We start from the raw sequence: 57671 nt of genomic DNA on the forward strand, positions 1-57671 counted from the left end.
CCTGTTCAAAGTACACGTTGATGGTGGCGCTACCGTTGTTGGTGGCTGTTGATTCGATGTAGGTCATGCCTTCGGCACCGTTGATCGATTCCTCAAGAGGTGCGATTACTGAGTTAAGCACAGCCTGGGCGTTGGCTCCCTGATAGGAGGTGGTCACCGAAATGGTGGGCGGTGCAATATCGGGAAACTGGGTGACCGGCAGTGCAAACAGTCCAATCAGACCCAGCAACACAATAAAGATTGATATAACCGTCGAAAGCACCGGACGGTTAATAAATGTATCAAGTTTCATTTCTTGTTGTCAGACAATTATTAAAAACACTGTGATGATTGACATCAGTCAATTACTGTTGTGGAGCCTGGGGCTGATTGGCTTCGCCTGCGGCTTTGGGAGAGATGGTAATGCCTTCGCGTACGATTGTTCCTACGCCTTCCACCGCAATGCGGTCGCCGGCCTTAAGACCTGAAGTTACAATGTAGTTTTGTCCGTCATTTACCGGGCTTACTGTGATGGGAGTCGAAGCTACTTTGTTGGAGTCGTTTACGACATATACGAATCGGCGGTCCTGAAGCTCATAGGTGGCTTTCTGGGGTATTATGATTACGCTGTCGGCAACGTGGGGGATTAGAATCGAGCCGGTGCTTCCGCTGCGAAGCATTCCCTGGCCGTTCTTGAACAGTGCGCGCACTGTTGCGGCTCCGGTAGTGTTGTCGATTACTCCCGACACTGTGGCTACTTTGCCTTTGAGAGGATATACCTCGCCGTTGGCAAGGCGCAGTGACACTTCGGGCATTTCGCTCACGCTCTTGTTGAGCGATATTGTGCCGCCCTTAGTGAGGTCGAGGATGTCTTTCTCATTGAGCGAGAAGTAGGCATACACTTCCGAATTGTCGCTGACAGTTGTCAACGGGGTTGCCGATGAGGGCGATGCGAGCGATCCTTCACGATTGGGGATGGAGCCGATTACGCCGTCGCTGGGTGAGGTCACCACGGTGTAGGCGAGATTTTTCTGTGCTGTGACAAGATTGGCTTTTGCCGACGATAGCTGAGCCTTTGCCTGTGTGAGAGCGTTGTCGGCCATCTGCCACTCATATTCACTGATTATGTTTTTGTCAAACAGTTTGCGCTTGTTGTTGGCGGTGAGCTGGGCTGTCTGTACGGCGCTTTCAGCTACCTTTACCGCTGCCTGTGCTGCGTCAACAGCAGCCTGAAATTGTACTTGGTCGAGGGTGAACAAGGCTTGTCCCTTGTGTACTTGCTGACCTTCATCTACATGTACTTTGGTAATGAATCCTGTGACTTGGGGGCGAATGTCAATGTCGGTGCGTCCTTTTATGGTTGCAGGGAAAGCACTTTCAAGTTCCGAATTGCCGTAGTTTACTGTTAGTGTCGCGATTTCCGGAGCTGAAGCTTGAGTCTGTTGCTGCTGTCCACCGCCACACGCGGTAAGGCAAAGCATTAATACAGATGAGAGGGCAACTCCGGTAGTGTTAGCTACATTGAATTTCATAACGTTAATGTTAAAATCTTTTTACCCTTAAAAATTTTCTATTTATCAATTTATGGTGCAAAGTTCGCAAAACAAAACGGGATGTAATATGATAAATGTCATATTCATCACGATATTTAATGTTTTTTAATAAAGATTTTGTGCGGTTTAATACTTGCCGGAGCGGATTCGGTAGAGTGTTTCTTTTGTCAGTCCGAGAAAAGATGCTATTTGTGTTACGGTGGCGCATTCCAATAGTCGCGGATATCGTGCTACGGCCCAATTGTAACGCTCCACGGCATTTGCATTCTGGAATGCATATATGCGTTCTTCAAGGTAGGCGGTGTAGTGCAGCAGCGATGCGTTAAGGAACAGTGCGGTTTCCTCCTGGTTTATCTCCTCGATGTCGTTGAGCATGTCGTGCAGCCTGATGTGGGGCACGTAGACGATGTCGCTGTCTTCGAGAAACATTATCGTGAACGTTGTGTTGATGTTCTTTACCAGAAACGAGTGGGTCATGAGGTATTCGTCGTCAAAGGCGAATGAAACGGTGTGCTCTTTTCCGTTTCGGATGTAAAACACCCTTGCCGCCCCCTTCTTGATGTAGTATGAGTTGGCTATTATCTGCTTTTGTCCGTCGATTATGTCGCCTCGTTGCATGTGGGCTTCCTGCATCACCGATTTTATCTTGGCGATGCGCTCGGGCGACAGATTGTGCACTCGTCGCAGGATGTCTATGGGGTGTGGCATGTGTTAGTCGCTTTTTCGGAAATTCTTGATGAGGGAGGTGAAGGGTGCCCAGTACTTGACGGCTTTTCGTTCGCCGACACCTTCGATAGCTATGAATTCGCGCATGTTTACGGGACGGTGACGCACCATCTCCATGAGCGTTTTGTCGCTGAACACGATGTAGGGAGCCACACCTTCGTTGCGGGCAATGGAGAGTCGCAGGCGCTTGAGCTCGCTGAACAGTTGCTCGGCCGGATTGACCGTGCTTTGAGCCGCAGACTTGCGCTTCTTTGACGACGATGTCTTGTCGAAGAAGAATTTTGCAAGCATGACCGTGCGCTCGCCTTTCAGTATGCTGCGCCCGTAAGGCGTTATCTTAAGATGATTTGATTCAGTGTAGGCGATTTCGATGATGCCGAGCTGCAGCATTTGGGAAAGATAGGCGTTCCACTCCGAAAACGACAGGTCACGCCCAACGCCGTAGGTTTTTATTCGGTCGTAACCTCGCTCGATAAGCTCGGCGCGAGCCGAACCGCGTAGTATGTCGATGAGCATGGTCAAGCCTATCATCTCGTTGGTGCGGCTCATCGCGCTCAACGCCATCTGTACGATTCTTGTCCCGTCAAATCTTACAGGAGGGTCGAGGCACACGTCGCAGTTGCCGCAATCGTGGTCATACTCTTCGTTGAAGTAGCTGAGGAGCACCCGGCGCCGGCACACGGTGGCCTCGCAATACTCCTTCATGCGTGTCAGTTTTTCGGTGTTCAATGCCGGTTGTCCCGATTTTTCGATGAAACTTTGTAGCGTGGCAATGTCGGCAAATGAGTAAAACAGGAGCGTTTCCGCTTTCATGCCGTCGCGTCCTGCTCGACCTATCTCCTGATAGTAGCTCTCCATGTTGCGCGGCATGTTGTTGTGCAATACCCATCGAATGTTGCTCTTGTCGATTCCCATGCCGAATGCCACGGTGGCGCACACTACCTGCACATCGCCGTTTATGAATCGTTCCTGGGCTTGGTCACGCTCTTTGTTTGAGAGTCCGGCGTGATATACAATCGAGCGGTAGCCTCTCGTTTCAAGTTCGGCATTGGTCGTTTCGGCCCCTTTGCGGCTCAGGCAGTAGACTATGCCCGAGTCGTCGGGGTAGCGGTCGATCATGCGCGTTATGATGTTTATCCGCTTGGCCTTTCCGGGGTTGGCGAGCACTTTGAGCGAAATGTTTGGACGGTCAAATGACGCGAGGTGAATGTAGGGATTTTTCAGGCACAATTGAGTGGCTATGTCGTCACGCGTTATTTTGTCGGCCGTTGCAGTAAGCGCCATCACGGGTATGCCGGGATATGACGCCTTTATGCAGTTTAGTGCAGTGTACTCGGGACGGAAGTCATGTCCCCATTGCGATATGCAGTGCGCCTCGTCGATAGCAAACAGGCTTACCCAGTTGCCGAAATTGCGATGTTCCATTTCGAGAATCAGTCGCTCGGGTGACATGTAGAGCAGCTTTATTCTTCCGAGCGATGCCTGCCGCATGATGTCGGAATTCACCTGTTCTACATTGGCGCTGTTGATTGCCGCTGCCGGGATGCCGTTGGCGTTAAGTGCCGTGACCTGGTCCTTCATCAATGATATCAACGGGGAGATGACGATGCAGCATCCTTCGTTCAGTAGAGCCGGAATCTGGTAGCATATCGATTTTCCTCCGCCTGTGGGCATGAGCACCAGTGTGTCGCGGCGTGACATTACGTTGCGTATTATTTCGAGCTGGCCTTCGCGGAATGAGCTGTAACCGTAGAATCGGCGCAGCAATGCACCGGCTTTTAAGTCTATGTCGTTGTTGTCGGGCTTCATCGTTGCAGGGGTCAATAGGCGTTTATTTCACCTCGAAAAGTGTTGAGTACTGTTGTCGTTATTATTTTCAGGTCGAGGGTAAAACTCCAGTTGTCGATATACCACACATCATGCTCCACCCTGTTTTTCATCGCCTCCAGCTCCGAAGTCGAGCCTCGGTAGCCGCTTATCTGCGCCCATCCCGTTATGCCTGGCTTTATGAAGTGACGCATCATGTAACGGTCGATGAGCCGGGAGTATTGCATGGTCTGTTTCACCATGTGGGGGCGCGGGCCCACCACCGACATGTCGCCACGCAGTACATTGTAGAATTGTGGAAGTTCGTCTATATTGGTGTGCCTCAGGAATCGTCCTACGCTTGTCACGCGGGGATCGTCACGACGGGCTTGGCGACGGTCGCAATCGGGCGTGACGGTCATTGTCCTGAATTTCCAGCAATAGAACTCCTTGCCGTTATGTCCTGTGCGGCGCTGGCGGAAGAATATCGGGCCTTTCGATGTCGTCTTTATGGCAATGGCGACAGGCAGGAGTATGATAGGAAATAACGCAATCAGCACTATGGACGAAAACGTGATGTCGAACATTCGTTTTAAGCCTCGGTTGAATGGCTTGGTGAGAGGGCTTCGGCTTGTGGGACTGTCGTGTGATTGCTTGTCGGTGTTTCGGTCGGTGCCGGTTGTGGTTTTTGTCGTGAATCCGAGAGCGCGTCGGTTTTGACGCATTACCCGCTGGAAGTCGGGGTGTGATGCGGCTGTGTATTCAAGTTCGGTAAATGTCTTTCCCTGCTTGACGGCGAGTGTGTATCGGGCTCTTCGACTCACTAATGTCAGGTGTGTTATCAAACTGTGAGTACCGGCAATTAAGCACGGTACTCACAGTCGGAAATTGTGTTATGAAATGAATGTGTCGTTATTAAAGTTTACTGTCGATAAGCTTGATTTTCTCTTCAAGCGATGACAGCTCGTCCTTTATGCGCTGCACTTTGCGCTCCATGTCACGCAGCAACGAATTGCCCGACTTTGACTTGACATTGAAGAAGCCGAGGTTGTTTTCGTAGGTTTTAAGCTCGTTGCGCTTCTGTTCGAATGCTCTTACGAGGCGTTCGCGTTCGCGATAGAGCTTATTCTCGTCATTGCTCATGTCGTTGATGGAGTTGGCAAACTTGTCCATGCCTGCGCGTACCTCCTTTATGTCGAGCTTGTCGTAGAGGTCGTTGACAATAGCGCGATAAGTGTCGTAGACTTTGTCCTTCTCCTTGTAGGGGACATGACCGGTTTGCTGCCACTGATTCATCAGTTCACGTACTCGCTTTATTGCTTCATCGCGATCGGTGTCGGTGCCGATGGCCTTAAGGCTTTCGATGATTTCCTGTTTCTGCTTAAGGTTGGCATGCTCGGTCTTGCGAACACCCGAAGTGGCTTTTTTTCGGTTGTCGAAGAAATAGTCGCAGGCTTCAAGGAAGCGGTGCCAGATGGCATCGCTGTGCTTCTTGTCGACCGGGCCTACTGACTTCCACTCTTTCTGAAGTGCGACAAACTCGTCGCCGGTCTTTTTCCAGTCGGTGCTGTCCTTAAGAGCTTCGGCGCGTTCGCACAGTGCTGTTTTCTTCTCAAGATTGGTGGCGTGTACATCGCGTATCGACTTGAAATATTCGGCTTTCTTAGCGAAGAAGCGGTCGCAAGTTTCACGGAAGCGGGCGAATAGTGAGTTGTTTACCTTCTTTGAAGCAAATCCGAGTTTCTTCCAGTCTTCCTGGGCTGCAAGGATTTCGCGTGTCATCTGTTCCCATGCGGCATGTGATTTCAGCGAACTGAAGTCGAGAGCCTCGATGCGCTCACATATAGCTGTCTTGGCCGTTTCGTTTTCACGCTCGCGTGCTTTGCGCTCTTCAAAGAATGCCTGGTAACGCTTGTTGATTGCAGCCGATGCATCCTTGAATTTGTTCCAGATGTCTTCGCGTATCTCCTTTGCCACCGGGCCTATCTCACGCCACTTTTCATGAAGTTCCTGAAGGCGGCGGAAGGCTGTTATTACATCGTGCTCGTCGACGAGCTTCTCGGCTTCGTCGATTAGCAGCTGTTTCTGCTCAAGATTTTTCTTGAAGTCGTAGTCGCGCAGATCCTTGTTGACTTTCAGCTGGTCGTAGAAACGCTCAACCGCAGCCTGATAGCTGCGCCAAATGTCGGTAATGTCGGTCGCGGGGACTTCGCCGAGGCTCTTGAACTCTTGTGACAGTTCACGGAAACGCGGGTAATGGCGGTTAACATTGTCGGTGTCCTCGGCCATTTTCTCGAGTTCGGCGATTATGGCTTGTTTTTTCTCGAGGTTTTCACGGCGTTGTGCCTCTATTAATGCTGTATATTGAGCTTTTTTCTCTTTGATGTTGTTGAGAAGTTCATGCAACTTTGCTTCGAGGGGGTCGGGCATAGGTGCAAATGCGCTCTCTTCGTTTCCGCGCTCGATGAATGCTTTTTTCTCCTCGACCAGCTCGACTTTGCGAATTGCGTAGAACAGTTGCTTGAGGTGAGTGACTTCATCTCGAGCTATTTCGGCACCCTCTTTCCGGCTGATGTTGTCCAATTCTGCGATTATCTCCTCCTTCGACAAATGCTTTGAAGGCTCGGAAGTTTCGTCGGTATCAGAAACATCGGTGTCGTTAGTGTCAATTACTGTAGTTTCTTCATTTCCGTTTGAGGTTATTACGACCTCTTCATTCAAGGTTAGATCCTTATCGGTGCTTTCAACCGACATGGACTGGTCACGCAATTCCATAATGTTGATTTATTAATAAGTATAGTTGCACTTTACCATGCAAGATTTTATTCTACGATTCAAATATAGATAAAATTTTGAAAATTAATGTTATTTCCGGTGGAAAAAGATTAAAAAAACGGGAAATTGCCGATTAGGCCGGCTTGTAAATGAGTGTTGACGAGTTTTCGGGACGTAAAATCATTGATGCCACACGCGCTATGTCGGGCGATGTGAGCCGACGGTAACGAGGAATGATTGAATTTACATCTTCACCACGCATTTCGCTTAAGGTCAAGGTCGATGCAAGTGCTACATAGTTCATTGAGCCGAAAGTGAAATTGGACTCGAATCGGTTGAGCGTGCGCTGCAACTCATAGTCCGACGGCGGGTTGTCGATCAGCGACATGGCTTCGTCGGTGAGAGCCTTTTCGGCTTCGTCCACGCTTACACCGTCGCGCAGGTATCCGTAGAGCATCAACAGTCCGGGTTCGTCGCTTCCGGTAATCGATGCATCGGCCTTGGTGAACATTTCGGTGCCGAGCATCAGTTTGCGATAGAAACGTGACGCGCGACCAAGTGCAAGAAGGTCGGTGATTATGTCACAGGCCGGATAGTCGGGATGGCTGTATCCCGGCATGTGGTAGGCTTTCACGATTACGGTTTGGGGAGCACGGCCCGTTACGATAAGTCGGCGGGGCTCGGTCTGTTCGGGTTCCTGATTGTAGAGCCTTGGCGCAATCTTGCGCATTGGCAGGTCGGAAAACCATTTCTCGACAAACTCGCGTGTTTGCTCGAGCGATATGTTGCCTGTCACTGAAATCACGGCATTGTTGGGAGCATAGTGGTCGTAAAAGAACCGGCGCACTTCATCCTGCGTCACGTTTTCGATGTGTGACAATTCTTTGCCTATGACCGGAGTGCGATAGGGGTGTTCTTTGTAGGCGAGGCCGTTGAGGTAGTGCTGCAAGTCGCCGTAGGGCTGGTTGAGGCACACCTGCTTGAACTCCTCACACACCACCTGCCGCTGTACTTCGAGGGCTTTGTCGCTGAACGCGAGTCCTTTCATGCGGTCGCTTTCAAGCCAAAACGCGGTTTCGGCGTTATGGGCGGGCACTATGTCGTAGAAGTTGGTGAAGTCGCTGTTGGTCCATGCGTTATTTGTGCCACCGGCATTTTCAAGGGCTTTGTCAAATTCGGCCACATTTTCCGAGCCTCCGAACATCAGGTGCTCGAAAAGGTGGGCCATACCGGTGCGCTCGGGGCGTTCGTCACGGCTTCCTACATTATATAATATGTCGAGTGCCACCATTGCGGTGGCACTGTCATGATTGTGTACGACACGCAATCCGTTAGATAGCGTAAAACGGTTTACCGTTATCATTTTTCGACTGTCATCTTGATGATTTTTATATCGTCGACAGGCCGGTCGCTGCGGTCGGTTTCTGCTTTCTGTATCTTTTCGACTACATCCATGCCGCTGATTACTTCGCCGAATACGGTGTAGGTGCCGTCGAGATGGGGAGTGCCGCCCACGGTAGAGTAGGCTTTTATCTGCTCGTCGGTGAGCTTGGCGGGATTCTTGGCAGCCTCGGTTTCGGTGATTGCCAGCAGCTCCTGCTGCAGGTTCTGCAGAGCCACGCTGTCGCGGTTGCGGCGGAGTTCCATTATCTTGTCGCGATTCATCGATGCGAGGTTGTCGAATATGCGCTGCTTCTGCATCATTCCGAGCTGTTGCTCCATCTGCTTGAGCTGCGACTGGTTGTAGGCTTTTCCGGTAACGATGTAGAATTGCGAGCCCGATGATTTCTGTTCGGGGTTTATGTCGTCGCCAAGACGGGCGGCGGCAAGAGCGCCGTATTTATGGAAGTGCTTGGGATATACAAATTCGGCGTCGATAGTGTAGCCGGGGCCTCCCGATCCGAGCTGGGCGCCTTTGGCGGCGTTCTTGGAGTCGGGGTCGCCGGTCTGTACCATGAATTCATTTATCACGCGGTGAAAGAGTACTCCGTCGTAGAAGCCTTCGTTGGCGAGTTTCACGAAATTGTCGCGATGCTTGGGGGTGTCGCCGTAGAGGCGCACCTTTATGTCGCCCATCGAAGTGGCGATGTCGACGATTATGTCGGTTGAATCGGTCATGATGCTATCGGTTTTGGTTGTTTCGGTTTCAGTTTCATTTTTTGACTCGGAGCGGGTATTGGCGCACTGAGTAAAGGTTATGGCTATAAGAGCCATCAGCCAGATTGATTTTAATTTTGACATACAATAATTTGATTGCGTTTTTATATTCCGGTTGGATAAAGTCGCTTGTATATGCGGCGGAAATTGTTGTCGGTCTTGCTGAGCTCTTCTACATGGTCCTGATAGTCGGCGCCCCACAATGGAAGCAGGTCGCCAATGTAGCGGTGTTCACGGTCTTTTTCGATAGCGGCGGTTATCAGTCGTGATACAGCGTTGTTGTAATGCTCGGCGTCGATAGCGAAGAGGTATCGTGCCGCGCTTACAATGAACTGTCCGCTGAGGTCGACACGCATCATGTTGTCGATAAGGTAGTCAAGGTCGTCATCAATCGATGATATGTGATTGGCTATGTATTCATAGGTCAAAAGACCGTCGGAATCCTTGCTCAGGAGCTTTTTGTCGTCTTCATTCATAAGTGGGCAAATAAAGTTGTGCGACAAAGATACGAAGAATATTCGATGAAAAAAATAGAGAATGTGGGGCTTTTGTCCTGTCGGACATTCTTTTTCAACGAATATTCCGTATATTTGCATCGTTCAAACCTATAGATTATGGATGAGAAGAATTTTGTAATAACCATAGGCCGACAATTCGGCAGTGGCGGTAGAGAACTCGGTAAATTGCTTGCCTCGAAACTCGGTATTGCCTATTATGACAAGGAGCTCCTTTGGGAAGCGGCCAAGAGCGCCGGGGTAAGTCCTGAATTCTTTGAAAAGTCCGATGAAAAGTTTCCGCGTTTTCTGAGCGGCATGTTCTCGTTCGCCATGGGATATCAGCCTTATAACTTCTATTCGGGTTCAACATCTATAAGCGATGACAATCTCTACAGGGCGCAAAGCGACTTCATAAACAAGATTGCCGCCGGACATTCTTGCGTCATTGTGGGCCGTAGCGCCGACTATATACTGCGTGACCATCCGAGATGTGTCAACATATTCGTGCATGCTCCCATGGATGAGTGTGTGAAGCGAATAATGACCCGAGGCGACAAGCCGACAAAAGAACAGGCACGCGCCATGGCCGAAAAGACCAATAAGCTGCGTGCCAATTTCTATAACTTCTATACCGATAAGACCTGGGGCGATGCGAAGACTTACGATCTCACAATCGATTCTTCGTTGATGCCGATGGACGATGTCGCCGAAGTTATAATGGACTATGTGCGTCGTCGCTTTGATGTGAATAGATAGACTGTAGGCTACTCATTCTCTATTGTCACGCGCTCGACTTTTTCCTTCGGGCCGTTGGAGCCGAGGTATATGAGCAGAGCGTTTACTGCTGCGCAAACAAGAGCAATGCCGGTTATCAAGGTGAATGTGGTTTCGATTGTGCGTAACGGACTGCATATTATTACGATTCCTGCAATGATAATCAACGCAGGAAGCAGATAGAGCCACCAAGGCATTATGAGAGGGCGGCAGCAGGCGGCAAGAAAGTAAATCTGGCACGCTCCGGTGATTACGAGTATGGCGGCAAGTACATAGACGAAGAATCCCACGAAGGGCTGCGGCCATATTATCATTATGGCGCCGAGTATGAGCGCGCCTATTGACGAGATGTTCTGGGCGGTGTTGTTTTCGTTGCGTTTGCTGCTGCGTGACATGTTCATGAATATGCCGATTATGGCAGGCAGGGCAAACATTGCTCCCATTATGATGACCATCCATTTGAGCAGGTCGGCTTTTTGGTGCATTATTATAAGCAATATGCCTGCCGCAAGAACGAAGAGATAGGTTATAAGATTGCTTTTCGAGTTCATATTGTTAAATTTTTAATTGTTTTAAGTCGATATATAATATTCAACACCGTTTATGGTGCTTTCGTTCGGTGCTAATCGTTTGCCAAGTGACGAATATTTATTATTTTCGCTGCGTGAAACTGAATCAAATATGATATTACGACCATTCAAGTTTGTTCCGTATTTTAAAACGGTGATTTGGGGAGGCCATAAAATAGCCTCTTATAAAGGAATTGTGACCGATAAGAACTGCATAGGAGAGAGCTGGGAAGTTTCAGGCGTTCCGGGTCATGAGTCGGTCGTGGCCGAAGGGCCTGACAAGGGGTTGAATCTGAAGGAGCTTATTGACAAATATAAAGGAGAGCTTGTGGGCCAACCGGTGTATGATAGATTTGGCGATAAATTCCCATTATTGATAAAGATTATAGACGCTCGCAGGGACCTGTCGGTGCAGGTGCATCCCGACGACGAGCTTGCTATGAAGCGTCACGGTAGTTTTGGCAAGACCGAGATGTGGTACATAATCGATGCACAGCCCGGCTCCAAGATATATGCCGGATTGTCGAAATCGATAACCCCCGATGATTATATGAGGCTTGTCGAAGAGAAAAAGATAATGGATGTGGTGGCTGCGCATGATTCCCACAAGGGTGATGTGTTCTATTTGCCGGCAGGCCGTATCCACTCAATCGGTGCCGGCAATCTGTTTGCCGAGATTCAGGAAACGAGCGACATCACCTACCGTGTATATGACTTTGACCGAAGGGATTCGGAAGGCAACACACGTGACCTGCATACCGAGTTGGCCAAGGATGCCATAGATTACAACGTTTACGATGACTATAGAAGGGACTACGACAAGGATGCGACAGGCGTTACTCCGCTGATTGATTGCGAGTATTTCGACATAAAGCTCGTAGTTGTCGACGACCGGCTTGAGCTGCAATGCGACGGGGAGTCGTTTATTATAATAATGTGTGTCGAGGGAGAGACGAAGGTGATTACCGACGGCGGTTGCGTTACGACAGCCGGCCGTGGTGAAACGCTGCTTGTGCCGGCGTCGACGCGCTCGATTGCTATAGAAGGCAATGCCAAGCTGCTTACGGCTGTGATTTAGGAAAACCGGTTAAGATAAAATGAACAGGGGCCGCATTTAGCAGCCCCTGTTTTAATGTTATTGTCGAACCGGCTCTTAGTGTTGTATTATTTGCGACCTTTTATTTTTTCAAGTTGCCTTTCAAGAGCTTCGATGGATAGGTCAACGGCTTCCTCAAATGAGTTGGCGACTTTTGATGCGAAGATGTCATCCTGCTGAGGCACTGAAATCTTGATGCCCGCTTCCTTATTCATAGATGTTTCCGGCTTAACAACCTTAAGGGTCACTTCAGCATTGCTGATGGACTCGTTGTGGCGTGCAAGACGGTTGATTTTCTTGATTATGAAATCCTGCAGTTTTTCGGTAGCGTCAAAGTGGATTGACTTAATGTTAACGTCCATAATCTCCTCCTTTTTTTAGTGCACGTGGATGTGCTTGTTGATAATTTTGTTTAAGTTCTCGATAAGTTATGTGAGTGTACACTTGCGTTGTGGCAAGTGACTGGTGTCCGAGCAGTTGTTGCACCGCATAGAGGTCGGCTCCGTTGTTGAGCATGTCGGTTGCAAATGAGTGCCGCAATACGTGGGGACTTTGCCGCGAGGCCACTGTGTTTCCGGCGAGAGCCTTGTGCACGACATTGTAGATCAGCTTGCGGTATAGCGGTTCGCCTGATTCTCTGACGAAGAACTCGTTTGGGGCGGTTGTGCCAACGGTGTCATCACGTAATTTGCGATATGTCGTAATCATGTCGGAAAGTTCTTTTCCAAATGGTATAATTCTTTCTTTATTACGCTTTCCGAGCACTTTTAGTTCACCCCGTGCGGTGTCGACATCTTTGTCCATCAGTCCTTGGATTTCGGAGCATCGGAGCCCTGTGGAGTATATCATGTCGATGATGAGCCTGTTACGCGTTTCGTTGAAGTCGCCGGTGTCGAGCGGCGCGTTGAGTATGGCGTCGGTTTCGTTGGGTCTTACATAGACGGGCAGGGGCTTGTCGGTCTTGGCGAGGGTCAGCTCGGCCGCGGGATTGTAGGTCATTCCATGGTAACGCATCATGTAGCGGAAGAATGCCCTCAGGGCTTGGATCTTTCGCCTGATGGTGCGGGGAGCGTCGCCCGACTTTGCGAGTGATGCAATCCACAGCCTTAGGTCGTTGGCGGTTACATCATGAGTTTGGAGATTGTCGGGGGCGCCTCTGGTGGCGAAGTCGGCCCATTGCTGAAGGTCATGTGTATATGCAGAAACGGTGTGGGCTGAAAAGTTCAGCTCACACCGTATATATGTCAAGAAAGAAGCTAACATGACGATTCGTTAAAAAGTTTGCCTCTTATCGGGAGGCCTTTTTACGAATTTAGCTTTTTCTTGTGATTCTACCAAATAAAAGTGAGGGAAAATATAAATTATTCCTCGACCATGCGGAGTTTCTGCACGTAAACAGCCTTCATCATCTTCTTGCGGTTGGTGATGCTGGGCTTTTCAAATGCCTGACGGCTACGAAGTTCCTTGACGATGCCGGTCTTTTCAAATTTTCTTTTAAACTTCTTTAAAGCTTTTTCGATGTTTTCGCCTTCTTTTACTTGTACGATGATCATTTTTTGATATTTAGTTTTTGATTATTTTACTGTTTTTGCATTTGCGCGACAAAATTACGCATACTTTTCGATATGGCAAAATTTTAGTCATATAAAAACGCGTGAATTTTGTGAAAAAAGATGTGGCTGCGACATAAATCAACCTCACAGTCAACGGGAAAAGCATTGGGCTGTGAGGTTGTGTTATGCGATGGTGCGGAATCGACTATTTGTCAGCAACTTCGTGCTCGGCAACTCCTGCGAGTTCGGGGTCGATCATGATGCGGCCGCAGTATTCACACACTATGACTTTCTTGTGCATCTTGATTTCCATTTGCTTTTGCGGCGGAATGCGGTTGAAGCATCCTCCGCAAGCGTTGCGCTGGATGTAGACGATGCCGAGTCCGTTGCGAGCATTGTCGCGAATGCGCTTGAATGCTTTGAGGGTGCGCTCGTCGATGCGGGGCTCGATTTCCTTGGCCTGGATGCGCAGGCGCTCTTCGTCCTGACGGGTTTCCGATACGATTTCGTCGAGTTCGGCTTTCTTCTCTTTAAGGATGTGCTCGCTGTCGCGGAACTTCTCCTCGGTTGAGGCGATTTCGTTGGTCTTTGCATCGATTGCACGGGCATACTCGTTCAAGTGTTTTTCGCACAACTCGATTTCGAGAGTCTGGAATTCGACTTCCTTTGAAAGAAGGTCAAATTCACGGTTGTTGCGCACATTATCGAGCTGCTCTTTGTAACGGGCGATTTTGCCTTGAGCCTCGTTGATTTTCTCTTTTTCAACAAGTGTCTTTTTACGGAAATCCTCCACATCCTTGTGGAAGTTTTCGATGCGGGTGCGAAGTCCTTCGATGTTATCCTCAAGATCCTTTACCTCAAGAGGCAATTCTCCGCGAATTGTCTTTATGCGGTCGATTTCGGAGAGGATTGTCTGCAGCTCATACAATGATTTTAGTCGCTGCTCCACTGAGAGTACTTCGTTTTTGTTCTTGTCGGTAGCCATAGCTTACAAGTAATTTATCGGATTTTTTTCTGTTTCAGAATAATTAACTGCAAAGTTAGGAAATTTTCCGCTAAGTATATGATAAAAAATGTGTTTTGTGCACATTTCGCTCTCGTAGTGGCCGATGTCGATTATCAACAGCCGGTCGGAATAGTCTACAAAGTCGTGATATTTGACATCGGAGGTGACAAATGCCTGTGCTTTGTGAGCTATGGCGGCGTTTATGAGCGACGCGCCCGAACCGCCGCACAGGGCTATTCGTGTTATCATGCTGCAGGGCAGGGCGCTGCAGCGCGTGATTGGCGATTGACACACTAATTTTACGCGCTCAATCAGCTTCATCGGGGTGAGCGGCAGCTCGAGATCGCCGACTGCGCCGAGGCCGATTCCGGGATTTGCAGGGTCGGGACACTCCAGCGGCGACGGCTTGGCGATTCCCAGCCGCCGTGCGAGGGTGTAGTTTACGCCTCGTGAGGCGCTGTCGAGGTTGGTGTGGGCCGAGTAGACGGCTACGCCTGCGGTTATGGCCTTTATTATGGCCAGTTCCTGCGGTGTTGCGCCGGTTATGTGCTTAAGTCCGCGGAATATGAGAGGGTGGTGTGACACTACGAGATTGCAGTCGCGCTCGATGGCCTCGTCGATTACCGAGGGGGTGACATCGACGCAAAGCAACACGCCGGTACACAGGGCTGACTTGTCGCCAACCTGCATACCGGCATTGTCGTAGCTCTCTTGTAATGACAGAGGTGCTTCCTGCTCTATTGCTGCGATTATGTCGCTTATGAGCATGGCCGATTAATTTTTCTCGGGAATGTCGATTGACAGCGCGAGCTCGTCAAGCTGCTTTTGGTCGAGAGGAGCCGGAGCGTCGAGCATGACATCGCGTCCCGAGTTGTTCTTGGGGAATGCGATGCAGTCGCGGATGCTGTCAAGGCCGGCAAACAGCGATACCCAGCGGTCAAGACCGTAGGCAAGACCTCCGTGAGGGGGTGCGCCGTACTTGAAGGCGTTCATGAGGAAGCCGAATTGCTCCTGTGCGCGCTCGGGTGTGAAGCCGAGTATCTCAAACATCTTGGCTTGCAGCTGGCTGTCGTGGATACGGATTGAGCCTCCGCCCACCTCTACGCCGTTGATTACCATGTCGTAGGCATCGGCGCGCACGGCTGCTGGATCGGTGTCGAGGAGGGGTATGTCCTCGTCCTTGGGGTGAGTGAACGGATGGTGCATGGCCATAAGTCGCTGCTCCTCGTCGCTCCACTCAAACATGGGGAAGTCGACTACCCAGAGGCATGAGAATTTATTCTTGTCGCGCAGGCCGAGCTGGCGTCCCATTTCGAGGCGCAGTTCCGACAGCTGCTTGCGGGTTTTCATTGCGTCATCGCCGCTGAGGATGAGGATGAGGTCGCCGGGCTTGGCGTTGAATGCGGCTTTCATCTGCTGAAGCACCTCCTGCGAATAGAACTTGTCGACGCTTGACTTGACATTGCCGTCGGCTTCCACGCGTGCATAGACCATGCCCTTTGCGCCGATTTGCGGACGCTTTACGTAGTCGGTGAGCTGGTCGAGCTGCTTGCGGGTGTAGTGGACTGCGCCTTCGGCACAGATGCCGCCGATGTATTCGGCATTGTCAAATACGCCGAATCCGTGGCCTTTCATGATGTCCATCAACTCGACAAACTTCATGCCGAAGCGGGTGTCGGGCTTGTCGCTGCCATAATATTTCATTGCATCGGCCCATGGCATTCTCGGGAACGGCTCGGTGAGCTCCACGCCGCGCAACTCCTTGAAGAGGTGCTTGGCCATGCCCTCGAAGAGGTCGATGATGTCGTCCTGCTCAACGTAGCTCATTTCGCAGTCGATCTGAGTGAACTCGGGCTGGCGGTCGGCTCGCAGGTCTTCGTCGCGGAAGCATTTTACAATCTGGAAGTATCGGTCCATGCCCGAAACCATGAGAAGCTGCTTCAGGGTTTGCGGCGACTGGGGCAGGGCATAGAACTGTCCCTGATTCATGCGCGAGGGCACTACGAAGTCACGCGCACCTTCGGGAGTGGAGCCTACGAGCATCGGGGTTTCGATTTCGAGGAATCCCTTGCCGTCGAGATAACGGCGCACTTCCATAGTCATTTTGTGACGCAGTTCAAGATTGTTGCGCACGCAGTTGCGGCGAAGGTCGAGATAGCGGAACTTCATGCGCAGGTCGTCGCCGCCGTCGGTGTCGTCCTCGATTGTGAAGGGAGGCACTTCCGACTTATTGAGTATGTTAAGATTTTCGGCGATGATTTCGATGTCGCCGGTGGGAATGTTGGGGTTCTTGCTTGAACGTTCGGCAACGGTGCCCGTTATCTGCACGACATACTCTCGTCCCAGATGATTGGCGGCTTCGCATAGCGATGCGTCGGTGTCGTTGTTGAACACAACTTGAGTTATTCCGTAGCGGTCGCGTACATCAACGAATGTCATACCGCCCATTTTGCGGACACGCTGTACCCATCCGGCCAGTGTCACTTTTTTACCGGCATCGGCAAGACGAAGTTCTCCGCAGGTGTTAGTCCTATACATAGTTCTTGCTGAAAATGTTGTTTTTAGTCGTGATACTAAAATTTTCCGTAAAGATACGCATTAACTGTGTAAAATGGAAATCTACGTTCACGAAACTGTGTCGGAGGATGTCGATTGTCGACGGTGACTATAGTGCATGGCTGAAATGCCGATGGCGTGGAGAGTTTGCGGTTCCGCTTAAATGAAACACTCCCGGGGAGGAGTAAATCCTGCCGGGAGTGCATGTTTCCTTTACGGTTTAGTCTTCTATGTAAAACACTATGGTCGAAACGACACGTACATTCTTTATATAGGGAGTGTAGGGGTCGCGGTTCTCGATTGAGAATTGACCTTGGTTGGCTGTCTTTATTTTGCCGATGTTGCTGTGGGAGTCGGCAGCGAATTTGTTGGCGGCCTCACGTGCGTTGTGTGTGGCCTCGGCAATCATTTCGGGCTTGATTGAGTTGAGGTCGGTGTATTCGTAGAGTGTCTGGTAGTTGTAGTCGCCTGCGGTTATGGCGATTCCTTGCTTGAGCAGTTCGGTTTGACGCTTTATGAGTTCGTTGACCTTCTCCACATTCTTAGATGTAACGACAACTACCGATGTCACGTTGTAGCGATAGGCGAAGTCACGGCTTCCGTAGCGTTCGGCCTGCAGGTCTATGATTTCGGGAGGATTGATAGAGATTTCATCCTGGGAAATTCCGTTGGATGTGAGGAAGCGGGTAAGAGCGTCGTTGGTTTTGGTGATTTTGTCGTAAATGGCGGGAAGATCGTTGCCTACTTCCTTGCACACGATGGGCCAGGTCACCTTGTTGGCCATCACTTCTTTTTCGGCAAGGCCGCGCACGGCTATTACTCTGTCGCGATTGGCGAAGTTGTCGATACCTGCTTTTATGAAAATTCCCAAGAAGAAGATTCCGAGCGCAATCAACAGAGCCGGAACAGCACGATTGATGATTTTCATTTCAATAATTTGGTTTAATGGGTTAATGTTAGAGTGTATTTTTAATTATATAGACGCTTGAAGCCGTTATTTGTTTAATTGAATGTGCGTATAAATGAAATTGTAACAACATTGTGAATCGGTGGTTATGCGTGAGAATGAGTGATCGGACGCAGCGAGGAACTGAAGAATCTTGCCGGCAAAACGGAATGCACATATCTGATAATCAAAATAAAAGTGTCATATTTGTAATATGAACGACTTGACAGTATCAAATATCGAGCGGCAGAACGTGTTGAACAACAATTATGCCCTTCAAGCCATCCAAGAGAACTTGGATGTCAACGGTCTGCGCTTTCACGACCAACTGCTTTTCACTACTAAAATGGTGGCTGATTCCTATGGAGTGGATGAGTGAACCATTAAGCGTTACGTTCAGGAACATGGGGATGAACTTCGGGCAAACGGTTATTTTTTTTAAGTGAGGGTAACTCGCTGAAAAAAATGAGATTACATTTTGATGGTGACATTAATGTCCCTAACAAAGTCCGTAAGTTAGGTGTATTCACATTTCGGGCATTCCACATGGAGATACTCCAGGCTAAATGTGATTCCTATATAAGCTACTATCATCCAATTGGATAAAATTAATTTATCTATAGGGTCGGTGGCGTCGTAGATTTCTTGTAGATTACGTGCTGTAATTGTCCCGAGGTTTGATAGCGTCCGGTTGATCTTTTAGAATAAAGGCTACGTTTTGGGGGTGTCCGGTTTTGGGGCGGGGCTTGGCGGGGTTAGCTGTAGTAGGACTCGCGGATGCCGAATATGAATCCCCGGCGGTTGTAGAATGCCACTCCCGTCACAACTACGATAACTACAAATGAAAAAATAAACGGGAAAAGCAGGCTTTTGCTGCCAAAGATTTTTGCGAAGAAGTCGTTGATTATGGGCAGCAGTGATATGGCCAGATAGTTGGCCGTGAGGATAACAGCCATAGCCATCGTCATGCGGCATGGCGAATCGACAATTTCAGTGGCTTTGTCGTATATGACAGGCTGAAGCGTGCCCACTCCGAAGCCTACCAACAATGCGCCTATGCAATAAAGCACAAACGAGTGTACGAGAATGAAGGCAAGCATTCCTATGCCTATCATGGCGCACGCAATCCAATAGGTGTTGTAGCGCATGTGCTGAAGTGTCTTTATCAATGATATGCCTGAAATGAACATTGCGAGGTAGAGCAGTGCTATCACTGTGCCTATCTGAGTTGTGCTGAGTTTGTCGGGCGTCATCAGATATGGGCCGTAGTATGGAATTACGCTCATTACATATATGAACAGGAAGTAGCTTCCAAGCAATTTTAGGGTGGGCATTACGTAAAAACCACTCCATTTGTTGCTGCAGTCGTCTTCTTTTTTGCGGGAGTCAGTTGTGTCGACCGATGAAGAATCGGTGTCATCGACAGGATTCATGTCGGCTGCCTTATTGATCCATGGAAGCAGAAACAGTGACAAGGCCGGAAGCAGATATACTAAAAACGGCATGTGCCAGTTGATTGACGCTACCAAGCCTACGACGAATGTCGCCACTACAAGTGCTCCGTTGCCGATACCCGACACTATGCCCATCTGAGTGACTCGGTAGCTGCCGGTAAACACGTTGGCTATAAGTCCGGTGGAGAATGGCAGTATCAATCCGCAGGCACAACCGAGCAACGCGCTGATGATTATCAGCTCGGTCATTGTGTCGGAGAATATATAGAGTATTGCCGACAGAACATAGAGAGCTACACCGGTAGTAATCACAATGGTCTTGTGATTGGACATCGACAGCCGTCCTGAAAGCAGCACAAACGGTATGATAAGTAAATTGGGAAGTACGGTAAGCAGCTGTACTTCAAGTTCCGAGGCATTGGGGAAAATTGAATCCAATCTGTCAAGCATCGGTGTCACCGCCAATCCCGGAAGGTCAACTCCGAGCGACAGCGACCACAAGGCTATTGCCGTCATCACCGAAACTGTTGAGCCTGTACCTGTTTTGAATTGCATATCAAGGAGAGCTTTTTATAAATAAAGGCAAGATGCCGATGGATGAATCCATCGGTATCTTGCTGTGATTTTATTGTTTTATGACTTGGTTGAAGTCTTGTCGGGTTGTGCTGTTGCGTCAGCAGCCGGTTTAGCTGTAGGCGCGGCTATTCCCTCTGATGCTTCAAATTGAGCTTCGGCTTCGGCGAGTCGGGCTTGTGAAGCGGGGTCGGTCTGCCAATGGAAAGGCACGAAGTCAGATCCCTTTGCCACCCATGACGGTTTGCGGAATCGCAGGATGATAAACGGTGCTACAACAAATATGATCACTCCGCCTATAAGTACCAAGTACCAGACCGTATTTGAGCCTATGGCTACCTGGCCCGGAGGCAAGAAGCTGAGCACGAATGCGAGTAGTGAGCCTGCAAATCCAACGCCACCTACCAGCCACATGAGCCAGTTGCCGTGACTTCCGATGCGGAACGGGCGCTTCGCCTTCTTCATTGTGTAGCGAAGATATATTGCAGCCGAGAACATCAGCAGATAAGCGATAAGGTACAGTAGTACGGTCAACTGTGACAGAATCTGGTAGAAGCTTTCAACCGACGGCATGACAACAAACAGCAGCGACAATAGGGTTACTGCGCCTCCCTGAATGAGAAGGATGTTGCGCTGAATGCCGTTCTTATTTGTCTTCTGGAAGAATGGGGGCAGATAACCGGCCTTACCTACGGCAAGTATACCTTTGGATGGTCCGGAAACCCATGTCAGAACACCTGCGAGCACTCCAAACACGAGGGCTATTGCCATGACGGGCGAAAGCCAACTGATGTGGAAATAGCTGAAGTAGTTGTCAAATCCTACAAGAAGGCTTTGTACAAGGTTGATGTCCTTTGCCGGGATGATAAGTCCGAGGGCGTATGTACCGAATATGAATACAAGCACGGTGATCAATGCTCCGAGGAACACGGCCTTAGGATAGTTGACGGTAGGATTTTTAATCTCGCGTACGTGTACGCCCGACAGCTCCATGCCGGCATAAAACAGGAATATTGATGCAGCAAGGACGATGTTGTCAAACTTTGAGAGGTCGGGGATGAAGTTGCCGTGAAGATTCATTTGAGGAGTACCGCCCACACACAAGTATATCACTCCGAGAATGGTGAGGATGATTACAGGTATTATGGTGCCTACCATACCGCCTATCTTGGAAATTTTTCCTACCCATCCCATGCCTTTCAGCGATATGAATGTGGCAAGCCAGTAGATGGCAAGCACAACAACGAGCGAGTAAATCTTATTGGATGCAAGCACAGAGTCAGCGCCATGGTTCATGCCGATGAAAGCCAGAGCCACAGCTCCGAATGTCAATACGGTAGGATACCAGATGGTGTTTTCGATCCATTGCAGCCAGATGCCGAGAAATCCGAGCTTCTCGCCGAATGCCTCTCCCACCCAGCGGAACATACCGCCTTGCTGATAGGGGAACATCGCCGCCAGCTCGGCAGATACCAATGAAACAGGAATCAGAAATACAAATGCGGCAAAAAGATAATAGAATGCGGAACTGATGCCGTACTCAGCTTCGGCGGGAAGTCCTCGAAGTGACACTACGGCTACGACATTCAACATGATCAGGGTGCCTACGCCGAGTTTAGCGACCGCTTTAATATTAGAGTTAGCCATATTGAATATAATTAATTGTTAGGTTGTCATTTTTGAATAGTGATGTTATTGCCGTTGAATATTCCAAGACCGAGTTTGTTGGCAAATGCCTTTATTGCAGCCTGAGCCTTCACGGAGTTTCCTGCGTTGTCAAGCGGTGGAGCGAATGCGGCTATTCCCATTATGCCGGGCAGCACTCCGAGCACTCCGCCACCCACTCCGCTTTTAGCCGGCAATCCTGAGGTATAAAGCCAGTCGCCGGTGTGTTCGTAGAAACCTACGGTGGCTATGAGGGAAGTTACTTTGGGAGTGATGTCGGGGTCGAAAACCTTGTTGCCTGTCAATGGATTGCATCCGTTGTTGGCGATTGTGGCCGCCATGACCGATAGCTGTGAAGCCGTGACTCCAAGTGAACATTGACGCGTGTATAGGTCGAGGCTCATGGGTACATCGTCATATATCCGATTGTAGTTTTTGAGCAGCCACGCTATTGCGCGATTGTTGAAGTTGGTGTCGCTTTCGCTCTTGTAGAGCTCGTCGATAAGTTGGGGCGCTGAGCCGCATAGCTTGGTTATGTTGTCGACGATTGCTTTCCACTTGGCGTCAGAGTCGCCTTTTGGGGTGATCATCGAGCAGGCGGTTATAGCCCCGGCGTTGACGAGAGGAGTCGACGGATGGTCGTTTTCAAGCAGAATTGCGAATATCGAATTGAACGGAAGTCCGGTGGCATCGGCTCCAATCATTTTAAGTACAGTTGCCGTGCCGTGCTGCTGCATGGCGAGTATGGCTGTAGGAACCTTTGATATTGATTCGATGCCAAACTTGTAATCGGTATCGCCTATGTTTATGACCTGGCCATCGAGCAGCGTTATGCTCAGCCCAAACAGATTTGAGTCTATGTTGGCCAGATATGGAATATAATCGGCATTGGCTCCGCCTTTTAGATTGCGACTCTCGTCGAAGGCCTCTTGTGCCGCCTGCCTGATTTGGGCAACTGTTATAGTCTTGTTCATAATCGGGGGATGTGCTGTAATCAAGTTGCCGGTGACCATGTCGAATGAACCATAGTCACCGGCGGCTTGAATGAATTAGTTATTTAGCGGCTGGTGCCGGACGTCCTGTGTGGTTGAATGTCTTGGTCGTCAATGGAACATTCTTCTCCATGGCTATACGTGTTGGAGTCGGGTATTCCAAAGCGTTGAGCTCATTGACGGCGAAGTCTATGTCGGCAAGAAGCTGGTCGGCCATGTCGCGGCTGAAGCCCTGCTTGCACACAACTCTCATTACTACGATGTTTTCGATATTGGCAGGCATTGTATAGGCAGGTACCATCCAGCCCTTCTGAGCGAGCTTGTCCTGAAGGTCAAAGAGGGTCCACTTGGCGGTCTTCTGATATTCAGGCTTCATCAACCATGCGAACAAAGGATTGGGAACATCAGGTGAATAGTTGACAAAAGGAGCACGGGTTGCAATCTGCTCATGGATATACTTGCACACTGAAAGTGAGTTGTACTGTACATTCTTGTAGCCTTCAAAGCCCAAGCGGATGAACTGATAGTACTGTCCGAGAATCTGGGCGGCCGGACGAGAGAAGTTCAAGCCCACCTGGCGTATTTCGGCTCCAAGATAGTTGACGCTGAATGACATCACGTCGGGAAGATACTGCTTGTCCTTCCATACTACCCAACCAAGGCCCGGGTATACGAGGCCGAACTTGTGGCCTGAAGTACTGATTGACAGAACCCACTTAAGACGGAAGTCCCACTTCTTTTCGGGGTTGAGGAACGGAAGTATGAAGCCTCCTGAAGCGGCGTCGACATGAATAGGAATGTCGTAGCCGGTCTTTGCGTTATAAGCGTCAAGAGCTGCGTCGAGAGCTTCTACGTCGTCATTAAGGCCGGTCCAGGTGACACCTTGGATAGGAACTACGCAGATGGTGTTTTCGTCACAAAGCTTAATTGCTGCCTCGGGGTCGAGGGTGGTCTTTTCAAGAGTCAAAGGCACTGTACGCATTTCAATCTGCCAAAGCTGGGCGAATTTTTCCCATACAATCTGATAGCCTGTCGATATTACGAAATTAGGCTTGTCAAACGGTTTGCCCTCCTTTTGACGGCGTTCACGCCAGCGAATCCATGCTGCGATACCGCCAAGCATACAGGCTTCGGATGAACCTATGGCTACGGCTCCTGTTTTCCACTTGGATTGCTCGGGCGAGTTCCATAGATTGGCAACTATGTTGATACACTTGCCGTTGATTACGGCTACACGCGGATATTCGGTTTCATCAATGTAGTTGATGTTGATTGCCTCGTTCATCAGCTTGGTTGCGTAATCGTCCATGTAGGTGGTTACGAATGTCGCAAGATTAAGACGCGGCTGGGTCTGGGCGAATGTTTCGTCCTTTACCATCTGATAAGCGATCTCAGGTGTGGTGGGACCGTCGGGAATCTTTTCTACCGGTGAGGGTTGAAGCATGGCATCAGAACCGAATGTATCGGTTTTGGCATCGCCGTAGCGGAAATTTTTGTCGACCATTTTAGTTTAAATTTTAAGTTTTAATTATGATGTATATTTGAGATATGCCATGTGTCATTGATCATTATACCGAGCAGATGCCATATTTCATATATTTTTAATAACATTTTATTTTTGAATGTGATTGATTCGCATGATGATATTAGCGCATTTTAACGTACCATACGCAGCAAATTGCTATTTAGGGTGAATGCGCTTCGCGACATTATGGGGTGAAATCGGGCGCTTGGGCGCATTATCTTTGCAGAAAAAGATAATGTCATGGAAAACAACGAAATCAAGAAAAGCAAGAGGGTCTACAAGCTGAAGTTTGACCAACTGTGGGTCGATGCCATCAATCAGATACCGGTGTGCTATCACAGCGAGATATACTACTGGCTCGATTATTATCAGAATCATAACCACAGCGATTTGATAGGCACTATCAAGGACGACCTTGTGCGCTCGCTGTTCATGCTCATCTATCCCACAATCAGGCGTCGCCGCCTCGCCCGCGAGCGTCAGCGCCGCTATCGTGCGCGCAAGAAGGCTGCCCGCCTCGCTGCGATGGAGCAGCAAGCGGCAGCTTCGCAATCCGGTTCCGGGCAGAGTGAAGGCTCAGCCGATTCAGTAATGGGGCAAGGACTCGGGGAACCTGTTTTTAACAAAAAAACGCCTCATGGCGGGCATGAGGCGTATAGTGTAGGGCGTCCGGGTAACGGAGGCCGCTTTGACAGGCATGAGCGGGAAGGCTCTTAGACCCGTACCCAAATATTGGGGAACGGGGACTTAGGATTTCTTGAACTCCTCAAGCTCGATTGTGGCAAGCTCCCACAGGCTCATGGCGTTGTCGAGTTTCTTGTTTAGTGCGGCGTGAGTGTCGAATATCTCGGGCTCTACCTCGCCTGCCGATATGCGGGCTTCGACATCGGCTATTTCCTGCTCGATTCGGGCTATCTCCTCCTCGGCGTCCTTTACTTTGCGCTCGGCGCGTTTCAGCATCTTGTCGCGTTCGCGCTGCTCGGCATAGCTCAGCTTGCGCACTGCCTTCTCATCGGCCGGGGCTTCGGGTGTGCGCTCCTTTTTGTCGGATGCTGCAGGTGTCTTTGCGCTTTCCTGACGGGTGGCCGGCTGCGACTTCTCAAGTTCGTTGAGCGACGACAGCTTCTTCTTTTCAAGGAATTCATAGATTCCTCCAAGGCACTCCTTGACCTTGCCGTCGCCGAACTCATATACTTTTTCGACAAGCCCGTCGAGAAATTCTCGGTCGTGGCTCACAACGATTACCGTGCCGTTGAACTCCTTTATGGCTTGCTTGAGGATATCCTTTGTGCCCATGTCGAGGTGGTTGGTGGGCTCGTCGAGAATGAGCAGGTTGACCGGCTCCAGGAGCAGGCGTATCATTGCGAGTCGGGTTTTTTCACCGCCTGACAGCACCTTGACTTTCTTGTCGGATGCCTCGCCGCCAAACATGAACGCGCCGAGTATGTCGCGAATCTTGGTGCGGATGTCGCCTACGGCAACGCGGTCGATAGTGTCGAATACGGTAATCTCGCCGTCGAGCAGCTGTGCCTGGTTCTGAGCGAAGTATCCTATCTTGACATTGTGGCCTATCTTCAGCGAGCCGGTATAGGGAATCTCGTTCATGATGCACTTGACGAGCGTCGACTTGCCTTCGCCGTTTTTGCCCACAAAGGCCACTTTCTCGCCGCGCTTGATGGTGAACGTGGCGTGGTCAAACACTTGATGGTCGCCATAGGCCTTGCCTACATTGTCGGCTATGACGGGGTAGTCGCCCGAGCGCGGGGCCGGAGGGAATCGCAAGTTGAGGTGCGATGTGTCGACCTCGTCGACTTCGATGCGCTCAATCTTGGCCAACTGCTTGATGCGGCTCTGTACCTGCACCGACTTGGTGGCCTTGTAGCGGAAACGCTCGATGAACTCTTCGGTGTCCTGAATCTGCTTCTGCTGGTTCATGTAGGCGCGTCGCTGCTGTTCGAGCCGCTCCTGACGCAGCACCACATACTTTGAGTAGTTGACCGAGTAGTCGTAAATCTTTCCGAGCGAAATCTCGATTGTGCGGTTGGTCACATTGTCGATGAACGCGCGGTCGTGCGACACGAGTACTACAGCGTTGGCTTTGGTTATCAGGAAGTTTTCAAGCCATTGGATCGATTCGATGTCGAGGTGGTTGGTGGGCTCGTCGAGCAGCAGCACATCGGGACGCGTAAGCAGCAGCTTGGCCAGCTCGATGCGCATGCGCCATCCGCCGCTGAACTCGGCTGTGGGGCGATTGAAGTCGCTTCGCTTGAATCCGAGTCCTATGAGGGTCTTCTCCATTTCGGCCTCGCAGTTTTCGCTCTCGGCCATGGCGATGTGTTCGGTGAGGGTGGTTATGTTGTCGATGAGTTTCTGGTATTCGGGGCTGTCGTAGTCGGTGCGAGAGGCAAGCTGCTCGTTAAGCCGGTCGAAACGTGCGTGCATCTCGTCGATCGAGGAGAAGGCCTTGCGCACCTCCTCGATTACGGTCAAGGAGTCGGAGATGGTCATGTGCTGAGGCAGATAACCTATGGTCACGCCTTGAGGAACCGCCACCGAACCCGATGTGGGGTGCTGGAGTCCGGCTATTATCTTGAGCATCGTTGACTTTCCGGCGCCGTTCTTGCCTACGAGGGCTATCTTGTCCTTCTTGTTGATGACATAGTTGATGTTGTCAAAGAGGCTCTTGGCGCTGAATTCAACTGACAGGTTGTTTATCGAGATCATTTATAGACTTGTTTGGCTTGCAAAGTTACGACAGTTGGCATAATAGAGCCAACGTGTTAACATATTTTTGCTTAACGCGACTGATTGGATTTGTTGTTGAGGTCGGCCTCGCTTATGTAGCCGTTCATCATTGCGTATACGCTGAGTCCCGGCACACTCTTTATGCCGAGCTTGGCGGTGATGTTCTTGCGATGCGACAGCACGGTGTTGAAGCTGATGTTCAGCCGGTCGGCGATTTCCTTGTTTATCAGTCCGAGCGCTACAAGGCGCAACACCTCCACTTCGCGCTGCGACAGCGTGGCGGCCTGGCCCGACTGTGAGTTGTCGTGGCTTTTAAGCAGTTGGCGCAGGCGGTCGACAATCTGCGATTCATCGGCTGCCGGGTCGAGCGTTCCCTCGGCCGTGCCGGTGACGATGCAGCGCGAGCGGCGTGCTATGAAGAAGTCGAGATTGGCGCAGTAGCGGGCCGGAGTGACGATGTAGAGCGCCGACGAAGTGTCGCCGGCTTCGGGTGTCGAGTTGTCGGCGATTATGTTGGCGTTGATGTCGAAGTATTCGCTGAGAATGTACTTCAGCCCCAATGCGCATAAAGTGCTGTCGAGTGCTATGTTGACCGTCATGACCGGCTATTTGTCGAATTGAGAAAGAAGTGAGCGGCTTATGGGCAGCAGGATGCGGTTGCGTATCCTGTTGTTCTGTCGGATGTCCTTCTCAAGCGTGATGATGGCAACGATCACGCCATAGCAAAGGTTGAGGTCGTATTGGCCCGATAGGTGCATGATAAACATGTTTTTGAGGTCGCTCAGTTTATCCTCTATCGTGGTGCTTTCGTCGTCAAGGCACAATGGCGCCGAGGGGGCTTGTCCGTTTTCCATTGCAATGATTGCCGGAAACCATTGTGCGGTGTCGCTGTCGATGCGTTTTACTATGTCGTTTTTCAGCCCCTCGAAGAATCGCAGCATCAGTTCGAGATTATTGTTGTTGCCGTCGCTCGACGAGAGCAGCAGCTTGAAATGCCGCTGGATGTTGGGGAGCTGAAACTTGGTGTAGTAGTTGTTGGTCTTTATCAGATAGCTGATTATCTCATGGGCGCTGAACGACATGAGCGTTTCCTCGGGGAAGTAGCTCTCGTTGATGAAGGTGTTGAGGATGGTGAGGAAAAACTCGGTGTCGAGCCCGTGATTGCGGCACACGGCCTCGATCGAGCTGTCGCCAGTGCCGAGATATATTCCGAATCGGTTGATTACGGGAATCACCGAAGGCTCATTGTTGATTACATCGCAGAGTTTAGTGTTGGAATATATCAGTGCCATTTTGTTCAGCCGTTGTGCTTGTTGCGTGATTTGATGTTTATGATGCGTGAGTCGGTGATCACGATGTCCATCGTGATGTCATGGGGCTCGCTGTCGATTTCATCGACGAGCTGGAAGTCGTAGCCTATGCCTATCTTGGTGGCTTTGGTGCGGCTCAGCAGGCGGTCGTAATAGCCTTTGCCGCGTCCCACGCGGTTGCCCCGGTTGTCGTAGGCTATTCCGGGCACGATTATCAGTTCGATGTTGTCGATGTCCTCAATGTCGTCGCCCGTGGGCTCTTCGATGTGGAATGAGCCGTATTGCAGTCGGGTGCGGTCGTAGGGCAGCACATCGAGGTTGACTCCGTTGACACGCGGCAGGAAGAAGTGCTTGCGGGTGTGCCACTTGTCGATGAAGTCGATTGTCGACAGCTCGTCGGGCAGGGAGTGGTACATCAATATCTTGTCGGCCATCATGAACGCTACCGACTTTTCAAGCATCGAGAATGCAGCCTCGGCAGCCTGTCGACGCTCTTGCTCCGACAGAAGTGCCTTGTGAGCCTTTATGCGGCTGCGTATTTCTTCCTTTTTCATCGTAATCAGCTTTTGGGTGTTGTGTCAGTTGACTTTGCCTTGAGCTGTTATCGGAACCGCCGCGTCGCCTTGTTCGAGATGTGTTACCGCCTGGTTGAATGCCGGGTCGATTGTGTTGGCAACCTCGTAGTAGGCTTGTCGACCGATAATGTCGCTTGCAATCAAAGCCTTCAGGTAATTAACAATCAATCCTTGGGAAATGTTGATGTAGTACCATCGAGCCGGGATGCCGTTCTGGGCGGCATAGCTTACAAAGAGCTGCAGCAGCTCGTCGTCGGGCGGGAGCAGGGCGAGTATCTCGTTTACGTTTTTGGCCGCGCTCAGACGTTCGCGGTAGCGGTCGCTGTACTCGAAGGCAAATCGCTGCAGCAGGCCGGCGTTGAGCACGTTGATGTAGTAGCTTGATATGCCTGCGGTGTCGTTGGGTACGAAGAAGTCGGGCATTATGCCTCCGCCTCCGTAGACGGTGCGGCCGCCTGCAGTGGTGTACTGTAGATCCTTGTTAAACTTGATGCTGTCGGAGTTATAGAACTCGCCGTGGTCGTAGCGGTCGAGAATCTCCTGCTCGTAGGTGCCTCGCTTGCCGAGCTGATAGTCCTTCTGGATGCAGCGTCCCGAGGGTGTGTGGTAGCGTGACACGGTGAGGCGTATGGCGCTGCTGTCGGGCAGCGTTGTCTGTCGTTGCACGAGTCCCTTGCCGAATGAGCGTCGGCCTACGATAAGTGCGCGGTCGTTGTCCTGCATGGCTCCGGCGAAAATTTCGCTCGCGCTTGCCGAGTACTCGTCGATGAGCACTACAAGTTCGGAGTCGATAAACGATCCGGTGCCGTCGCTGAACACGCGGCTTTCATCGTCGTCGTTGCGTCCGCGGGTGTAGACGATGGGGCTGTTGGCCGGGAGAAACTCATTGGCCATCATTATTGCCATCTCCATGAATCCGCCGCCGTTGCCTCGCAGGTCGAGAATGAAGTTGCGCGCTCCTGCTGCCTTGAGCTTCACGAGCGAGGTAAAGAACTCGCTGTAGGTGGTGCGTCCGAATTTGTTGACCTTCACATATCCTGTGGTGGGGTTTATAAGATAGGCGGCGTCGACAGTGTTGACGGGGATGTCGCCGCGCGTCACTTCAAATGTGAGGAGGTTATTGCTATTGTTGCGCTTTATGCCGAGATTCACGGTGGTGCCTTTCTCACCTCGGAGCATTTTCACGATGTCGGTGTTGACGATTCCCTGACCGGCTACAAGCGAGTCATCGATAGTGATGACGCGGTCGCCGGGCATAATTCCCACCTTCTCGGAGGGGCCGCCGGGGATTACCTCGTTTATAGTGACGGTGTCGGTGAGCATGGTGAATGACACTCCTATTCCGCTGAATGAGCCGTCAAGGTCTTCGTTGACTGCCTGAAGTTCCGATGCGGGAATATAGGTGGAGTGGGGATCGAGGTTGGCCATTAGCTTTGGAATGGTCAACTCGATAATAGAGTCTATGTCGACTTCGTCGACATAGTCGCTTTCAATGAGTCCGAGTATATTGTCGAGCTTACGCTGTCCCGATGTGTGCGAAACCTTGTTGCTGAAGTGCAGTCCCAGCCATATACCCCCGATTAGTGACAGGGCGATGACTATCGGAATCCATGCGATTGTGTTTTTACTATTTTTCATATATTAATGTGGGTGTGTCGTCAATCTATTTCGGCTATGTGGGTGCATTCGACTCCGGCGCGGCGCAGGATCTCAAGTCCGTCCTGGATGCGGTAGAGGTCGTTGTAGACCACACGCTTTATTCCTGCCTGAATTATGAGCTTGGAACACTCGAGGCACGGCGAGGCCGTTATATATAATGTGGAACCTTCGCTGCTGTTGCCTATGCGGGCCACTTTGGTGATGGCGTTGGCTTCGGCGTGAAGCACGTAGGGCTTGGTGACTCCGTTTTCGTCCTCGCACACGTTTTCAAATCCGGCCGGTGTACCATTGTACCCGTCGGATATTATCATTTGGTCCTTTACTAAAAGGGCTCCGACCTTGCGACGCTGACAATAGGAATTTTCCGCCCAGATTCTTGCCATGCGTAGATAGCGCTTGTCGAGCAAGCATTGTTTCTCCTGTGAATTCATTTGGAACTGAAACTTATACGACACAAAGATACTAAATATATTTAGGTTATGAGCACTCTATCTTTCTCATTATTATATGTTGCATTATTTATTGCAACATATATGTTGTCGGGAAGTTCACCGATGTAACGAAATTTTAAGATGTTGCAAACGTGTTACAATCGTGTGCTTATCAGGCATTTGGCATGAATTTGCGGGCGTGTGACAGGATGTGTGATGCAATGTAACAAAAGTGAAACATGATGTGCGTAATCATAACATATTGGTATTCAGTTATGTAAATGTGTTAAAATGTTAAATATATCATTTTAACTAAAAAATATTTCATAAAATTCTTGCATATTAAAAATAATGCGTATATTTGCATTGTAATCAATTTGTAACACGTTTGTGTAGCAAATGTATCAAACAACATCAACATCAAAAATTATCAATTATGGGTTCTACTAATTTTCAAGCCAAGCTTCTCGGATTGCAAAGCAATCTATTGAATTTCGCGTATATTCTCACCTCCAACCGTGACGATGCTTACGATCTTCTTCAGGACACAACTTTGAAGGCTCTCGACAATGAGGACAAGTATGTGGACAATGTAAACTTCAAGGGATGGGTGTTTACCATCATGCGTAACATCTTCATCAACAACTACCGCAAAGTCGTTCGCTCGGCTACCATAATGGACCAGACCGAGGATCTCTATCACCTCAATCTTCCGCAGGATTCGGGCTTTGAAACTCCCGAAGGTTCGGTTGCCGCAAAGGAGATCACCGCAGCCATCAACTCATTCAGCGATGACTACCGCATTCCGTTCTCAATGCACGTTGCCGGCTACAAGTACAATGAAATCGCCGAAAAGATGAATCTTCCCCTCGGAACGGTTAAGAGCCGCATCTTCTTCGCCCGTCAGCGCTTGCAGCAGACATTGAAGGACTATCGCTAAAAACAGCATTGGAGCCTGTCGCCCCACTAAGGACGGCCCATAATTAAAATTGATACCACAGGCGGATTGTCGGTCGACATTCCGCCTTTTATTTTCCGGTATACGACAAGAGGCAGCTCGGAGTGAGCTGCCTCTTGTCGTCGTGTGTATGGCTTGTTACAGGCTGTCGCCGAAGTCCATTCGGAATTTTTCGGTGAGGTCCTCCTGCCAGTGGCCTATCTCTTTCATTCGGCCGAAGAAGAAGCGCAGCACCTTGGGCTCTTCGGTCCATTGCAGGCCGCCTATGAGGTCACGGTTGTCCCACACCCATTTTACGCGGTCGGCGCAGTATTTCACCTGGCTGAGAGTGAACACTCGGCGCGGCATGGCGAGGCGTAGCAACTCAAGCTCGGCATAACGTTCCGTACCGTCGGGTTCGCGCTGTTCCGACACTGTTCCGCGCTCCATGCCTCGGATGCCGCCGGCTATGTAGAGTGCGGCTGCAACGGCTGCCGCCGGATATTGGTTGTGGGGCAGCTCGGGCAGTATCTCCGAGCAGTTGAGGTGGGCTCCAAGTCCGCCGGCGGGCTTGATTACGGGTACTCCGTAGTCGTCGAGCTCTTTTACGAGGTATTGGATGAATTCGGGACCCTGGCTGATGTAGTCCATGTCGAGTGATTCGTATAGGCCTACTGCCACGGCCTCGATCGACCTTACATCCATGCCTCCGTAGGTGAGGAAGCCTTCGTAGAGGGGAATGAACTCCATGAGGCTTTTCATGAGGCTCTCATTATGGCTTGTGATGGCGCCGCCTCGGCCGAATCCCAGTTTTCGGCTTGAGAAGTAGATTATGTCCATCTTGTCGGCGAGCAGATGATATATCTGCTTTGTTGTCATGTATTTGCATTGGGCTTCGCGGGTCTTCATGAAGTACACGTTGTCCTGCAGCAACGAGGCGTCGAGCACGCTCATTACGCCGTATTTGTGACACACATCGGCTACGGCGAGCATGTTCTCGAGCGATACGGGCTGTCCGCCTATGAGGTTTGTCCCGGCTTCTACGCGCACGAATGCTACATTCTCGGGGCCGTATTGCCTGATGGTTTCCTCGAGTACGTTGAGGTTGAAGTTGCCCTTGAACGGGTCGTCGCTTTGGGGTTTCAGACCTTTGCTGTCGACTACTTCTATAACTTCGCCTCCGCAGCGCGTTATGTGGGCTTTGGTTGTGGTGAAGTGGAAGTTCATGATAGCCACCGAACCGGGCTTCACGAATGCTTCGGCCAAAATGTTCTCGCAGGCTCGTCCCTGATGGGCGGGCAACAGATATTCGGTTCCGAATACCTCCTTGACTGCGCGACGCAGGCGGTTGAATGTTTCGCTTCCCGCGTATGAGTCGTCGGCCGTGAACATTGCGGCTGTCTGCTCGTCGGACATCGCGTTTACACCGCTGTCGGTGAGCATGTCCATGTATATGTCCTTGTTTTGAAGAAGGAATGTATTGTTTCCGGCCTCCTGGATTGCCTGAAGTCGCTTCTCTACCGGCAAGAGGTTGAGTTTCTGTACCACTCTTACCTTGTGCATTTCCAGGGGTACTTGATTTTCCGATTTGTAGAATTTTACTGCCATGTAATTAATGTTGGTTTATTGTCGGTTATTATTTGTGATTTTTATGGTTTGATGCAAATTTAAGTACAATAATTATTATTTGCAAGCAAAACGGGGCTAATAGTAGTCGTTGTGATACGATGTGCGTGATATGCGTGTCATTCGGAGAGTTTTAAAAAGAAGTCAGGACACCGTCCCGATGGCGGGATGATGTCCTGACTCTATAAGATGTCGCAATTATTTATGCGTTCTTCACCTTGTCAACTACAGCCTTGAAAGCTGCGGGGTTGTTGAGGGCGAGGTCGGCAAGCACTTTGCGGTTGATCTCGATACCTGCTTTGTGGATAAGTCCCATCAACTTAGAGTAGGAGAGGTTCTCCTGACGGGCGGCAGCGTTGATACGCTGAATCCAGAGAGCGCGGAAGTTGCGCTTCTTGTCCTTGCGGTCGCGGTAAGCGTAGGTAAGACCCTTTTCCCAAGTGTTCTTGGCTACGGTCCAAACGTTCTTGCGGCAACCGAAGTATCCGCGGGTGAGTTTTAAGATTTTCTTTCGGCGTGCTCTTGAAGCAACATGATTTACTGATCTTGGCATCTTGTAAAATGTTTTTTGAATGTCAGCGGCTTAATTGCTCTTTGGTTTTTAGCTGTGCATTCGGTTAATAATAACGATTATAGAAATCACGAATTAAAAACGGTGAAACTCATCGGAGTCCTCTACCTACTACATTGCGAGCAGCTCCTTGACATTATGGATGTCAGCCTTAGCTACTGTAGAGAAGTGGGTGAGGTTTCTTTTTTGTTTCTTAGTCTTCTTGGTCAGGATGTGACTTTTGAAGGCATGTTTTCTTTTGATTTTTCCTGTTCCGGTAAGGGCGAACCTCTTTTTGGCACCGGAATTAGTCTTTACCTTAGGCATTTCTTTAATTTTTAATTAATTCGAGTTTATATAATATTTCTGAATCGGCTTTGATTGGTTGCGATTACTTCTTCTTGGGCGAAATCATGATAGTCATTCTCTTGCCTTCAAGCACCGGCATTTGCTCAAGCTTACCCAAGTCCTCAAGGGCGGTTGCAAACTTAAGGAGCAACACTTCGCCTTGTTCCTTGAAAAGGATTGAGCGTCCGCGGAAGAACACGTAAGCCTTTACTTTGGCTCCCTCCTTGAGGAATTCCATAGCGTGCTTGAGCTTGAAGTTGTAGTCGTGGTCGTCGGTCTGGGGTCCGAATCGGATCTCCTTCACAACCACCTTGGTTGACTTGGCTTTCTGCTCTTTAAGGCGTTTTTTCTGCTGGTAGAGGAATTTCTGATAGTCCAAAATCTTGCACACGGGGGGATTGGCGCTTGCCGAAATCTCGATTAGGTCAAGACCTTCTTCCTCGGCCAGACGGAGAGCCTCCTGAATGGAGTATATTCCCGGTTCCACATTGTCGCCGACGAGGCGTACCTCACGGGCTCTGATGCGTTCATTGATTGCATAAGGGTCTTTCTCTTTTTGAGGCATTCCTTTACGCTGCGGGGTGCCGCGATGCGGCTGATTTCCAGGTTTGTTATCCATTCAGTAGTTTTATTGATTTACCATATTGTTGACTTCGTCGGTCAAATATTTTGCAAAGGTAGCAATTTTCATCGTACCTTTATCGCCTTCGCCTTGTTTTCTTACGGAAATTTCACCATTTTGTGCTTCTTTTTCACCAACAATGAGCAGATAAGGTATTCTCTTGAGCTCGTTGTCGCGGATTTTCTTTCCGATTTTCTCGTTGCGGTCGTCGACAATTGCCCTTACATCGGCGGCGTTAAGCTCCTTTGCAACCTGATAGGCGTAGTCGTTGAACTTCTCGCTGATGGGGAGCACCACAGCCTGGTCGGGGGCGAGCCACAAGGGGAATCGTCCGGCGGTGTGCTCGAGGAGCACGGCCACGAAGCGTTCCATCGAACCGAAGGGTGCGCGGTGAATCATCACGGGGCGATGCTTCTGGTTGTCGGCTCCGGTGTATTCGAGCTGGAAGCGTTCGGGAAGGTTGTAGTCGACCTGAATTGTTCCGAGCTGCCAGCGGCGGCCTATTGCGTCCTTGACCATGAAGTCGAGCTTCGGGCCGTAGAAGGCTGCCTCACCGAGTTCGGTGCGGGCTTTCAGTCCTTTTTCGGCGCAAGCTTCGATGATGGCCTGCTCGGCAAGGTGCCAGTTCTCGTCGGAACCGATGTATTTCTCCTTGTTCTTGGGGTCGCGAAGTGAAATCTGAGCCTCGTAGTTGTCAAATTTGAGAGCCTTGAAGATGTAGAATATGATATCCATCACCTTTAGGAACTCATCTTTAATCTGGTCGGGGGCGCAGAATATGTGAGCGTCGTCCTGAGTAAATCCGCGCACACGAGTAAGTCCGTGAAGCTCACCGCTCTGCTCGTAACGGTAGACCGTTCCGAATTCGGCGAGTCGCAAGGGGAGTTCGCGATAAGAGCGGGGGAACGCCTTGAATATCTCGCAGTGGTGAGGGCAGTTCATCGGTTTGAGCAGGTACTCTTCGCCCTCCTCGGGAGTGTGGATGGGCTGGAATGAGTCCTTGCCGTATTTTGCATAGTGACCTGAGGTCACGTAGAGCATCTTGTTGCCTATGTGGGGGGTGATTACCTGCAGGTAGCCGTACTGTTTCTGTATCTTGCGCAGGAATTGCTCAAGGCGGTCACGAAGGGCGGCGCCTTTCGGTAGCCAAAGAGGAAGTCCGGCGCCGACATTTGACGAGAAAGCAAACAATTCCATCTCCTTGCCAAGCTTGCGGTGGTCGCGCTTCTTGGCCTCCTCCAAAAGCACGAGATACTCGTCGAGCATCTTCTTCTTGGGGAATGTTATGCCGTAGACGCGCACAAGCTGGTTGCGCTTTTCGTCGCCGCGCCAGTAAGCACCGGCAAGAGAGGTTATCTTCACTGCCTTGATGGGGGCGGTGTTGGGGAGGTGAGGACCGCGGCACAGGTCGGTGAACGCACCTTGGGTGTAGGTGGTTATGTGACCGTCCTCAAGCTCGCTGATCAGCTCGCACTTGTACTCCTCGTTGCGCTCGCCAAACATTTTCATCGCATCGGCTTTTGCGATGTCGGCTCTGACAATGGGCTCTTTCTTTTGGGCGAGTTCAGTCATCTTGGCCTCGATCTTGGGGAAGTCGGCGGCGGTTATGGTGTGACCGTTGGGGTCGATGTCGTAGTAGAATCCGTTTTCAATGGCAGGGCCTATGCCGAACTTCACGCCAGGGTAGAGCTCTTGGAGAGCTTCGGCGAGAAGGTGGGCCGAACTGTGCCAGAAAGCGTGCTTGCCTTCCGGGTCATCCCACTTGAAGAGTTTTATTTCGGCGTCGTTATTGATGGGGCGGCTTATGTCCCATTCTTCGCCGTTGACGGTGGCCGCAAGAATGTCTTGGGCCAAGCGCGAGCTTATGCTTTCGGCAATCTGCAGCGGAGTCGTGCCGGCTTCGTACTGCCTTGAGCTCTTGTCAGGAAATGTAATTGTTATCATTGTAAATCGTTATAGTGTTTTGCCGGTGTTTTTGCCGTAGGGGCACACCTATGCAAAAAATCGACTGCAAATTTACGTAATAATTTCAATACTATCCAAACTTTCACATAATTATATTGGAAGTAATTGTCACATTTGGGGTAATCGCATTCATTATGGGGGTAAGCAATCGCGGCAGTGAACAGTGGCGAGAACGGAATTGTTTAAATAACATAATTTAACGCGACTATTTGTTTATGCAATCAAAAGTTTCATCTCGATATTGGACTGTCGACCGCATCATGTGGCTTGTGATAGGGCTTGCCATGACTGCGGCGTTGATATATCTGGTGCGTTATCTCAGCAATGTGTTGCTACCGTTTTTTGTTGCGTGTTTCATCGCCTACATTCTTCAGCCAATAGTGAATATGAACCGCCGGCTCACGAGAACCAAGGGGCGTGTGATTCCATCGATACTTACGCTTGTCGACATGGCGGTGGTTATAGCTCTGGTGGTCTACATATTCCTGCCGTCGGTGCTGAAAGAACTCAATATGCTTGGCGGCATCCTGAAGAGCGTGTCGTCGGGCGATGTGCAGTTGCCCAAGTTCTATGTAACGGTGGTGGATTTCATAAACAAGTACTTCAACCCCGACAATATCAGCGGAATGCTCGATGGCTCTCACATCGAGGCGTTGCTTAGCAAGGGGTCGTCGCTGCTTGAGGAGTCGATAGGCGTAGTCATGGAGATTCTGTCGTGGCTGTTGACGCTGATTTACATCTTGTTCATTCTCATAGACTATCCCCAGATTTCGCGCGGATTCAAGCTGATCATCCCTCACAAGTATCGTCCTCGCACAATGGTTGTGGTGCGTGACGTGGAAAACAGCATGAACCACTATTTCCGCGGTCAGGGAGTTGTGGCTATGTGTGCCGCCGTGTTCTACTGCATCGGATTTTCAATAGTGGGGCTCCCGCTTGCCATTCCCATGGGTATAATAGTAGGGGTATTGTACATGATACCCTATTTCCAGTATGTGACGCTGATTCCGGTCGCCGCCATCTGCTTTGTATATTCGCTCGGCGGTTCGGTGGAGTTTCTGCCCGAGATGGGCAAGTGTCTGCTGGTCTATGTGGTGAGCCAGTGTATATGCGACTACGTGATAACTCCCCACATCATGGGAAAGGAGATGGGACTGAATCCTGCCATAATACTGTTGTCGTTGTCGGTGTGGGGCAGCTTGCTGGGTATAATAGGCATGATCATAGCCCTGCCTGTAACGGCTCTTATCATGACTTACTATGAGCGATACGTAAGTAATCCGGCGCCCGAAACCGATGAATCGCAGCCTGCCGAGGCCGACAAGTCGGGGCCGACCGAAAGCAGATAACAATAAGAGCCGCCCTAAGAGCGGCTCTTATTGTTATCTTATGTGTTTTTTACCTTAAGCGTTGTAAAGATACCTCTTTATCGAGCGTTTGGGAGTCTTCTCAAATTCGTTGGCGATGAGCTGTATGCGGTCGACTTTTTCGTAGGGTGCCACGAGCTTGTTTAGTTCGACGAGAATGTTGCCCATCTCCTTGGGGAGTTCTTCCAAGGTCAATCCGTATTGGTCCATCATTTCATAATCGGGATACACGAGTGCCACAAGGCGCTTGTTGCGCTCAACGACAAGACTCTCCGACACGAAGGGCATGTTGTTGAGCTTTGCCTCAATCTCTTCGGGATATATGTTCTGTCCGTTGGATGACAAAATCATGGTCTTGTAGCGGCCTTTTATGAATATCGTGGCATCTTCGGAGCGTGTGCCCATATCGCCGGTGTGGAGCCATCCTTCCTCGTCGAGCACTGCGGCCGTCGCCTCGGGATTCTTGTAGTAGCCCTTCATCACGTTTACTCCTCTTACGCATATCTCTCCCGGAATGTTCTCGGGGTCGGGGCTTTCGATTTTGCTTAGCATGAGTCCGGGAAGAGTTCGTCCCGATGAGCCTACGATAAACTGTCGCCACGGGGTGTAGCTGATCAGAGGCCCGCATTCGGTCATGCCGTATCCCACAGTGAAGGGAAATTTTATGCGGCTAAGGAATTCCTCGACCTCGGGGTTGAGCGGCGCGCCGCCCACGATTATTTCCTCAAACTCGCCACCGAACGCTTCGACGAGCTTGCGGCGTATGATTGAGTAGAAGGCCTTGTCGATGCCGGGGATGGCGAGCACCCACCGCATGGCTTTCTTGGTAATCATGGGGAGAATCTGCTTGCGGTATATCTTTTCGAGAATCAGCGGGACGCAGATTACGAGATTGGGGCGCACTTGCGAGAGGGCCTTAAGCAGCAGGTTGGGAGAGGGTATCTTGCCGAAGACGGTTATGTGGGTTCCGGTGGCGAGCGGCACAAGCATGTCGAATGCACATCCGTAGGCATGGGCGAGTGGCAGGAATGAGAGGCATCGCGAGCCCTGGAAATGGAGCCGGGAGTGGATGCCGAATGTCACGTTGCCCCACAGGTTGCGATAGGTGAGCATGACACCCTTGGAAAATCCGGTGGTTCCCGAAGTGTAGTTGAGCACGGCTATATCGTCGTCGTTCATGATGGGGTAGTTCACATCGTCGGGGAAGAATCCCTTTTTATAGCGCTTCTTGAATTTGCGGGTCAGATTTTTCAGTTCACGCTCGATTTTGCGCTCGTTGAGCGGATGCTCGGCGAGTATCTTCCCGTCGGTGAGCGATATCACACCCTTTGCCTTGGGCATCTTCTCAAACTCGAATGACTCCCAGATGTTGTTGTCGACAAACAGCAGAATAGACTCGGAGTGATTTATGATGTGCTGTGCGTCGACGGGATTGAAGTCCTGAAGCACGGGCACTATGGTTGCGCCGTAGGTGATGGTGGCCATGAACACGGTTATCCACCCGGGAGAGTTCTTGCCGATAAGGGCTATCTTGTCGCCCTTTTTCACGCCTGTCATCTCATACATCAGATGCATGCGTGCGATTCCCTTGGCCATCTGGGCATAGGTGTCGGTCTTATCGGTGCTGTAGTCGGTCAAAGCAGGCAATGTCCAGTTGTCACGGAAACTGCGTGCATAAATCTCGGTTAGGGTTTCAGAAGTGCTCATTAATCCGGTTTTTAATCTGTCTTTTTCGCAAAAATAGTACAAAATATGCTTATAATAGTACAAATACGGCATAAAAATAGTTTGATTAAAAGCGATAACAGGATAAAAATTGCTAAGTTTGCACCATGATTGACAATTCGACATTTGGCAATAGCACCGCTTTGTTTCACACTTTCGGATGTAAGCTCAATTTTTCCGAGACATCCAGTGTCGCCCGAATGTTTTCAGAGAAGGGCATACGCAGGGTGCAGTCGGGCGAAACTCCCGACATAGTTGTGGTTAATACATGCAGTGTAACCGATGTGGCCGACAAGAAGTGCCGACAGGCCATCAATCGTTTCGCGCGGCTCTATCCCGAGGCTGTAATCGTGGTTACGGGATGCTATGCCCAGCTCAAAAGCGATGAAATTGCGGCCATTCACGGCGTAGACATCGTTGCCGGAACCGACCGCAAGCTTGAGCTTCTCGACTATCTTGACCGCTGGCTTGAAAACCGCCGTACCGAATCCTACATAACTCCGCTTACCGATATACGCAAGTTTGACCCTTCGTGTTCACGCGGCGACCGCACGCGTTACTTCCTGAAGGTGCAGGACGGATGCGACTATTGGTGCAGCTACTGCACAATACCCAAGGCCCGCGGACGCAGCCGCTCGGGCACGATTGAATCCATAGTCGACCAGGCCCGGCAGGTGGCCGAGGAAGGCGGACGGGAGATTGTGCTGACGGGTGTAAACATAGGCGACTTCGGCAAGGGACGTGACGACACGTTCTTCGATCTTATAAAGGCGCTTGACAATGTTGACGGCATAGAGCGTTACCGCATCTCGTCGATAGAGCCCAACCTGCTTACCGACGAGATGATTGAGTGGGTGGCCTCGTCACGGAGGTTCATGCCGCACTTCCACATACCGCTTCAGGCGGGCTCCGACGAGGTGCTGCGGCTTATGCGCCGTCACTACGACACGGCGCTGTTTCGCCATCGCGTCGAGCGAATACGCGAGGTGATGCCTCACGCTTTCATTGGTGTCGACCTGATTGTGGGGGCGCGTGGCGAAACCGACGAACTCTTTGAGCGTTCGCGCGACTATGTGGAGTCGCTCGACATTTCGCGTCTGCATGTGTTTCCCTATTCGGAGCGTCCCGGTACACGTGCGCTCGACATCGACTACGTGGTACCGCAGGAGGTGAAGCATCGCCGCACCAATGTGATGCTGCGCATCTCGGAGCATAAGCTTGCCGACTTCGCTTCGCGTTTCAGCGGAACGGTGCGCCCGGTGCTGCTTGAGCATCAGCGTCCGCGCCGTCCCATGACGGGGTTCACCGACAACTATCTGAAGGTGGAGGTGAAGCCGGTTGCCGAATATGCCAACAAGGTGGTGCCGGTGATGCTCGGTGAGGTAATCGACAATGGTGACATGATGAAAGGACGCATTGAATTATGAAATATTGGCAATATAAACCGTTGGGATGGCTGTTTGGCGGCATATCACGCCTGCCGTTCGGGATGCTCTATGTGTTGAGCGACATTCTGTTTGTGTTGCTCTATCATGTGGTGGGTTATCGTCGCAAGGTGGCGTTGAAAAACATTGCCGACTCGTTTCCCGATAAGAGCCCTGAGGAGCATAAGGCTATATGCCGGCAGTTTTTCCGGAATTTCGCCGACTACTTCTTTGAAACTATAAAGATGAACCACATCACTGACGACGAGATGCGCCGACACACTGTAATCGAGGGTGTCGAGCAGATTGACCGTTACGTGGAGCAGGGGCGTTCGGTGGCAGTGTATTTCTCGCATTGCGGCAACTGGGAGTGGGGTACCTCGATAACCCTGTGGGCACGTAACAACCCCACCAACGGAGTGGTGTACGCCCAGGTCTACCGACCGTTGACCAACAAGTGGTTTGACGCTTATTTTCTGAAGCTTCGCAGCCGTTTCGGCTCGGTGTCGTTTGACAAGCGCATGGTGTTTCGCGACCTGCTGCTGTTGAAGCGTGACGGCGTGTTGAGCGTCACGGGATTCATGAGCGACCAGAAACCGAGTGCCGGCGATGTCACGCACGTGGTCAAGTTCCTGAATCATCCTACTGCCATGATAACGGGCACCGAAACGATTGTGCGCCGCCTCAATCTTGTGGCCTTCTACTGGGATGTCGAAAAGCCGAGCCGAGGACACTACAAGCTCACGCTGCGGCTTATAACCGACAATCCCGACTCGATGCCGCAGTTTGCCATTACCGATGTCTACGCCCGGTTGCTTCAGCAGACGATAGAGCGCAATCCGTCGATATGGCTGTGGACCCACAAGCGATGGAAATATCCCGTGCAGTATCCTTCAACCGATGAACATTGTGACTGATGGAAAAGCCCGTAGCTGTAATAATACTTAACTGGAACGGCGAGAAGATGCTCGCCAAGTATCTTCCGCAGGTGATTTCGGCCACCGATGACACAATTGCCGATGTGATCGTGGCCGACAACGGCAGTGACGACGGTTCGCTCGAGCTGCTTGAGCGGTCGTTTCCCGACGTCATTGTGGTGAAGCTTGACCGTAACTATGGGTTTGCCGAGGGTTACAACCGGGCCATAGCGGCCACCGATTATCGCTATACGGTGCTGCTCAACAGCGATGTCGCGCCTGCCACGGGTTGGCTCAATCCGCTCTATGACTACATGGAGGCGCACCCCGATGTGGGTGCCTGTCAGCCCAAGATTCGTTCTTATGCCGATCACAAGTCATTTGAATATGCCGGAGCATGCGGCGGATTCCTTGACCGTAACGGCTATCCCTATTGCCGCGGTCGCATATTCGACACCGTTGAGCGCGATTCGGGCCAGTATGACATGGTGATTCCCGTGTTTTGGGCCTCGGGTGCGGCGTTGATGGTGCGCAGTGAGCTGTATGTCAAGGTGGGCGGTCTTGACAAGGACTTCTTCGCCCACATGGAGGAGATTGACCTGTGCTGGCGCATAAAGCTTGCTGGATATGCCGTGGTGGTGATTCCGCAAAGCGTCGTGTTTCATCTCGGCGGCGGTACGTTGCCGCCCTCCAATCCGCGCAAGACCTATCTTAATTTCCGCAACAACCTGTTGCTCCTGCACAAGAATCTGCCCGACTCGTCGCGAAAGAAGCGTCTGCTGGTGCGTCGGCTGTATGATGCGCTTGCGTGGGTGAAGTTTGTCGTGTCGCTTGACTTTGCCGATGCTTCGGCCGTGTTGCGCGCTCATCGCGACTTCCGGAAGATGCGCGCCAACTACACGAGCCACCCCGATGTCGACCTGCTGCCCAAGTCGCCTGACATAGTTGTCGACTACTACCTTCGCCGACGCAAAGTGTACTCCGACCTCGACTGAGCTGTCGGAGTTAAAGGGCTGATTGTTCAATAAGTCGGTATTGATGTTATTAAATGTGTATTAAGGGTCTTAACTACATTATGTGACGGAACCTTTAATGGTTATGGGTTGTTCCTAACTATAAGGAAGGTGTTGTGTCCTTCCCTGAATCATAGTTACTTTAAATCAGCTCTCGATAGTGAGGGGTTAATGAAAAATTATGGAACAACAATACATCCTGTCGCTCGACCAAGGCACAAGCAGCTCGCGTGCCATCGTATTTGACCGCAAGGGTTCGATATGCTCTGTGGCGCAACGTGAATTTGAACAGATATTTCCCCGCTCGGGATGGGTTGAGCACAATCCTCATCAGATATGGGCTTCGCAGGCTTCGGTAATAGCCGAGGCTATATCGAAGATCGACATAAACGGAAAGAACATAGCCGCGATAGGCATAACCAACCAGCGCGAAACCACAATCGTGTGGGACCGTGACACCGAGGAGCCGATATATAACGCAATCGTGTGGCAGGACAGGCGCACTTCGGAGTATTGCGACCAGCTTCGCCGCGAGGGAGTGGTGGAGATGATACGCAGCAAGACCGGACTGATACTTGACGCCTACTTCAGCGCGACGAAAATCAAGTGGATTCTCGACAATGTTCCCGGAGCGCGCAAGCGTGCCGACGAGGGTAAGCTGATGTTTGGTACCGTCGACACATGGCTCATGTGGCGATTGACCCGCGGCGATATTCACGTGACCGATGTCAGCAATGCGTCACGCACGATGCTCTTCAACATCCACACTCTCGAGTGGGACAAGGAACTGCTTGGTATGTTTGGCATTCCGTTGTCGATGATGCCCGAAGTGAAGTCGTCGAGCGAGGTGTACGGTCACACTACATCGACCCTCTTTGCCCACCATGTGCCCATATCGGGAAGTGCCGGCGACCAGCAGGCCGCACTGTTCGGACAGATGTGTATTGAACCCGGTTCGGTTAAGAACACCTACGGCACGGGATGCTTCCTGTTGATGAACAGCGGTGAGCGTCCCATAGAGTCGAAAAACAAGCTGCTCACCACCATTGCGTGGAAGCTTGGCGACAAGGTGACCTACGCTCTCGAGGGGTCGATATTTGTCGGCGGTTCGGTGATCCAGTGGCTGCGCGACTCATTGAAGTGCATAACATCGTCGGCCGAGGTGGAGGCGCTTGCCGAGTCGGAGCCCGACACCGACGGGGTGTATTTCGTGCCGGCACTCACCGGACTTGGCGCGCCATATTGGGATCAGTATGCCCGTGGCGCCATATCGGGCATCAGCCGAGGAACCACGACCGCCCACATAGCACGTGCCGCTCTTGAGGGAATTGCCTATCAGACCTATGACATAGTGAAGGCGATGGAACGTGACGCCGAACTGCCCATCGCCAATCTGAAGGTCGACGGCGGAGCGTCACGCAACAATCTGCTGATGCAGTTCCAGAGCGACATATTGAATACCGATGTCATGCGTCCGCGCATCACCGAAACCACCGCGCTTGGTGCGGCCTATCTTGCCGGACTCGCCGTGGGATATTGGAGTGACCTTGACGAAGTGCGCTCTCAGTGGCAGGTTGAGAAGGTGTTCTCTCCGTCGGGCGATCTTGCCAAGGTGGCGAGTGAAATCGAGGGATGGCACAACGCCGTGAACCGGGTACTTACCGAATATCCGATAAAGTAGTGTAGTCATGAAAGTTTCGCTTTTAGTCCAATGCCTTTTTGAGTTCATAGGCACATTCGTTCTCGTGTTACTTGGTTGCGGCGTGGTGGCGTGTGTGTCGCTGCGCAAGTCCAAGGGCGAGGGAGCCGGATGGGTGGTGGTGACGCTTGCATGGGGTCTTGCCGTTATGTGCGGTGTGCTCATCGCCGGGCCTTATACCGGAGCGCATCTTAATCCGGCCGTTACGTTGGGGCTTGCCGCTGCGGGTAAGTTCCCGTGGGAGTATGTGCTGCCCTACATCGTGTCGCAGATTGCCGGCGGAATACTTGGAGCCGTTATTGTCTACGTATTTTATAAGGATCACTTCGATGCCACGGCTGAGGCCGAAACCAAGCTCGGTGTGTTTGCCACCATTCCTGCCATAAAGAATTATCGTCGTAACATGATATGCGAAATCGTGGGTACGTTCATTCTTGTGCTCGTTATTCTGTTTATGGGCGACAAGGAGAACTCCTCGGAGGTGGGACTCGGCAGTGTGGGCGCGTTACCTGTGGCCCTGCTCGTTGTGGTGATTGGTATGTCGCTCGGCGGCACGACGGGTTACGCCATCAATCCGGCACGTGACCTGGGGCCGCGCATCGCCCACGCTATATTGCCGATAAAGGGCAAGGGCTCCAGCCAGTGGAGCTACAGCTGGGTACCCATCGTAGGCCCGCTTCTTGGCGGCGTCCTCGCCGCCCTCCTCTACCTCCTGGTCAAGGAACTCATGTAACCCCAACTCCCTCAACGCCTCAAATCAGCATCGGCATTGATTATGCGGTTATTGGTATTTGCGAGAATAATAAAGAATTATTATTTTTGTAAAAATACCAATCATATAACCTTATGCCATTTTCTCGAGCTCAGGAGCGTAACATAAAGTCGGTTGTAACCAATAGTAATTCAATTGTCCCTTTAATCGGGGATGATGCTTTTATAGTTGAAACTCCTGACGGAGATGTCACGCTGTTGTCCTATGTCGTGCAACAGTTGTGTGAGGAGATTCCCGAATTACGTAATGTAAAATGCGAATCTTCAGCTGAAATTTATTATATATTTACGCGAGCCAAAGCCTCGATGGATGCTGTTAGGTTTAAAGATGAATTTCGGGAAATAGTGGATGAGGTACGCGATAACGGCAGATTGCGGTTAAGGGAATCGGTTCTCGATTTTCTTGCTGCAATGAAACCGCGATTGATAATCACCACATCGCCGTTCTCGCTTATAGAGAATGCATTAAGTGTCCGTGGAGTAAACTACAATTCGTTTTATTATAGTCCGGCGAGTGTGAGCCAGGGGCGTAATAAGGATGACATTTCGTCGCTCGGAAATACGGTTTACCATATATTCGGCAAAGCGGCCGATGGCTGGAAGTGGGTGTGTGACGAGGATTCGTTGCTTGAGTTCCTGCACAATATACAAGGTGGCGATTATTCATGTAACAATCTTTATAACTATCTTGCTGAAAAGCCGGGGCGACTTATGGTCTTGGGAAGTCATTTGCCCGACTGGATTTTTCGCTTTTTGTGGTTCCCCTTTCAGAATCAAGCAGGTGAAGTGCAGAAGTATTGGTTAAGCCACACTGATTCAAATGTGGGATTCTTCGATTTCCTGCAACGTTATCATTTTGATACCGATCAGGCTGTTGATGAAATTTTGGCTGAGATAACCTCTCGAATTAAGGATCGTGACAAAATGATTAGCACTGAATCGAAGGCTGATTGCGAAAGTTATGACGCTTTCATTTCATACGCAGGCGAGGACTATGACATCGCGGAGAGGATATACAACGTACTCAGCCGCAAATTGAATAATGTGTTTTTCGACAAGGAGGCGATAAAATATGGCGAAAACTATGTGAATCGCTACATAAAGGCGATTTATAAGTCCAAGTTATACATCCCTGTGGTTACCGAGAATTTTTGGAGCAAGGTTTTTGAGGATTCTCATGTAAAAGTCGAGGTCATAGAGGCTGCTAAAAGAATTAAATCGTTGCCTGAAGACGCTGTATTTTCCCTCCCGTTGGTAATTGACGGCAGGGTCTGGAAAAATGGCAGTCCTTTGGATACAAAATTAATCGAAGAGATGGCAAAGAACTTCCCGGATATAAGCGCGGTTTTCTACCATATAAACATGAAGGTGTTAAATCCCGATTTTAGTGATAACGATATTGAAATTTGTAAATAATTGCTATGAAAAATACATCATTCATAGGATTGGCTTCCTATACTGAAAAAGATGCGGCTATTTTCAAGGGTCGCTCTCAAGCTATCGACGATATATTGTCAATGTTGAAGCGCAATGACATTGTGGTGCTTCATTCTGAATCGGGTGAGGGAAAAAGCTCGTTGATAAGTGCGGGATTGTTGCCCAAGCTAAAAAGCGCAGGATTCATCCCTGTGCCTATAGTTATTACCGATAAATTATTTGAAAGTAAGTCGCCCGACTTTAATAAATTGTTGTGCGATTCAATCGCGGAGGCGATCAATCCATATAATAAGCAGAAACTTAAAGATGACAAGGTTAAAGGCGAAAAACTTACAAGTATAAAAGCACTTATAGATTATTCATCGGATCACAAGGATTTGCCGCTTAGGGTTGTCGCATCAAGTAATGATGAGATGTTAAACACGCTCGACCGCAATCTTCAGCTTTACAATAACGCGTGGTGGCTGTTGCGTAATTATTCATTTGATTTTTACGGCATTCCATTAAAGCCCATTATTATATTTGACCAGTTTGAAGAGGTTATAACTCGACCGATAAATCCTGAATGGACCGATAGCTTTTTCCGGTGGTTCAGCGGACTTGAAGAGAATTCGTGCCCGGCCCGAATTGTTGACCGTGTACGTGCCAAGTTGCCTGATAAGGAGAGGTTCCCTGTTATTTCGGAGCAGAAGAACTTCAAGGTGTTGTTGGCTATGCGCAATGAATACATCGGCGATCTGGATTATTGGGGAGTACAGCGATATTTCATACCTGCGATAAAGAATAACCGATACAATCTTAAGCCGCTGACAATCGATGAGGCTTGGGAAGTAATGTCGTTGCTTTCTAATGTTCCTGATGGAGAAAAGAAAAAGATTTTGTCATTCATAACAGGACGGTCGGTTGAGGAACTTGACAAAACTGAACGTAATCTGCCAATTGTTTCTGCTATGTTACTTTCGATAGTGGCGACATCCATTAGTGAAAATGACAGAGCTGTTGATTTGTTGTCGGGCGAGAACCTGTCAAATCTCGTGGCCGATTATTATGTGCGGACTATTGAACGGTGTGGCGTTCCGGAGAAGACACAGGAGGCGATTGAGAACGCGCTTGTGGACTCAAGAGGCCGTCGCGTTAGGATAAAGACCACTTCATCGGAGCTTGAAAAGGCTGATTTTGCCGATTATCGCATGGCGTTGGAAAAGGAGCGTCTTATCAAATGTGCTCCTGTAAACGGAGAAGACTATGTCGAGCTTGTGCACGATTCGCTTGCTAAAGTAGTGGCCGAACGTATACGTACAAGAACTGAGGAGTGGGAAAAGGAAAAAGCGGAATTGGAGAATCGTCGAATATCGGCTGAAAAAGAGAAGCAAATCGCCGAGATGTCGATGAAGAGGATGATTAGTATGATTCTGTCGATTCCTTTTCTTATATTTGCGTTCCTTTATCTAACGCATGATGTGGGGGCAATGATATTCAATGGTATATATAATGGCGGTATTGAAGCCTTGAAATCATTTGCCAATCTGTCGTCAATAATCTTGACGGTCTTTTGCGGTTCAATGGCTGTGAATAACGCTTTTTCGGGATGGAAGAAAACATTTATCTATTGTGGATTGACGCTGTTGTTGGCATTTGGTTCGATTGTTCTATCTGCAGAAAGCTTTTATAAGGCATATCACATAGTGATGGATACCGGAAATTGGATGGCTTTTGTGTGTTACTATGTGCTATTGGGTGCTCTTGTTTACGGCTTAATAGTAATAGGATCTCGTAAACGCAATGAAGCTTTGAATCTGAGTGTTCCTATGTTATGTTTGACGATAATGCTGACAATAGTGTTTTTCTATTGTATATTTCCAGTTGAAGGTTTTAATGGTTATCTTAAATCGGAGAGCTCGGCATGGGGACTGTTTTTAATCCCGATCGCATTACTTACTGTCTATATTAAGCCTAAATTCACAAAACCGTATTGTGTATATTTAGGTGTACTATTGGTATTGGCGTTAGATGCTTGGTTTATTTACCCAAATCCCAAATTGGATGTCGCAATAAGGTTTACCGCTTTGATTGTGGCAATAATTGCATTATATAAATTATTATGGATTAAGAAAGGTAAAGAGAAATATCGGAAATTTCAATGGCCTTTAGTTATAAATGGAGAAATATTGGCCATATTGGTAGTTTTGCAACTTGGATATAAGCCTATGCTTGTTGCTGAGGATCAATTGATATTAAACTATGCTGATGATAGTATAAAGAATCTACGCAATCCATGGCAACCTATAATGGCAAAAAATAGCGAAAATAAAATTGGCATTAGGGATTCTAAGACAGGCAATTTAATTGTTGATTATGGTTTTGCTGAGTGGGGAAACTCTGTTTTAGTAAATGACTTAGAAGAGTTAATATTATCAAAGCAATGGAAAGGGAATGATATCAATCCTTCTATTGAGGTGTGGATGCTAATACATGAAGGAAAGCTGTTATATAAATACTCATCTCAAATACTGGAGATTTTGTATAAAACTGCAAATTCCGAACAAATAGGAGATAGCATAAAAATTCGTGAAGCAAAGCTTTATTTTGAAATTTTAAAAGCTGCTGTTATGTTATCGGAAGGTATGAGCTTGAATGAAAAAGACGCGGAATGGATTATAGAGAATTATAATCGCAGTGTAAGAGAAACCATTGAACAATTGTCGATGTTAAGACGAGATATCCGACAATTAACACCTGAAGATGTGTTAGATATAAAACACAGTATTGCTAAATTCCTATTTATATCAGCCGCTTTAAATCATGTAGCTAATAAAGACTACGAGCATTTTTTCGCAGTTATAAATTTATACCCATTTTTGTATTTTTCGGATATTTATATAAAATATTTTTCTGAAATGGCATTTAATATTTCATTCCCTGAACAATATAAATATATAATGCCATATTGTGAAAATGTTAAGCTTATGGATATCAAAAATCCACAAAGTCTATCAGTAAATACACTGTTGCTCTTGGCTGCTAATGAATTTTCATCCTATCATGATGGAGAAATGCCTTTTGTTGAAGATTGGCTGGGATTTGAAAATGAAAATGAGTGGAAAACTAAAGCTAAAATAAATCTGGTTGGAGTCGGCCATTATTATGGCCCTAATAATGCATTTCTGCATAATTATAGGGCAATATGTGGTAATGTGATTATGTTTATGAATAAAGTTGACTCTCAATATTTCAATGACTTTTTCCAGTTAGGCAAACTGTTGATATTTACTGGGTTAAGGATGGGTTTTAGAATGCCGGAAGAAATTGAAGGATTTAAGGAGTTGGTTGAAGAAGCGAGTGAATTTAACAATTGGACTGTTAGAAAGCTTTGTCTTATAGATGAGGCTATAACTCAAATTATTCCTAAAGAATATGAGTTAAGTGATTAAGGAAATGGCGGATTGGATTTAAATCGCTAACTTTGCAGGCGATTTTCATTTGATTTGTTGTTCAACCTATGAAGAAAGGATTGTTTGCCCTTGCGCTGGGAACATTCGGGCTCGGCATAACGGAGTATGTCATGATGAGCATTCTGCCCGAGCTGGCGGCTCAGTTCGGCGTGTCGATAGCTTCGGCCGGACACCTTATTTCGGCGTATGCCTTGGGTGTGTGCGTCGGTGCTCCGTTGATTGTACTGTTTACCCGCAACTGGCCGTTGAAGCGTATATTGTTAATGTTGATGGTTGTCTACATTGCGGGCAATCTCGGCTTTACGTTGTCGAGCGACTATACTGTGGCTTTAATCATGCGATTTATATCGGGGTTGCCTCACGGTGCTTATTTCGGCACCGGCGCGTTGGTGGCGAGCCGGCTTGTGGGCGTTAACCGCGCTACATCGGCCGTGGCGCTTATGTGTATGGGAATGACTGTCGCCAATCTGCTTGGCGTGCCGTTTGGCAGTCTGATAGGCAACACTCTTTCATGGCGTTACATATTCATGTTTGTAGTGGGCTGGGGCGTGATAACGCTGCTGGGCCTGTGGCTTATGGTGCCCCGCATGGCACCGTTGCCTCCCACCAATATAAAAGGCCAGTTCCGATTCCTTAAGAAGCGTGAACCCTGGTTGCTCATTGCGGCAACGATGCTCGGCAATGCCGGTGTGTTCAGTATGTACAGCTATGTCACGCCGTTGATTACCGATGTCACGGGACTGAGCATGGGGTTCATTCCGGTGCTTATGCTGCTTGTGGGAGCGAGCATGTGCATCGGCACTTACTATGGCGGAGCCTTGAGCGACCGCTTTACGCCGCCGCGCATGTCCTATTACATCGAGATTGTGATTTTTGTAGCACTAATGTCACTGTTCCTGTGGGCACAGTGTCGCTGGGTGAGCGTGCCTATGGTGTGTCTTTCGGCGGCAGCGTTGTTTGCCGTGTCGCCGCCCATGCAGTTGCTGCTCATCAAGTATTCGCCCGGCGGAGAGCTTATGGGCGGAGCCATGGTGCAGATAGCGTTTAATCTCGGTAACGCCTTGGGCGCTCTCTTTGGCGGATTTCCTGTCGATTCGGGTGCGGGAGTGCGCTATTCGTCATTGATAGGCGCGGGTTTCGCCCTGACGGGAGTAGTGGTGTTATACCTGTTCAGACGACACATAGCGCAACGCCTTGCTACTCCTGACCGGTGAGGCAGTATTTGAGTCGGGCCTTTGCCTCATCCCAAGGGATGTAGATGCGGCTGTCGTCGGGAAGCAGTGGCACGGGACATTCGTTGAGGTCGAAGCGCACGTAGTAGCGGCCCGAAGTGGAGCGGAACACGATGATCTGCAGATTGGAGGCCATGGGTACAACGTGGAAGTTGTGCCAGTGCTGCGCAACGCTCTCCATGTCGTCGGTCACGTAGTAGCATCCCGGAAGACGCATAAGCGACAGCAGCGGCATCATGGTTTCGGCGTGTCCAAACCGCAACATCACTTTAATCGAATCGTTGCGCCCGGCAATGAAGTCGTCGGTCGTGGTGATGAGGTTGTCGAGCAACTTTGACGCTATCGAGGCGGGGAGTGTCGTCAGTGACGACGCCGTGCGTTGCAGATATTGCTTCAGATTGTTGCACGCCCACAGCGCGTTGAGCTCCTCGATGCTGAAAAAGGCCGTTATGTGCCCGTCGATGCTCATTGCCCTCAATCCGGCAAGCAGCCCGTACTCGGTCATTGACAGTTCCTGCGCCTGCTTGCGGTCGATAGGATAGTCGGCTCCTATGGCCCTGATTATGGGATTGGCCGGAGCATGACTGTCGAAGTAGCTGTCGTAGACGGGTTTCCAGGAGCCATCCTTGCGATAGTCGACATACTCCTTGTTGAGGTCAAACGGACGCATGAGCGGCGAGTTGACGCGTCCCGAGTTGGTCGATATGTCGATGTGGTTGTTGATCGATGCCAGCTCATGGGTGAATGAATACATGCTCATGATGCATCGCGGCACGTAGGAAGAAATTGCCGTCACGGTGCCGTCGTCAAACAGCTGCGGATAGGTTTCGCGCATTCGGCTTGCAATGCCTCGCTGCTCGGCCATTCCGAGCGGGTCGAGGGTTCCCCAGCGTCCGGTGCTATACATGACCACATTGTAGGTGAGCTCGAGCAGCATGCGCCCTGTCGGGGTTATAGTGCCGGCCTTTTCAGCTTTCTGCAGTATGTCGAGCAGTGTCATCGCTCTTTCATCGCTTGCCGGGAATCGGGCACCGTGTCGTCCCACATGATTTATCATTACCGCTTGGAGCGAATCGGGGTGGGTGAGCAGTGAGTCGGGAGCGGGATAGGGCTTGGCACTGCCCATGAGGTCGAGCAATGTGTATCGGTCGGACGCATTGAGGTTCCAAGTGAGCATGGCTGATAAAAGGAGCGCTGCGAAAATAAAAAGGCGTTTCATTCGTTTATAAGTTAAAGCAAAAATTTTATGGCGATGGAAATCCCTTCGGAAATACGACATCTTATTGATAACAACGAATTTGAGGCCGCTATTGTTGGGCTGAATGATGCGATTGAGGCCGATTTATGCAATGTTGCCTGCTATCTTGAACGAGCCAGGCTCAACTGGAAGCTCGGGAGGAGGCGCGAGGCAATAAACGATTACTACAAGGCCGCCGAACTCGATCCCGACGGTCCTGCCCGGCAGGCTCTCGAACACATATCGGGAATCATGCAATTTTACAATAAGGACCTTTACAATCCTTGACCGAAAAAAGGCGAAAACGGGGCTGAAAACGTGTCAGCTATGTTAAATAAAGTTAACTAAGCGGGATAATATTTGCGTGTTTTCATGTTGACCGTGAATAAGATATAAAAAAATATTAAAAAATGCCGTGTTAAATAAGTTTTTTTGTAGATTTGCAAATGTTTTCTGGTTTAAACATAGAAAGACACTTACATTAAGTTAATTGTGCTATTAGTTTTAGGCGAAATTATGGAAGAATCTGCAAAGAAAAGAGGCGGGCGGCGTCCCGGTGCCGGCCGTAAGAAGTCTACTGTAAAGCGCTATGGCTTTAACGCTCCTGCGACTGTCCACGCGGTTCTGCAACAGGTCGACAGCATTACTGATTTTATCTGTGAAGCTGTATTGAAGCATGGCCAAGACAAGGGTCTGTGCTGATCTGAATGACGATTCCGACGACTAAAAATATCGCAGGCAATGACTCAATGAAAAAATGTCCTCCAAATTTAAGGTTTGGAGGACATTTTTTTTGATTGTCGGTGAATGTATTTCATGAGAAAAATCGTTAAATTGCATCGATTATTAAAAAATGGTCGATAATGGGATTGAATGATGTAAGATTTATAGAAGTTCCCACAGCAAGCGACTCCCGGGGCAGCCTGTCGTTTATCAGGTCGATGACCGAGGTGCCGTTTGAAATCAAGGAAGTTTATTATATATATGATGTGCCGGCGGGAGCTGTGCGGGGCGGCCACTCCCATCGCAAGGCTCATCACGTGCTTGTGGCATTGAATGGCGGCGTGACGGTGAGTCTTGACGACGGTGTCGACAAGGCGGTCTACACGCTCGACTCCCCGAGGAGTGCGCTATACATGCCGGCGGGCATCTGGCTCGGCGAGTTCAATGTTGAATCGATGTGTCTTGTAGTGTCATCGGAGCTGTACTCGGAGGATGAGTATATGCGTGACTATGACGAATATTTGCGATTCAGGGGGCTGCGATGAAGGATGGTGGATTGCGATATCCGTTTCTCGATCTTGGAAAGGTCAACGAGCGTTATGCGGCGCAGCTGAAGGAGGCGTGTGCCCGTGTCATCGACAGCGGGCGTTACATCGGCGGCGATGAGGTTGAGCGGTTTGAATCGGAATTGGCGGCTTATTGCGGAGTGCGACATGCCGTGGGGGTAAGCAACGGGCTTGATGCCCTGAGGCTCATATTGCGAGGCTATATCGAGATGGGTGTCATGTCGCCAGGTGACGAAGTGATATATCCTGCCAACACCTACATAGCTACCGTGCTTGCCATAACTCATAACGGGCTTGTACCGGTGCCTGTGGAGCCCGACCGCGTGACCATGAACCTTGACTCTCGATTGATAGAGCGCAGCGTGACATCACGCACCAAGGCGGTGGTGACGGTGCATCTCTATGGCCGCCCATGCTACGACGCGGTGATGCGTGACATTGCGGAGCGACACGGACTTAAGGTAATAGAGGACAATGCGCAGGCCATAGGTGCGAGTGTCGACGGCTGCGTGACGGGTTCGCTTGGCGATGCCGCGGCATTCAGCTTCTATCCTACCAAGAATCTCGGAGCGCTGGGCGACGGAGGTGCCGTTACGACCGATGACGATGAACTCGCCTCGGTGGTAGCCGCTCTGCGCAACTACGGCATGACGGCGCGTGACATGAACCGCTATGCGGGATTTAACTGCCGACTTGACACGATACAGGCGGCGATGCTGTGGGTAAAGCTCGGCCGACTCAGGGAGGAGATCGACCGTCGTCGCGAGCTTGCGGCAATCTACGACTCGATGCGCAACGACATGGTGACTCCCGCCGACGCCTCATGTCACGGACATGTCTATCACCAGTATGTGGTCACGGTGGAACATAGGAAGCGTTTCATGGATTACATGGCCGCTCACGGAGTGGGGACTATGGTGCATTACCCGGTGCCGCCCCACAGGCAACCGTGCTATCAGGGTGTCATCGATGCCGAGTGTCCAGTGGCCGAATACCTTGCCGACCACGTAGTGAGCCTGCCCATAAGCCCGTGGTGCACATCGACCGACGATGCGCGTGACATAGTTGACATTATCAATCATTATAAATAAACAGAGCCGCAACCCTGACAGCAGGCTGCGGCTCCATATACTTGAATTTCGGATAATGGGAGAGGAGAATGATTTATAGCATCTTCAATGCGGCTTCGTAATCGGGCTCGTTGGTTATCTCATCGACGAGCTGACGGTAGATTACCTTTCCGTTTTCATCGATGATGACCACGGCGCGGGCCAAAAGACCCTTCAGCGGACCGTCGACAAGCTCTACGCCGTACTCCTTTGCAAATTCGGGTGAACGGAATGCCGATGCCGGTATAACGTTCTTTATGTTCTCAACGGTGCAGAAGCGCTGGGCAGCGAATGGCAGGTCCATCGACACGCATAGCACTATCGCGTCCTTCTTGTCGGCAGCCTTTTCGTTGAACTTCCTTACGCTTGTGGCGCACACGGGAGTGTCGAGGCTGGGAAATATGTTCAAAACGATTTTCTTTCCGGGAAAGTCGCTTATGTGCAGCTCCTTGAGTTCGGGGCCTACGACTGAAAATTCAGGTGCCTTGTCGCCTGCCGAAGGCATTCTTCCGCCGGTGTGGCAGGCGTTACCTTTAAAATATACGGTTTCCATGTTGTTATTAGTTATATGTTGTTATACAATGTTATCGGCTCTTTGCTGCAAGAGCCATCTTTTGTATAACAACCGAAGTCAGCTCATTGTTGTAGCCGAGTATCACATCGTCGACAACTCCGTCGGTGCCCACGATTATTGAAACGGGGTAGGAACTTACTCCGCAGTCGCGAGCGAGCGACTTGGCATTCATCAGTATGTGTTCGCCCATCAGCGGCTGAGGTATTATTTCATCAATTATGTCGGTATTGGTGCTCACGAACGCCCAGATCACATCGGCGTTATAGGGCAACGCCTCGATGCTTTTGCGGATATCGTTGACTGTCGCTCGGGCAAATGTCGATGCCGGGTCGATGATTACGATGAGGGTGGGTGTGCGGAACTTGTCGCCGAGCAGCCTTGAGTAGCGCTCGCCTGTCGTTGTGGGCAGCGAGAAGGCCGGCAACCGTTGCTGCGGCAGATTCTCGATGGCGTAGTTGCTTTCGCGGTACTTCTCGAATATATCGGGGTACATCTCGCGAAGTCCTTCTTCGCTTATCTCGGCGCAAGGTGCCTTGTCGGCCGCGTAGGAGTAGTCGGAAATGAGGGTCTGCTCGGCAAGCGCGCCGGGATTGTTCTCTATTTCGGAATAGAGGGGCATCGAGGTTACGGGGTCGAAAGCGTAGGTAATCTCCTTATATACCTCGCCTCCCATTGTCATTACCGCTTCAATAGCGTTGCAACGGCGGTCGGCCACAACGGTGTCGGCGTGGAACGAGTAGGTGTATTCGGGGCTTGTGACGATGGTCATCAGCTCCTCGGCGATGAACTGAGGCAACAGAGTCGTGAACTGAGCCGAGCGCTGCACTCCGGGAAGGGCGGCAGCCGAGCGTCCGCGCGGTCGGAACGGTATAGAGTCCCACTCGTAGTGATATTCCAGCAGTCGGTCGCCACGGAAATTGTAGGCGTTGCCGTCATAGTAGGCCGAGAAGCCGGTGCTTTCGCCGTCGGGAGTGGCGAGCGACCAGTTGATAAGATAGTCACATGGCGCAAGCGAGTCGCCGGGGGCGTTCATGGAGTTGAGCTTCACGGTGTAGGACACATCGGCCTGAAGCGACATGAGCACCTGATATTTCACGGTCGATTCGTAACATTCAACATTTTTCAAAGACTTGATAATATCGTCTATCCCCTGAGCAGCAATGCTCAAAGGATAGACAATAAGTATCGCCATTAACAATCGCATTTTCCCATTCATAAATAAATAATTGTAACGTTCATTGATATAACGCCGAATTTCCGATAAAAGTTTTGAAGTGTGAAAAAAATATGTTAATAATTCCGCCATGCCATCGGTTGCCGGCTGAAAGCGCATCTGTTAAATTGGAATAAAAGGGATGGAGAGCTAAAACCCGTGCCGTGATTGGTTGTTATAACGGTAGTTTTAATTTATAGTTAAAGATTATGGGACATAAAAAAGAGAAATCATTGCTCGAG

The 57671-nt window shown here is 50.0% G+C and carries 54 protein-coding genes and 1 pseudogene (2 of these 55 cut by a window edge); 19 read left to right on the plus strand and 36 right to left on the minus strand.

What is annotated here, in order from left to right:
* From E5354_RS08515 to E5354_RS08555, 9 genes and pseudogenes are all read right to left on the minus strand, one after another.
* A protein-coding gene (locus tag E5354_RS08515) for an efflux RND transporter permease subunit (RefSeq protein ID WP_123396234.1) crosses the window boundary here: on the minus strand, positions 1-292 show its beginning. 3086 nt of this gene lie to the left of the window's left edge; the window shows 292 of its 3378 coding nt (coding positions 1-292); the start codon lies at positions 290-292; its stop codon lies off the left edge, out of view.
* 52 nt (positions 293-344) lie between these two features.
* Positions 345-1511 carry an efflux RND transporter periplasmic adaptor subunit gene (locus E5354_RS08520; protein WP_123396235.1) on the minus strand — a complete coding sequence of 389 codons (1167 nt, stop codon included), beginning with the start codon at positions 1509-1511 and terminating at the stop codon, positions 345-347.
* Positions 1512-1658: 147 nt separating this feature from the next.
* Complete coding sequence (locus tag E5354_RS08525; protein WP_123396236.1) at positions 1659-2240, minus strand: Crp/Fnr family transcriptional regulator; 582 nt, start codon at positions 2238-2240, stop codon at positions 1659-1661.
* 3 nt (positions 2241-2243) lie between these two features.
* The gene (recQ, locus tag E5354_RS08530; protein ID WP_135947207.1) at positions 2244-4067 is read right to left on the minus strand and encodes a DNA helicase RecQ; all 1824 of its coding nucleotides are present in this window, start codon (positions 4065-4067) and stop codon (positions 2244-2246) included.
* A gap of 11 nt (positions 4068-4078) precedes the next feature.
* Positions 4079-4693, minus strand: a pseudogene (locus tag E5354_RS08535) (exopolysaccharide biosynthesis polyprenyl glycosylphosphotransferase); the annotation flags it as partial.
* A 286-nt stretch (positions 4694-4979) separates the two neighbouring features.
* A complete protein-coding gene (locus E5354_RS08540) occupies positions 4980-6839 on the minus strand; it encodes a DUF349 domain-containing protein (RefSeq protein WP_135947208.1) in 1860 nt (619 codons plus the stop codon).
* Between the two features lie 133 nt (positions 6840-6972).
* Positions 6973-8199, minus strand: coding sequence for a M16 family metallopeptidase (locus E5354_RS08545; protein WP_135947367.1), 1227 nt, complete (start codon positions 8197-8199; stop codon positions 6973-6975).
* Positions 8199-9080, minus strand: coding sequence for a peptidylprolyl isomerase (locus E5354_RS08550; protein ID WP_369698983.1), 882 nt, complete (start codon positions 9078-9080; stop codon positions 8199-8201). Before E5354_RS08550 ends, E5354_RS08545 begins: the two co-directional genes overlap by 1 nt.
* A gap of 20 nt (positions 9081-9100) precedes the next feature.
* Entirely contained in the window at positions 9101-9472 is a 372-nt protein-coding gene (locus E5354_RS08555; RefSeq protein ID WP_123396239.1) for a hypothetical protein, read from the minus strand.
* 138 nt (positions 9473-9610) lie between these two features.
* On the opposite strand from E5354_RS08555, the gene E5354_RS08560 reads away from it, so the two are divergent.
* Positions 9611-10249 (plus strand): AAA family ATPase, encoded by a 639-nt coding sequence (locus E5354_RS08560; RefSeq protein WP_123396240.1) that lies wholly within the window; start codon positions 9611-9613, stop codon positions 10247-10249.
* Positions 10250-10257: 8 nt separating this feature from the next.
* On the opposite strand, the gene E5354_RS08565 is transcribed toward E5354_RS08560, so the two are convergent.
* Positions 10258-10818 carry a DUF308 domain-containing protein gene (locus E5354_RS08565; RefSeq protein WP_123396241.1) on the minus strand — a complete coding sequence of 187 codons (561 nt, stop codon included), beginning with the start codon at positions 10816-10818 and terminating at the stop codon, positions 10258-10260.
* A 130-nt stretch (positions 10819-10948) separates the two neighbouring features.
* Here E5354_RS08565 and E5354_RS08570 point away from each other — a divergent pair, with 130 nt between their 5' ends.
* Positions 10949-11914: a type I phosphomannose isomerase catalytic subunit gene (locus E5354_RS08570; protein WP_135947209.1), complete on the plus strand. Its 966-nt coding sequence runs from the start codon at positions 10949-10951 to the stop codon at positions 11912-11914.
* A gap of 86 nt (positions 11915-12000) precedes the next feature.
* Here the strand turns inward: E5354_RS08570 and hpf are convergent, their stop codons facing one another.
* From hpf to E5354_RS08605, 7 genes are all read right to left on the minus strand, one after another.
* Complete coding sequence (hpf, locus tag E5354_RS08575; RefSeq protein ID WP_123396243.1) at positions 12001-12294, minus strand: ribosome hibernation-promoting factor, HPF/YfiA family; 294 nt, start codon at positions 12292-12294, stop codon at positions 12001-12003.
* A complete protein-coding gene (locus E5354_RS08580) occupies positions 12284-13195 on the minus strand; it encodes a tyrosine-type recombinase/integrase (RefSeq protein WP_135947210.1) in 912 nt (303 codons plus the stop codon). The genes hpf and E5354_RS08580 overlap by 11 nt, the downstream gene beginning before the upstream one ends.
* 98 nt (positions 13196-13293) lie before the next feature.
* Entirely contained in the window at positions 13294-13485 is a 192-nt protein-coding gene (gene rpsU, locus E5354_RS08585; protein ID WP_121700190.1) for a 30S ribosomal protein S21, read from the minus strand.
* A 205-nt stretch (positions 13486-13690) separates the two neighbouring features.
* Positions 13691-14470, minus strand: a complete 780-nt coding sequence (locus E5354_RS08590; RefSeq protein ID WP_123396245.1) for a zinc ribbon domain-containing protein — start codon at positions 14468-14470, stop codon at positions 13691-13693.
* Between the two features lie 3 nt (positions 14471-14473).
* Positions 14474-15259, minus strand: a complete 786-nt coding sequence (locus tag E5354_RS08595) for a Nif3-like dinuclear metal center hexameric protein (protein WP_123396246.1) — start codon at positions 15257-15259, stop codon at positions 14474-14476.
* A gap of 6 nt (positions 15260-15265) precedes the next feature.
* Positions 15266-17029 (minus strand): aspartate--tRNA ligase, encoded by a 1764-nt coding sequence (gene aspS, locus E5354_RS08600; RefSeq protein ID WP_135947211.1) that lies wholly within the window; start codon positions 17027-17029, stop codon positions 15266-15268.
* Positions 17030-17267: 238 nt separating this feature from the next.
* A complete protein-coding gene (locus E5354_RS08605; protein ID WP_369698984.1) occupies positions 17268-17975 on the minus strand; it encodes an SIMPL domain-containing protein in 708 nt (235 codons plus the stop codon).
* A 241-nt stretch (positions 17976-18216) separates the two neighbouring features.
* On the opposite strand from E5354_RS08605, the gene E5354_RS14195 reads away from it, so the two are divergent.
* Positions 18217-18372, plus strand: a complete 156-nt coding sequence (locus E5354_RS14195; protein WP_168353861.1) for a hypothetical protein — start codon at positions 18217-18219, stop codon at positions 18370-18372.
* A gap of 376 nt (positions 18373-18748) precedes the next feature.
* Here E5354_RS14195 and E5354_RS08610 read toward each other — a convergent pair whose 3' ends face one another.
* The 4 genes from E5354_RS08610 to E5354_RS08625 form a co-directional block, all read right to left on the minus strand.
* Positions 18749-20002: an MFS transporter gene (locus E5354_RS08610; RefSeq protein WP_123396248.1), complete on the minus strand. Its 1254-nt coding sequence runs from the start codon at positions 20000-20002 to the stop codon at positions 18749-18751.
* A gap of 78 nt (positions 20003-20080) precedes the next feature.
* Positions 20081-21667, minus strand: coding sequence for a putative glutamine/gamma-aminobutyrate antiporter GadC (gadC, locus tag E5354_RS08615; protein WP_123396249.1), 1587 nt, complete (start codon positions 21665-21667; stop codon positions 20081-20083).
* Between the two features lie 26 nt (positions 21668-21693).
* The gene (gene glsA, locus E5354_RS08620; protein WP_123396250.1) at positions 21694-22659 is read right to left on the minus strand and encodes a glutaminase A; all 966 of its coding nucleotides are present in this window, start codon (positions 22657-22659) and stop codon (positions 21694-21696) included.
* 79 nt (positions 22660-22738) lie between these two features.
* Complete coding sequence (locus tag E5354_RS08625; protein WP_123396251.1) at positions 22739-24181, minus strand: glutamate decarboxylase; 1443 nt, start codon at positions 24179-24181, stop codon at positions 22739-22741.
* Between the two features lie 261 nt (positions 24182-24442).
* Here E5354_RS08625 and E5354_RS08630 point away from each other — a divergent pair, with 261 nt between their 5' ends.
* Complete coding sequence (locus E5354_RS08630; RefSeq protein ID WP_135947212.1) at positions 24443-24919, plus strand: hypothetical protein; 477 nt, start codon at positions 24443-24445, stop codon at positions 24917-24919.
* A gap of 30 nt (positions 24920-24949) precedes the next feature.
* Here E5354_RS08630 and E5354_RS08635 read toward each other — a convergent pair whose 3' ends face one another.
* From E5354_RS08635 to E5354_RS08660, 6 genes are all read right to left on the minus strand, one after another.
* Positions 24950-26926 carry an ABC-F family ATP-binding cassette domain-containing protein gene (locus E5354_RS08635; RefSeq protein ID WP_123396253.1) on the minus strand — a complete coding sequence of 659 codons (1977 nt, stop codon included), beginning with the start codon at positions 26924-26926 and terminating at the stop codon, positions 24950-24952.
* Positions 26927-26997: 71 nt separating this feature from the next.
* Complete coding sequence (locus E5354_RS08640) at positions 26998-27546, minus strand: helix-turn-helix transcriptional regulator (RefSeq protein ID WP_123396254.1); 549 nt, start codon at positions 27544-27546, stop codon at positions 26998-27000.
* 6 nt (positions 27547-27552) lie between these two features.
* Entirely contained in the window at positions 27553-28239 is a 687-nt protein-coding gene (locus tag E5354_RS08645; protein ID WP_135947213.1) for a helix-turn-helix transcriptional regulator, read from the minus strand.
* A 5-nt stretch (positions 28240-28244) separates the two neighbouring features.
* Entirely contained in the window at positions 28245-28811 is a 567-nt protein-coding gene (locus E5354_RS08650; protein WP_123396256.1) for a 5-formyltetrahydrofolate cyclo-ligase, read from the minus strand.
* A 24-nt stretch (positions 28812-28835) separates the two neighbouring features.
* Positions 28836-30470 (minus strand): S41 family peptidase, encoded by a 1635-nt coding sequence (locus E5354_RS08655; RefSeq protein ID WP_123396257.1) that lies wholly within the window; start codon positions 30468-30470, stop codon positions 28836-28838.
* 20 nt (positions 30471-30490) lie between these two features.
* Entirely contained in the window at positions 30491-30922 is a 432-nt protein-coding gene (locus tag E5354_RS08660) for a dCMP deaminase family protein (RefSeq protein ID WP_123396258.1), read from the minus strand.
* 436 nt (positions 30923-31358) lie between these two features.
* Here E5354_RS08660 and E5354_RS08665 point away from each other — a divergent pair, with 436 nt between their 5' ends.
* Positions 31359-31862: an RNA polymerase sigma factor gene (locus tag E5354_RS08665; protein ID WP_123396259.1), complete on the plus strand. Its 504-nt coding sequence runs from the start codon at positions 31359-31361 to the stop codon at positions 31860-31862.
* A gap of 156 nt (positions 31863-32018) precedes the next feature.
* On the opposite strand, the gene E5354_RS08670 is transcribed toward E5354_RS08665, so the two are convergent.
* From E5354_RS08670 to thrS, 5 genes are all read right to left on the minus strand, one after another.
* Positions 32019-33467 carry a tryptophanase gene (locus tag E5354_RS08670; RefSeq protein ID WP_123396260.1) on the minus strand — a complete coding sequence of 483 codons (1449 nt, stop codon included), beginning with the start codon at positions 33465-33467 and terminating at the stop codon, positions 32019-32021.
* Positions 33468-33687: 220 nt separating this feature from the next.
* Positions 33688-34038 (minus strand): 50S ribosomal protein L20, encoded by a 351-nt coding sequence (gene rplT, locus E5354_RS08675; protein WP_123396261.1) that lies wholly within the window; start codon positions 34036-34038, stop codon positions 33688-33690.
* 129 nt (positions 34039-34167) lie between these two features.
* Positions 34168-34362, minus strand: a complete 195-nt coding sequence (gene rpmI / locus E5354_RS08680; RefSeq protein ID WP_123396262.1) for a 50S ribosomal protein L35 — start codon at positions 34360-34362, stop codon at positions 34168-34170.
* 64 nt (positions 34363-34426) lie between these two features.
* Complete coding sequence (infC, locus tag E5354_RS08685; protein ID WP_123396515.1) at positions 34427-34948, minus strand: translation initiation factor IF-3; 522 nt, start codon at positions 34946-34948, stop codon at positions 34427-34429.
* 63 nt (positions 34949-35011) lie between these two features.
* The gene (gene thrS, locus E5354_RS08690; RefSeq protein WP_123396263.1) at positions 35012-36949 is read right to left on the minus strand and encodes a threonine--tRNA ligase; all 1938 of its coding nucleotides are present in this window, start codon (positions 36947-36949) and stop codon (positions 35012-35014) included.
* Between the two features lie 236 nt (positions 36950-37185).
* On the opposite strand from thrS, the gene E5354_RS08695 reads away from it, so the two are divergent.
* Positions 37186-38319: an AI-2E family transporter gene (locus E5354_RS08695; RefSeq protein ID WP_123396264.1), complete on the plus strand. Its 1134-nt coding sequence runs from the start codon at positions 37186-37188 to the stop codon at positions 38317-38319.
* 54 nt (positions 38320-38373) lie between these two features.
* Here E5354_RS08695 and E5354_RS08700 read toward each other — a convergent pair whose 3' ends face one another.
* Positions 38374-40044: an AMP-binding protein gene (locus E5354_RS08700; RefSeq protein WP_123396265.1), complete on the minus strand. Its 1671-nt coding sequence runs from the start codon at positions 40042-40044 to the stop codon at positions 38374-38376.
* A 125-nt stretch (positions 40045-40169) separates the two neighbouring features.
* Here E5354_RS08700 and mtaB point away from each other — a divergent pair, with 125 nt between their 5' ends.
* The 8 genes from mtaB to E5354_RS08740 all read left to right on the plus strand — a co-directional run bounded on the left by mtaB (position 40170) and on the right by E5354_RS08740 (position 51989).
* Entirely contained in the window at positions 40170-41489 is a 1320-nt protein-coding gene (mtaB, locus tag E5354_RS08705; RefSeq protein ID WP_123396266.1) for a tRNA (N(6)-L-threonylcarbamoyladenosine(37)-C(2))-methylthiotransferase MtaB, read from the plus strand.
* Entirely contained in the window at positions 41486-42403 is a 918-nt protein-coding gene (locus tag E5354_RS08710) for a lysophospholipid acyltransferase family protein (RefSeq protein WP_123396267.1), read from the plus strand. The genes mtaB and E5354_RS08710 overlap by 4 nt, the downstream gene beginning before the upstream one ends.
* Positions 42403-43398, plus strand: coding sequence for a glycosyltransferase family 2 protein (locus E5354_RS08715; protein WP_135947214.1), 996 nt, complete (start codon positions 42403-42405; stop codon positions 43396-43398). Before E5354_RS08710 ends, E5354_RS08715 begins: the two co-directional genes overlap by 1 nt.
* 199 nt (positions 43399-43597) lie before the next feature.
* Positions 43598-45097 carry a glycerol kinase GlpK gene (gene glpK / locus E5354_RS08720; protein ID WP_135947215.1) on the plus strand — a complete coding sequence of 500 codons (1500 nt, stop codon included), beginning with the start codon at positions 43598-43600 and terminating at the stop codon, positions 45095-45097.
* Between the two features lie 7 nt (positions 45098-45104).
* Positions 45105-45848 carry an MIP/aquaporin family protein gene (locus tag E5354_RS08725; protein ID WP_135947216.1) on the plus strand — a complete coding sequence of 248 codons (744 nt, stop codon included), beginning with the start codon at positions 45105-45107 and terminating at the stop codon, positions 45846-45848.
* A gap of 113 nt (positions 45849-45961) precedes the next feature.
* Complete coding sequence (locus E5354_RS08730) at positions 45962-47302, plus strand: toll/interleukin-1 receptor domain-containing protein (RefSeq protein WP_135947217.1); 1341 nt, start codon at positions 45962-45964, stop codon at positions 47300-47302.
* 5 nt (positions 47303-47307) lie between these two features.
* On the plus strand, positions 47308-50754 hold the full coding sequence (locus tag E5354_RS08735; RefSeq protein ID WP_135947218.1) for a hypothetical protein: 3447 nt from the start codon (positions 47308-47310) through the stop codon (positions 50752-50754).
* Between the two features lie 68 nt (positions 50755-50822).
* On the plus strand, positions 50823-51989 hold the full coding sequence (locus E5354_RS08740) for an MFS transporter (protein ID WP_135947219.1): 1167 nt from the start codon (positions 50823-50825) through the stop codon (positions 51987-51989).
* Here the strand turns inward: E5354_RS08740 and E5354_RS08745 are convergent.
* Positions 51973-53226 (minus strand): histidine-type phosphatase, encoded by a 1254-nt coding sequence (locus E5354_RS08745; RefSeq protein ID WP_168184356.1) that lies wholly within the window; start codon positions 53224-53226, stop codon positions 51973-51975. The genes E5354_RS08740 and E5354_RS08745 overlap by 17 nt on opposite strands.
* Before the next feature lie 33 nt (positions 53227-53259).
* On the opposite strand from E5354_RS08745, the gene E5354_RS08750 reads away from it, so the two are divergent.
* The 4 genes from E5354_RS08750 to E5354_RS08765 all read left to right on the plus strand — a co-directional run bounded on the left by E5354_RS08750 (position 53260) and on the right by E5354_RS08765 (position 55624).
* Positions 53260-53532 (plus strand): hypothetical protein, encoded by a 273-nt coding sequence (locus tag E5354_RS08750; RefSeq protein WP_123396275.1) that lies wholly within the window; start codon positions 53260-53262, stop codon positions 53530-53532.
* 228 nt (positions 53533-53760) lie between these two features.
* Positions 53761-53946: a hypothetical protein gene (locus E5354_RS08755; RefSeq protein ID WP_123396276.1), complete on the plus strand. Its 186-nt coding sequence runs from the start codon at positions 53761-53763 to the stop codon at positions 53944-53946.
* Positions 53947-54107: 161 nt separating this feature from the next.
* Positions 54108-54512, plus strand: a complete 405-nt coding sequence (locus tag E5354_RS08760) for a sugar 3,4-ketoisomerase (RefSeq protein ID WP_123396277.1) — start codon at positions 54108-54110, stop codon at positions 54510-54512.
* Positions 54509-55624, plus strand: coding sequence for a DegT/DnrJ/EryC1/StrS family aminotransferase (locus E5354_RS08765; RefSeq protein ID WP_135947221.1), 1116 nt, complete (start codon positions 54509-54511; stop codon positions 55622-55624). Before E5354_RS08760 ends, E5354_RS08765 begins: the two co-directional genes overlap by 4 nt.
* A 73-nt stretch (positions 55625-55697) precedes the next feature.
* Here E5354_RS08765 and tpx read toward each other — a convergent pair whose 3' ends face one another.
* Positions 55698-56195: a thiol peroxidase gene (gene tpx / locus E5354_RS08770; RefSeq protein ID WP_123396279.1), complete on the minus strand. Its 498-nt coding sequence runs from the start codon at positions 56193-56195 to the stop codon at positions 55698-55700.
* Between the two features lie 31 nt (positions 56196-56226).
* Positions 56227-57408: a hypothetical protein gene (locus E5354_RS08775; RefSeq protein WP_123396280.1), complete on the minus strand. Its 1182-nt coding sequence runs from the start codon at positions 57406-57408 to the stop codon at positions 56227-56229.
* A gap of 230 nt (positions 57409-57638) precedes the next feature.
* Here E5354_RS08775 and E5354_RS08780 point away from each other — a divergent pair, with 230 nt between their 5' ends.
* Positions 57639-57671, plus strand: the 5' portion of a protein-coding gene (locus E5354_RS08780) for a hypothetical protein (protein ID WP_123396281.1). 183 nt of this gene lie beyond the right edge of the window; the window shows 33 of its 216 coding nt (coding positions 1-33); the start codon lies at positions 57639-57641; its stop codon lies beyond the right edge, outside the window.

The sequence above is a fragment of the Muribaculum sp. NM65_B17 genome, assembly GCF_004793735.1.
GTDB lineage: Bacteria > Bacteroidota > Bacteroidia > Bacteroidales > Muribaculaceae > Muribaculum > Muribaculum gordoncarteri.

Coding starts and splice junctions, on each gene's coding strand:
- E5354_RS08520 (WP_123396235.1), bottom strand. CDS start 1,511: ATGAAATTCAATGTAGCTAACACTACCGGAGTTGCCCTCTCATCTGTA.
- E5354_RS08525 (WP_123396236.1), bottom strand. CDS start 2,240: ATGCCACACCCCATAGACATCCTGCGACGAGTGCACAATCTGTCGCCC.
- recQ (WP_135947207.1), bottom strand. CDS start 4,067: ATGAAGCCCGACAACAACGACATAGACTTAAAAGCCGGTGCATTGCTG.
- E5354_RS08540 (WP_135947208.1), bottom strand. CDS start 6,839: ATGGAATTGCGTGACCAGTCCATGTCGGTTGAAAGCACCGATAAGGAT.
- E5354_RS08550 (WP_369698983.1), bottom strand. CDS start 9,080: ATGTCAAAATTAAAATCAATCTGGCTGATGGCTCTTATAGCCATAACC.
- E5354_RS08555 (WP_123396239.1), bottom strand. CDS start 9,472: ATGAATGAAGACGACAAAAAGCTCCTGAGCAAGGATTCCGACGGTCTT.
- E5354_RS08560 (WP_123396240.1), top strand. CDS start 9,611: ATGGATGAGAAGAATTTTGTAATAACCATAGGCCGACAATTCGGCAGT.
- E5354_RS08565 (WP_123396241.1), bottom strand. CDS start 10,818: ATGAACTCGAAAAGCAATCTTATAACCTATCTCTTCGTTCTTGCGGCA.
- E5354_RS08570 (WP_135947209.1), top strand. CDS start 10,949: ATGATATTACGACCATTCAAGTTTGTTCCGTATTTTAAAACGGTGATT.
- hpf (WP_123396243.1), bottom strand. CDS start 12,294: ATGGACGTTAACATTAAGTCAATCCACTTTGACGCTACCGAAAAACTG.
- E5354_RS08580 (WP_135947210.1), bottom strand. CDS start 13,195: ATGTTAGCTTCTTTCTTGACATATATACGGTGTGAGCTGAACTTTTCA.
- rpsU (WP_121700190.1), bottom strand. CDS start 13,485: ATGATCATCGTACAAGTAAAAGAAGGCGAAAACATCGAAAAAGCTTTA.
- E5354_RS08590 (WP_123396245.1), bottom strand. CDS start 14,470: ATGGCTACCGACAAGAACAAAAACGAAGTACTCTCAGTGGAGCAGCGA.
- E5354_RS08595 (WP_123396246.1), bottom strand. CDS start 15,259: ATGCTCATAAGCGACATAATCGCAGCAATAGAGCAGGAAGCACCTCTG.
- aspS (WP_135947211.1), bottom strand. CDS start 17,029: ATGTATAGGACTAACACCTGCGGAGAACTTCGTCTTGCCGATGCCGGT.
- E5354_RS08605 (WP_369698984.1), bottom strand. CDS start 17,975: ATGAAAATCATCAATCGTGCTGTTCCGGCTCTGTTGATTGCGCTCGGA.
- E5354_RS08610 (WP_123396248.1), bottom strand. CDS start 20,002: ATGCAATTCAAAACAGGTACAGGCTCAACAGTTTCGGTGATGACGGCA.
- gadC (WP_123396249.1), bottom strand. CDS start 21,667: ATGGCTAACTCTAATATTAAAGCGGTCGCTAAACTCGGCGTAGGCACC.
- glsA (WP_123396250.1), bottom strand. CDS start 22,659: ATGAACAAGACTATAACAGTTGCCCAAATCAGGCAGGCGGCACAAGAG.
- E5354_RS08625 (WP_123396251.1), bottom strand. CDS start 24,181: ATGGTCGACAAAAATTTCCGCTACGGCGATGCCAAAACCGATACATTC.
- E5354_RS08630 (WP_135947212.1), top strand. CDS start 24,443: ATGGAAAACAACGAAATCAAGAAAAGCAAGAGGGTCTACAAGCTGAAG.
- E5354_RS08635 (WP_123396253.1), bottom strand. CDS start 26,926: ATGATCTCGATAAACAACCTGTCAGTTGAATTCAGCGCCAAGAGCCTC.
- E5354_RS08640 (WP_123396254.1), bottom strand. CDS start 27,546: ATGACGGTCAACATAGCACTCGACAGCACTTTATGCGCATTGGGGCTG.
- E5354_RS08645 (WP_135947213.1), bottom strand. CDS start 28,239: ATGGCACTGATATATTCCAACACTAAACTCTGCGATGTAATCAACAAT.
- E5354_RS08650 (WP_123396256.1), bottom strand. CDS start 28,811: ATGAAAAAGGAAGAAATACGCAGCCGCATAAAGGCTCACAAGGCACTT.
- E5354_RS08655 (WP_123396257.1), bottom strand. CDS start 30,470: ATGAAAAATAGTAAAAACACAATCGCATGGATTCCGATAGTCATCGCC.
- E5354_RS08660 (WP_123396258.1), bottom strand. CDS start 30,922: ATGAATTCACAGGAGAAACAATGCTTGCTCGACAAGCGCTATCTACGC.
- E5354_RS08665 (WP_123396259.1), top strand. CDS start 31,359: ATGGGTTCTACTAATTTTCAAGCCAAGCTTCTCGGATTGCAAAGCAAT.
- E5354_RS08670 (WP_123396260.1), bottom strand. CDS start 33,467: ATGGCAGTAAAATTCTACAAATCGGAAAATCAAGTACCCCTGGAAATG.
- rplT (WP_123396261.1), bottom strand. CDS start 34,038: ATGCCAAGATCAGTAAATCATGTTGCTTCAAGAGCACGCCGAAAGAAA.
- rpmI (WP_123396262.1), bottom strand. CDS start 34,362: ATGCCTAAGGTAAAGACTAATTCCGGTGCCAAAAAGAGGTTCGCCCTT.
- infC (WP_123396515.1), bottom strand. CDS start 34,948: ATGCCTCAAAAAGAGAAAGACCCTTATGCAATCAATGAACGCATCAGA.
- thrS (WP_123396263.1), bottom strand. CDS start 36,949: ATGATAACAATTACATTTCCTGACAAGAGCTCAAGGCAGTACGAAGCC.
- E5354_RS08695 (WP_123396264.1), top strand. CDS start 37,186: ATGCAATCAAAAGTTTCATCTCGATATTGGACTGTCGACCGCATCATG.
- E5354_RS08700 (WP_123396265.1), bottom strand. CDS start 40,044: ATGAGCACTTCTGAAACCCTAACCGAGATTTATGCACGCAGTTTCCGT.
- mtaB (WP_123396266.1), top strand. CDS start 40,170: ATGATTGACAATTCGACATTTGGCAATAGCACCGCTTTGTTTCACACT.
- E5354_RS08710 (WP_123396267.1), top strand. CDS start 41,486: ATGAAATATTGGCAATATAAACCGTTGGGATGGCTGTTTGGCGGCATA.
- E5354_RS08715 (WP_135947214.1), top strand. CDS start 42,403: ATGGAAAAGCCCGTAGCTGTAATAATACTTAACTGGAACGGCGAGAAG.
- glpK (WP_135947215.1), top strand. CDS start 43,598: ATGGAACAACAATACATCCTGTCGCTCGACCAAGGCACAAGCAGCTCG.
- E5354_RS08725 (WP_135947216.1), top strand. CDS start 45,105: ATGAAAGTTTCGCTTTTAGTCCAATGCCTTTTTGAGTTCATAGGCACA.
- E5354_RS08730 (WP_135947217.1), top strand. CDS start 45,962: ATGCCATTTTCTCGAGCTCAGGAGCGTAACATAAAGTCGGTTGTAACC.
- E5354_RS08735 (WP_135947218.1), top strand. CDS start 47,308: ATGAAAAATACATCATTCATAGGATTGGCTTCCTATACTGAAAAAGAT.
- E5354_RS08740 (WP_135947219.1), top strand. CDS start 50,823: ATGAAGAAAGGATTGTTTGCCCTTGCGCTGGGAACATTCGGGCTCGGC.
- E5354_RS08745 (WP_168184356.1), bottom strand. CDS start 53,226: ATGAAACGCCTTTTTATTTTCGCAGCGCTCCTTTTATCAGCCATGCTC.
- E5354_RS08750 (WP_123396275.1), top strand. CDS start 53,260: ATGGAAATCCCTTCGGAAATACGACATCTTATTGATAACAACGAATTT.
- E5354_RS08755 (WP_123396276.1), top strand. CDS start 53,761: ATGGAAGAATCTGCAAAGAAAAGAGGCGGGCGGCGTCCCGGTGCCGGC.
- E5354_RS08760 (WP_123396277.1), top strand. CDS start 54,108: ATGGGATTGAATGATGTAAGATTTATAGAAGTTCCCACAGCAAGCGAC.
- E5354_RS08765 (WP_135947221.1), top strand. CDS start 54,509: ATGAAGGATGGTGGATTGCGATATCCGTTTCTCGATCTTGGAAAGGTC.
- tpx (WP_123396279.1), bottom strand. CDS start 56,195: ATGGAAACCGTATATTTTAAAGGTAACGCCTGCCACACCGGCGGAAGA.
- E5354_RS08775 (WP_123396280.1), bottom strand. CDS start 57,408: ATGGCGATACTTATTGTCTATCCTTTGAGCATTGCTGCTCAGGGGATA.